The sequence below is a fragment of the Leucobacter coleopterorum genome, from assembly GCF_011382985.1.
In the GTDB taxonomy this organism is placed as follows: Bacteria; Actinomycetota; Actinomycetes; order Actinomycetales; family Microbacteriaceae; genus Leucobacter; species Leucobacter coleopterorum.
Window position 1 is genome coordinate 2475832 of the sequence record NZ_CP049933.1, and the last position, 57671, is coordinate 2533502.

The window sequence follows — 57671 nt, forward strand, 5'->3', positions numbered from 1 at the left end:
AGGATCTCAAGTGCACGATGAACAGACTGGGGGCCTCGCATGTTTACGACGCTAGCTGGAGTGTCTTCGTCTTCTTCGGGCACCGCCGACCTCCTCATCCGGATGGAATCGATTGCGACTCCCACGGTTCCCCATTCTAGGGTTCAATCGACCGCGATCGATTACGCAGAAACATCCCTTACCACGCGCGAAAATGCGGGTATCAACGCACGCGCAATATCCACGTCCCCTCGCAGGTCCCGATCTATCATGTCAGCAGGAAGCTGCTGAGCCAGCTCGATGAGGGCGCCAAGGGGCCCCGCATCAGCCCCTTCTGTTTCCTTCCTCAAGCGGATCGCACGCACCGCCACAATCATCTCGGCCGCCACCATCACCTCGTACCCTTCAATGGAGCGTTCGAGTTTTCCAAGTGCCGTTGGTGCAAACGTTGCGTCTTCCTCCACCCCACAAGAAAGCACTGCATTTTGTGTCGAGACGGGTGAGGCGCTGGCCATCACCTCCCCATAGCGCTTGCCGCCAGGTACTCGAGCACCATAGTTCCCGACGAGCCGCTGAGGTTTGGTGCCAGGAATCGTGGGAGCCCTGTGAAGGTGTCGTCATTCAGAAACCTGACGCGCGCAAGCAGCATTGGTGCGGTCTGCGCAAGACTCATCGAAGTCGCATCGAGTTCGTGCGCAAGCCACGCTTCAAAAAAAGCACCGTGGTGAACGGCGCTGCCGGAATCCTCAAAAAACCGAGGGTTCTCTTGCGCACTGTTGATCAGGGTCTCAGCGGCCTCAGTGAGCCGCCGAACACTGCTCGAGAGCACACTAATAACGGGCAGAAACCCCCTGAACGCAAACGGGTCCTGAATGCGCGAGGGATCCCATGTTGTGTCTCCGATCAGGGCAGCAATGAGGGCCGCGTTGTCTGCGGAAGCCGGGCTCGCCACCGCAAGAGCTGCCTGCCATGAGAACGCTGACGGGTTCGCCCGCAGCGCCCAGGCCGAGAGCACAAACGTAGCGATTGCCGCGTCGACAACACCCGCAAGGCGCGAAACTGTCAGGGCCGCACCACCAAGCGTGAATGCGTTCGAGCTCATGAACGGTAGCGCACTGTCAGATCGTATAGGGCCAATCGACTCAAAGGATCCAATTGTTGGGCGCTCACCGACCAAAGCAAGTGCGGTACCGGCAAGAGCGGGGAGATCCCCCGTTCCAATGCCGCCATACTTTCGGATCTCGGGGAGGGCGTTTGTGAGCAGCATTCGTTCGAGGCCATCGATCACGGTAGGGGCAACTCCCGATCCGGGATGCAGGAGTTGATTCAGACGAACGGCAAGCATTGCTCGGGTTGCATCTTCACCAACAGCTGGTCCTGCGTCGACCGCGTGGCTGCGCAGAAGGTTCATCCCGTGGGATTCGGGATCTCCCTCAGCGGATGCAGTTCGATTCGCGCCCACTCCCGTCGAACGGCCATAAACGGGTTGGTGTTTGGCGATCCTATTTGCTGTCAGATAGTACGCCTCAATGCTCTGCCTTGCCGCAGCCGAAACGCTCACCGCAGCGCCCTTGGCAATGGAAACAACGTGTTCCGCGGTCAATTTGGTCGGGAGAGTGATCATGTTTTTTCCTATTCGGGCACGAGCCGGCAGCTTGACGAGCGCCAACATTTACTACATTATGAAAATGTACTTTTTCGCCAGGTGACAATTTCACGTACACGAGTCATCATAGCCACAAGCCAACGAAGCCTGACGCAACAAATCGTTCAGCGAAATAGAAAGACAAAGATGTCAGCATGATTGAGTTCAAAAACGTCGTGAAGACCTACGACAACGGCCACACTGCAGTTTCAGATCTGTCGTTTACCGCCCCGACCGGCAAGATCACCGTTCTCGTCGGCCCCTCTGGTTGCGGGAAAACAACCACACTCCGAATGGTGAACCGCCTCATCGAGCAGAGTTCGGGATCAATCCTGCTCGACGGAGAGGACAACGCCAAGACAGACACGATTCGCATGCGGCGCAAAATTGGATATGTCATTCAGAACGCGGGGCTCTTTCCGCATCAGACAGTCCTCGACAACGTTTGCGCGGTTCCATTTCTCGAAAAACAGGAGAAAAAGGCGAGCCGCGAGCGCGCCTTAGAACTGTTGACCCTCGTAGGCCTCGATCAGAGCTACGCCAATCGTTACCCCTGGCAGTTATCCGGAGGCCAACAGCAGCGAGTCGGCGTGGCCCGAGCCCTCGCCGCCGATCCACCGTTCATGCTCATGGACGAACCGTTCAGCGCCGTTGATCCGATTGTGCGCAAACAGCTCCAGGCGGAGTTTCTCAAGATTCAGGCAAACCTCGCCAAAACCATTGTGATGGTCACGCACGACATCAACGAGGCCCTAAAGCTTGGCGACCAGATTGTTGTGTTGCAGGAGGGAGGCATTCTGGCCCAGATCGGCTCCCCCGCAGAGATCCTGGCCCACCCAGCAGGCCAGTTCGTTGCTGACTTTCTCGGAGAGTCACGCGGGTACCACGCCCTCAACTTCGAACAGATTTCGACGCTGCTGCTTGATGATTCCCCCAAGCTGCGTCTCGGCGATATCGCTCCGAGCCATCTTCACGGTTCTTGGGTGGTGGCGTGCGACGGCAACAATCGCCCGCTCGGGTGGACTCTCGCTGGGGATCGTCACGTTACGGCAGAAGACATTAACCTCTCCATGACCGTTCAGCATTCCACCGGCAACTTCAGGGAGCTGCTCGATGCCTCGCTGGCGAGCCCCAACGGTCGTGCAATCCTTACAGACGACAACGAGCAGTACCTCGGAACCCTCAGCTCCGAACTAGTGATGCAGCGCGCAACCCAATCGCTCCGGGCGGAAGAAACTCTCGCATGAACCTTGATTGGATCACAAACAACCTCGCCCTCATCGGCGATCTGACAGCAGCCCACCTCTGGCTCACGTTACTACCAACGGTCATTGGGCTGGTGCTCTCAATCCCGCTGGGATACCTCGCATTTACGCATCGCAAGTGGTACCCGACCATCGTTGGCGGCACGGGGCTGTTCTACACCATCCCCTCCCTTGCGCTCTTCATCCTGCTGCCAAAGCTGCTGGGAACCCAGGTGCTCAACCCGATGAACATCGTTGTAGCACTGGTCATCTACACGGTGGCGCTTCTCACACGGGTCGTCGCTGACGGGCTTGACTCTGTGTCACCAGACGCAGTGCAGGCAGCCACCGGCATCGGTTTCACTCGAGCAGAGACATTCTTCAAGATCCAGCTCCCGATCGCAGTCCCCGCTGTCATGAGCGGCCTCCGGGTCGTTGTTGTCTCAAATATTTCAATCGTCACAATGGCGGCCGTCATCGGCATTGCGCAGCTAGGATCCCTGTTCACGATGGGATTCACACGGCACCTGTTTGTGCCCATCGTCGTGGGGCTCGTTGCATGCCTTCTCCTTGCCCTCGTGCTTGATCGCCTGCTGGTACTGCTCGGCAGGGTCATGACCCCGTGGGGTCAGAAAGGAGCTCTGTAACGATGGATATCTTCGCTTGGCTCACAGATCCCGCGAACTGGTCGGGGCTCGGATCAATCCCGTTTCAAACGCTCATGCATTTGCTGTACTCGGCCATCACGCTGGTGATTGCTGCACTCATTGCCGTGCCCCTCGGCCTGTATGTTGGGCACACGGGCAAGGGCGAGAGCCTGATCATGGGCTCGGTCAATGCAATGCGAGCGTTACCGACGCTCGGCCTGTTAATTTTACTTGTGCTGCTGCTTGCGCCGAGGATCAGCAACAGTCTCGCCTTCGTTATCCCCTCTCTTGCCGTTTTGGTGCTGCTTGCGGTTCCTCCCATCCTCAGTGGGGTCGCGAGCGGGATCCGCGCGATTGACCGCTCGGTCATCGATGCGGCTCGAGGTATGGGCTACTCAACGAGCGAAATCATCTGGAAGATTGAAATGCCGTGCGCGCTCCCCCTGACTCTTTCTGGGGTTCGCGGAGCGACACTTCAGGTCGTTTCTACCGCAACCGTCGCCGCCTACGTGTCGCTCGACGGCCTCGGTCGGTTCATTATCGACGGGCGCGCCGCGAACGACTATGCAGAGATGGCCGGTGGCGCGATCCTGCTCGCGGCACTCGCGATCCTTTTGGAGCTTTCATTTTCCATCGTCAGCAAATTTGTCGTATCACCGGGACTCACCCGAAAACAAAAACGTCCTGCCGCGGCCGAGCAGTTCGAATCTGCAACGACAGCAATACAGGTTGTGTAGCCAGTCCATCCCCTTACACAAGGAAACAGCATGAATATTTTGAAGAAGAGAACCCTGTCCACTTTTGCCTTAGTTTCGGCCGCGCTGATATTGACGTCATGCAGCAGCAGTGATCCGATGGCAACGAGTAGGGGCGGTTCGTCAAACAGCGACACCGTAGTCGTTGGCTCGGCAGACTTTGCAGAGAGCCAGCTCATCGCCACGATCTACTCCCATGCCCTGCAAGACACGGGCATCAAGGTCGAGGAGAAACTCAACATCGGCAGCCGTGAGGTGTATATGGAGGCGCTGCGCGACGGTTCGATCAATTTGCTACCCGAATACAACGGTTATCTGCTTGGCGAGCTCGATGCTGACGCCGACACCTCGGATCGATCCACAATTGATGCGCAGCTCGCAAAACTGCTGGCTTCCGAGGGCATCGAGGTGCTCGATGCTTCGAAGGCCGAAAACACCGACGTTCTTGTTGTGGACCCCACGGTTGCCAAGCAGCACAAGCTAGAGAACATCTCTGATTTGCAACCAGTAGCGGGTGAGCTGGTGCTCGCGGGACCAGCCGAGTGGAAATCACGCTACGTAGGGCTCCCCGGTCTCGAAAAAGAGTACGGTCTCTCCTTCAAGGAATTCAAGGTGCTCGATGCGGGTGGGCCACTGACACTCTCTGCTCTGCAGAACGGGCAAGCTCAGGTTGGTGATCTCTTCAGCACCGACCCAGCAATCGAAGAGTCAAAGCTTGTCACGCTCGTCGACGACAAGGGCCTGTTCTTGCCAGCGAACATCCTCCCTGTGATCCGCAAGGACGCCGCAAGCAAAGAGGTCACAGAAGTGCTCAATAGGGTCTCAGCGTCGCTCACCACCGAAGACCTGATGCACATGAACGGCCGCATCGCAGCCGGAGACGACTTTGGAGCAATCGCCGACGATTGGCTCAAGGAGAACTAGCTACTTCCACACCGACAAGCCCTGATCTCGTCGAGATCAGGGCTTGTCGGTGTGGAAGGGGCTAGCGGGCACACTACCCGAACTGGTTGATCGCTCGGATCAGGCGGTGTAGCTCTCCGACCGCCCGGGGCGCGGAGTCAAGATGATGCGCGGGAGCGCCAAAAGATCTCGCTCGTCTCGCTCCACCTCTAACGGTTCGGTCCGTTCGATACCGCCTTCAAGACACAGTCCCGAGAAGTGGTCGTTCAGACTCGTCATTTCTGCGTCGCTCAGTTCCCTGTTCAATCGGAGAATCAGGCGGTCCCCCACCCAACGCAGCGAGTCATAGTTGCGCCAGAACCCCGTGATCTCAGCAATGGCATCTTCAACCGAGTCGGTAATCAGCACACGATCAAGATCGTCGATGGAGATCATGCCCGTTCCGGCCATCTCTTTCATCGCGAACTGAGCAAACCCTCGCCAGAAACTGCCCCCGGGGCGATCAAGCAACACGATCGGCACTGGGATCATTTTACCGGTCTGCTGCAGCGTGAGCAGTTCAAGCGTTTCGTCAAGTGTGCCAAAGCCGCCGGGCAGGCATACAAACCCACTCGACTCTTTCACCAGCATGAGCTTGCGAGTGAAGAAGTATTTCATCGAGACGAGGCGGTCCTTCTCAGCAACCGTCGCGTTGGGCTGCTCCTCGAACGGCAGACGAATCGATACCCCCAACGAGTGTTCCGATCCTGCCCCCGTCGCGGCAGCCTCCATAATTCCGGGCCCTGCACCGGTCACCACAAACCACCCCTGATCGGCAAGGCCCGAGCGGTGGCCTCAGCACTCAGCCAGAGCGGATCATTGGCATGCGTGCGAGCCGATCCAAAAATCGACACTTTGGGCACCCCGTGGTGCGGCGCAAACAGTCGGAACGCCGCACGCATCTCTTCAAGCGCAGCGGCCGTGATCTTGATGTCGAGCCGGCCAGCCTCATCTTGGCCGAGGCCGATTCCCGCCGCCAGAATGCGTCGGATCAGGCCGCGCTGATCCGTAATTCCGGCCTCGGTCATGAGCGAGGTGATGGCCTCGTTCAGAGCTTCAGTCTGGGTCTCGTTCATCAGCTTCTCCACGTTCCCAGTCTAGGCAAACGGGCTTGCTGAGCACGGCAAACACACCACAGCGTTCACCATGAGCGTCCAGCCGATCGCGTCAGACGACCTCGGCGTCGTTGGCTGCCGCGTACTCCTCAGGTGTCTGCAGCGGGCCGAGCTCGGTGACGGCGACCTTGAACAGCCAGCCCGTACCGTAGGGCTCCGCGTTGATCATCGCGGGATCGGCCACGGCCGCGTCGTTCACCTCGATGACTTCGCCCGTCGCGGGCGAATACAGTTCTGACGTCGACTTGGTCGACTCAATCTCACCGCAGACTTCGCCGGCCGTGACCGTGGAGCCAACCTCGGGCAGCTCGACGTACACAACCTCACCGAGCGCGTCGACCGCGACCTCTGAGACCCCACGACCGCCGGGCTCTCGTCGTTGATCCACTCGTGCTCGACCGAGTACTTTAGTCCGCTGCGCACTGTGCTCATGTGTTGCTCTTTTCTGTGTTGTTTGAGTTGTCGAAGAAGGGGTGAGGATCGGTGTGGCGTGGCTACACCGACCGCGTGTAGAACGGCAGTTTGACGACTTCGAAAGGCTGTGGTTTACCCCGCAGATCAACCTCGAGTGCGGTGCCGGGCTCCGCGAACTCGGGCCGTACGTAGGCGAGCGCGATCGGGTACTCAAGGGTGGGGCTCAGTAGGCCACTTGTGATCTCACCAACGACTTCGTCGCCCAAGACAACCGCATACCCAGCCCGGCCAGCGCGCCGACCGGATCCGCGCAGCCCCACGAGCGCCCGTTCGGGTCTCGCTTCTCGCATAGCCTCCAGCGCCGCGCGCCCCACAAAAGGCTCCGGTTTTTTGAACGAGACGACCGCCCCAAGCCCTGCCTCAAACGGATTCGTCGTGAGGCTGAGTTCGTTGCCGTACAGTGGCATGCCCGCCTCAAGCCGCAGGGAATCCCGCGTCGCAAGTCCCGCCGGGATCAGTCCGAATGACTCGCCCGCCGAGAGCAGCGCCCGCCACAGCTCAACGGCTCGCTCGTTCGGTACATACAGTTCAAAGCCGTCCTCTCCCGTGTAGCCGGTGCGCGCGAGCAGCACATCGATGCCTGCCACGCGCGCCTCTTCGGCAGAGTAATACTTCATGTCGAGGGAGGCCCGCTGTTCGGGTGCCATGATTCCCTGCAGGATCGCCACTGTCTTTGGCCCCTGCACCGCAATCAGGCTGGTCTCGGTAGAGACATCACGCACTTGCACATCAAAGCCGCTTGCCCGCCCCGCAGCGCCACCACCACCGTCTCAACGTTGCCTGCGTTCGGCACAACCAGAAACTTTTCGTCAGCGAGCCGATAGCAGATGAGATCGTCAATGATGCCGCCGCCCTCATCACAGAGCAACGAATACTTGGCCCGACCCACGGCAACCGCGGCAAAGTTGCTTACAAGCGCGGTGTTCATAAACGCGACAGCGTCGGGCCCTCAACCCACACCTCGCCCATATGCGAAAGGTCAAACAGTCCGGCGACCTCGCGCACAGCGCGGTGCTCCGCAAGTTCCGAGCCGTAACGCAGCGGCATGTCCCAGCCACCAAAGTCGGTGAAGTGCGCGTCGAGCTTTTGGTGTTCGGCGTGCAGCGGAGTTTGTTTCAGCGTGGTCGTTGTCGCCGTAGTCGCCTCAGTCATGATGCGGTCCCTTCGAAGGCCTCGGGTGGCGGACACGAACACACGAGGTTGCGGTCGCCGTGTGCGTTGTCGATCCTGCCCACCGGAGGAAAATACTTGTCGACACGCAGCCGCGCTACCGGGTACGCGGCCTGCTCACGCGAGTAGGCCCGATCCCAGTCGTCTGCGGTGACCACCCGGCGGTATGCGGCGCGTTCCGCAACGGCGAGGCCTCAAGCGTGAAGTCGCCCGCAATCACCTGGTCAATCTCGGCGCGGATCGTGCGCATCGCCTCAATAAACCGCTCGATCTCACCGAGGTCCTCCGATTCCGTTGGCTCAACCATCAGTGTGCCCGGCACGGGGAAGGCGAGTGTTGGGGCGTGGAAGCCGAAGTCGATCAGGCGCTTCGCCACGTCTTCCGCGGTCACCCCCGACTTCGCGGTGAGCTCACGCAGATCAAGGATGCACTCGTGGGCAACAAGTCCGTGATTTCCGGTGAACAGCACGGGGAACACGTCTGTGAGTCGGGAGGCGATGTAGTTCGCGTTCAGCAGTGCGGTCTTGGTCGCCTTCGTCAGCCCAGCGCCGCCCATCATCGCGATGTACGCGTACGAAATCGGCAGCACCCCGCCGACCCGAAGAGCGTCGCCACAACCGGCGCTCCGCCGACCTGGTGGATCGCTGTCGGATCGCTCGGCAAAAACGGCAGCAAATGCTCTGCTACACCGATCGGACCAACCCCGGCCCACCACCACCGTGCGGAATCGCAAATGTCTTGTGTAGATTGAGGTGCGACACGTCGCCACCGAAGCGTCGGGGCTGTGCGAGACCTACCAGAGCGTTCATGTTTGCACCATCGATGTAGACCTGTCCACCAGCCGCGTGCACCAGTTCACACACGTCACGCACGTCGGTGTCGTAGACACCATAGGTCGACGGGTAGGTGATCATGATCGCGGCGAGCGCGTCACGATTCGCCTTGATCTTTTCGGTGAGATCTGCGAGGTCGATCGTGCCGGTCTCGGTGTTCTTCACCACAACAACCCGCATGCCGGCGAGCACCGCCGAGGCGGCGTTGGTGCCGTGGGCAGACGCCGGGATCAGGCAGACATCACGATCTTTGTCGCCGTTCGCCAGGTGATACCCGCGAATCGCGTGCAGCCCGGCGTACTCCCCCTGAGCGCCCGAGTTTGGTTGCACCGAAACCCCCGCGTAGCCAGTGATCTCAACGAGCCAACTCTCCAGTTCAGCGATCAGGTCCCGCCAGCCTGCGCTCTGCTCGGCGGGTACGTAGGGGTGGACGCCCGCGAACTCAGGCCACGAGATCGACTCCATCTCGGCTGCAGAGTTGAGCTTCATGGTGCACGATCCAAGCGGGATCATCGTGCGGTCCAGCGCGAGATCGCGGTCCGCGAGTCGGCGCAGATACCGCATCATCTGCGTTTCTGAGCGGATCGAGTGGAATACCGGGTGGGTCAGGTAGTTGCTCGTGCGGGTGAGCGCGGCGTCGAAGCCGTAGTCGCCGGGTGTCGCGCGCTCGGTTACCGTCACCCCGAATGCCTCAGCAACGGCCTCGATGTGAGCCGCTGTGGTGGTCTCGTCGGTCGAGATGCCAACGGTGTCTGCGTCAACGCGGCGCAGGTTGATCCCTGCCTCTGCCGCTCGCGCGATCACGGCGTCGGCTTCGCCCGGCACGGCGGCAAACACTGTGTCGAAGAACGAACCAGAAGCCAGCGGGATCCCGGCCGTGCTCAGCGCTGCCGCCAGCGTGCGGGCGTGCGCGTGGGTGCGCTCGGCGATCCCCTTCAGCCCGCCCGCACCGTGGTACACCGCGTACATCGACGCCGTGATCGCGAGCAGCGCCTGCGCGGTGCAGATGTTGCTCGTGGCGCGCTCACGGCGAATGTGCTGCTCGCGGGTCTGCAGTGCAAGTCGGTACGCGGGGCACCGGTGGAGTCCTTCGAGACACCGACAAGTCGCCCGGGCAGTGAGCGCTCAAGCCCTCGCGAATCGCGAGGTACGCCGCGTGCGGCCCACCAAAAAAGAGCGGCACCCCAAAGCGCTGCGTGTTGCCGACGGCGACATCGGCCCCCTGCTCGCCGGGTGGGGTGATGAGCGTGAGCGCGAGCAGATCCGCAATCACCGTGGCCATCGCGCCGCGATCCCTCGCCTCCGCGATCACGGCCGCGTGATCCACCACCGCACCATCGTTGCCGGGCTGCTGCAGCACGATACCGCTGATGTCTCCGTCGGGCAGTCCCTGGGTGAGGTCCGCGACCTCAACCTCGATGCCGAGCGCTTCCGCGCGGCCCCGCACCACCGCGATGGTCTGCGGAAAGATGTTTGCGTCAAGCACCGTCTTCGCCGTCGCGGGCGCCTTTTTGTTCGCGCGTCGCATCAGCAGCACGGCCTCAGCGGTCGCGGAGGATTCGTCGAGCATCGACGCGTTTGCGATGGTCAACCCGGTGAGATCCGTGACCATCGTCTGGAAGTTCAGCAGAGCTTCGAGCCGGCCCTGCGAAATCTCGGGCTGGTAGGGCGTGTAGGCCGTGTACCAGGCGGGGCTCTCGAGCACGTTGCGGCGGATCACGGGCGGTGTGTGGGTGCCGTAGAAGCCCTGGCCGATCATCTGGGTGTGCGTCGTGTTGCGATCCGCAAAGCCGCGCAGCCTTGCGAGGATCTGCTCCTCGCTCAGGCCGTCAGCCAGTTGCAGCGGTTCGTCGCGCCTGATGGAGTGTGGCACGGCGGCGTCCGTCAGTTCATCGAGGCTGCCGTAGCCGAGGCGCTCCAGCATGGTCGTCGTGTCGTCGAGGCTCGTCACTCCGATGTGCCGATCGGCAAAGGGGCGATTGGTGGGGGTAATGGTCACGGGATCTCCAGGAGTAGCGTCGCGCGGGCGCGACTAATGGTGATCCTCCCCACTCTGTTGGGAACCTGAGAGATTCGAAAGCTTCGAGTGTCTTGCGGAGCTTCCTTGCACCGTCGGTGAGTCTGCGACGCGAGCGACGCACACTACTTTCCAGAGTTGCCTTGCCATAGCGGTACGGATGCCTGAGAGATTCCCGGGGAGGTATTGCTCCTTCGGCGCCGGGTGCAAGCCCCGGACTCTCCCGCCATAGCTCAGCGGCCTATATTCACGAGTGCTGCCAGCCTATACCAGCGTGGCCCTTGGTGAAGCCCCGGTGCCGCCCTTAACACGGCCTCGATGCGGCTTCGCCGCTGCCTCGATACGGCCTCGACACGGCCTCGACGCACCGGGAGACCCGCAAACCCCACGCAATCCCTGCACGAGAGCTCACTTTTACATGTTTTTTACTTCTAGAAACATGTAAAAGTGAGCTCTCGGATGGGTCGTGTGGCGCAGCAGCGCGCGGCTCGGGGCGCCGAGTCTCGAGGCTCAGAACTCAGAACTCAGAACTCAAGACTCAAGACTCAAGACTCAAGACTCAAGACTCAAGACAAACCTACGGCGTGAACACGTCAGGCGCGCCCGACTCCGACGCGGGCATCTCGGCGGCGATGCGGTTCGCCTCTTCGATCAGCGTCGCGACGATCTCGCTCTCGGGCACGGTCTTAATGACCTCTCCCTTCACAAAGATCTGGCCTTTGCCGTTGCCCGACGCAACCCCCAGATCGGCCTCGCGGGCCTCGCCGGGACCGTTCACAACACAGCCCATCACGGCAACGCGCAGCGGCACGCTCATGCCCTCGAGACCCTTCGTGACCTCTTCGGCGAGAGTGTACACATCGACCTGCGCACGCCCGCACGAGGGGCACGACACGATCTCAAGCTTGCGCTCGCGCAGGTTCAGCGACTGCAGAATCTGCAGACCAACCTTCACCTCTTCGACGGGGGTGCCGAGAGCGACACACGAATCGTGTCGCCGATGCCCTCGGAGAGCAGAATGCCAAACGCGGTTGCACTCTTGATCGTGCCCTGGAACGCCGGGCCCGCCTCAGTCACACCGAGGTGCAGCGGCCAGTCGCCACGCTCTGCCAGCTGGCGGTACGCCTTGACCATCACAATCGGGTCGTTGTGCTTCACCGAAATCTTGAAGTCGTGGAAGTCGTGTTCTTCGAACAACGACGCCTCCCACACGGCACTCTCAACGAGCGCTTCGGGGGTTGCCTTGCCGTACTTTTGCAGCAGCCGAGGGTCGAGGGATCCAGCGTTCACGCCGATCCTGATCGAAGTGCCCGCGGCCTTGGCCCGCTTGGCGATCTCGGCAATCTGGTCGTCAAACTTGCGAATGTTGCCGGGGTTCACGCGAACCGCCGCGCAGCCCGCGTCGATCGCCGCGAAGACGTAGGCCGGCTGGAAGTGGATGTCGGCGATGACCGGAATCTGGCTCTTCATCGCGATGATGGGCAACGCCTCGGCGTCGTCGCGCGACGGACACGCCACACGCACGATGTCGCACCCCGACGCCGTAAGCTCTGCGATTTGCTGCAGGGTCGCGTTGATATCGGTCGTCGGAGTGGTGGTCATCGACTGCACCGACACCGGGGCGTTGCCACCGACCATAACTGAACCGACTTTGATCTCACGCGACTTGCGCCGCGGCGCAAGAACTTCGGGGACCTTCGGCATTCCTAAATTGACTGCTGCCACGCCCGCAATTCTACTCGGCGTAACCTGGGGCCGCTGGGAGGTCGAAGAACTCTTCTAGGGTAACGATGCCGGTGGCATGCATTTCGGCGGCGAGTTCTGGCCCCACGTAACGGAAGTGCCAGGGTTCTGGCATGAATCCGGTGACCGCTTCTTTGCCCTCGGGATAGCGCACAATGAAGCCGTATTCGGCAGCGTGTTCGGCGAGCCATTTGCCCGCCGCGGTCTCACCGAAGCAGCCCATCAGGTAACAAGAGCCGTGGTCATCAAGGTCAATGACCAACCCGGTCTGGTGTTCCGAGTGACCTGGCCTCGCTGAATAGGTGTCGGCGGCGGCCTGGCCGTCGCGCGCCACGTAGCTGTTGTAGAGCGCGACCTGCGTACCGTAGTCACGGTACGCGCTGATGATCCGCACCGGCATCCCGGCATCCGCTGCAGCAGCCGTCATTGCTTCGGCAGCACGCGCGGCGGGTTCCCGAAGCGGCTGGTTGAACTCGTTCTCGACCCCCTCCGGCATCGACAGGTCGCTGGGCGCAAAATCGATGGGATTCAGCGGCCGCAATTTGTTGCTGACCACCCAGATCGACATCGGATCATCTACGGAGTGCGCAGCCTTGTCGAAGGCTGGTTCGACCGGCTTCGTTGGCTCCGCAGTGCGAGTTGGCTCAGGATCCGGCGCGTGCGTTGTGGGTTTCCCAGGCTTGGCGGGTTCAGCCGCGCACCCGGCAAACCCCGCACTGACTCCAACTATGATCGCCACGGCGAGTGAGACCCGCATCACCGAAAGCCGCCTTAAATAAGCCACGTCCCCGATGTTACTCGGCCCCTTCGTGCTTCGCCGACTGCCAGTTCCCTCCCACGAACGCTAGTCTCAGCATGTCAGCCGGTGCTCACACACCCACCGGTTCAATCAGCTCGTTTCTATCCGGCTGAGTTCTCAGCACCGGCTGATGCGTTGGCACTCACACCACGCCAGCTATCCTGGTCAACATGGTGGATCAGGATCAGCCCGGCGCACACAACACTCCCGCGGAGGGCGCGCCGGATCCTCACCCCCAAACGAAACCCTCCAAAATGTCGCACCGCACCAAGATCCTCATCGGCGCGGGCGCAGCGCTTGTGCTAATCCTGGCCGCAGGAGGCACCGCTTTCGCCCTGCTCAACCCGTCGGCCCCGAGCCAGCCAAAACCGCCGCACCAAAAACTCCAAAACCGACCGCGACCCCGACCCCGACACCCACCACATCCGCAGCCCCCAAATCCGTCAAGGTCATCGCGATGGGTGACATGCTGCCCCACGACTCGGTGAATGCCAACGCGCTACAACCAGACGGCAGCTACAACTACGCCCCGTTTTTCGACGGCATCAAATCTGAGCTCGACGCGGCAGATCTCACCTTCTGCAACCTCGAGGTGCCAACAGCGGGCGTCGATTTTGGCATCAGCGGCTACCCCACGTTCAACGCACCAACAGAGTTCTCCCGCGATCTGCACGGCGCCGCGGGCTGCGACCTGGTCAACACGGCCACAAACCACACCGCCGACAAAGGCACGGCAGGCATCGCGGCCACCAGAAATACCTGGGACACCCTGACGCCCTCCTACGTGTCTGGCTCAAACCGCAGCGCGGAGGAGCAGCAAATTGTCCCGGTCGTTGAAAAAGACGGCATCAGGATCGCGCTCGTTTCGTTCGCCGAGTACTCGAACGCGCCGATCGACGGTATCTCGCTCAACCTTATGAGTAACGACGCACTGGTAGAGCAGCTCATAGCGAAGGCCCGCGAATCAGCCGACGTGGTCGTTGTGTCCGCGCACTGGGGTACCGAGGATTCGCACGAGGTCAACGCCCAGCAGCGCGACTTTGCGCAGAAGGTCGCCAATCTTGGCGCCGACGTGATCATCGGCACCGGACCGCACGTGCTGCAGCCAACAAGCTGGTTGAACCGCGCAGACGGCGGCAAAACACTTGTCTGGTACTCGATTGGCAACATGCTGAACACACAGCTCACACTCGATCAGCGCACCGGGGTGATCGCTGGGTTTGAGCTCACCAAAGATGGTGACACTGTTCAGGTGACGAACCCAACCGCCGTGCTCACCTACATGCACTACGACTGGACGCCAGCCCAAGAGGCGGCAAACGATCTGCTCGCGCGCCACAATCTGAGCCTCACACCGCTGGCTGCGGCCGACGACTTACTCGCCCGCACGACCTTCGGGTTTCAGTGGCTCAGCAGGTCGAAGCATCGTCCACGATCCTCGGCCCTGATGTCACCGTGCTGCCCCAATAGCCGCATTGGAGAAAGCAGCCGAATCTACCCGAAGAACGACACCGGCTTCACCAAGTCTGCATACACAAGCAGCAGCGTCATAAATCCTCCGACCACAACCACCGCGAAGGTGATCGGCACCATCTTGGCTGTGTCGATGGGACCAGGGTCGGGCTTGCGGCGCAACCGCGCGATGCCGCGCTTGAGCCCCTCGTAGAGCGCACCAGCGATGTGACCACCGTCGAGCGGCATCAGTGGAATCAGGTTGAACACAAACAGTGCAACGTTCAGCGATCCCAGCAGACTAAACATGACCTGCGCGCGTGCGGCAACAGGCGCATCATCAACGCTCACAATCTCGCCAGCAAGTCGCCCAACACCCACCACACTCATGGGCCCGTTAGGATCACGCGCCTCACTGCCAAATGCCGCGTTCCAAATGTCGACCATGCGCTCAGGCAGGTGCAGCACCATGCCCGCGACTCGAGAAACGTTGTCACCAACAAATGGCGGTACGTCGGCGACGGACTGCGGCACCATCTCAGAGGCAGGAGTCGCCCCAATCATGCCAACGGTTTCGTAGACGGGTTTGCCGGTGGCGTCGACCTTGGCTTGACCGCCGGCATCAGTGGCCTGACGCTCGTTCGCGACAGGAGTGAGTTCAAGCTCCATCTGAAAGGCTTCGCCCTGGTCGTTCTTGCGCTCGATCTTCACCGCGAGGTGTTTGCCAGGCGACTCACTCACAAGCGTGCGGAACGCGTCCCAGTTCTCTACAGGTGCACCATCCACCGAAATCAGTTTGTCCCCGGGCAGCAGACCGGCCTCGGCCGCGGGTGCTGCGGGATCACCGCTGTCACACTTGGTGGCACTGCTCGATGCGGGCACGAGGCACTCGTTAATTGAGCCGAGCGTGGTGCTGTTTTGAGGCACCCCAAAGCCAACGAGCACGATGCCGAAGAACACAAACGCAAGGATCAGGTTCATGACCGGTCCACCGAGCATCACAACAATCTTCTTCCACACCGGAAGCCGATAGAACGTGCGGTGATCCTCGCCCTCCGCAATGGTCTCCGCGCTTGCCTCGCGCGCGTCGTCGACCATGCCAGCGAGTCCGTGACGCAGTTCGGTCGGCTCGACGTCACCGATGCGCTCGAGTTCAGACACGATGTCGGCGTGCTCGACCGACCCGCGAGTACGGGGTGACCCTTCCTGCACTACGGAGTTTAAGAACCCCGTAGTCGAGGCGCGCGCGGCCTCTCCGGGCTTTTTGGGCGGGTACATGCCGGTCATGGCAACGTAACCGCCGAGCGGGATCAGCTTGACCCCGTACTCGGTTTCGCCCTTGCGCTTAGACCACAGGGTCTTGCCAAAACCAACCATGTACTGCGTGACCTTCACTCCGAAGAGTTTGGCCGGCACTAGGTGTCCGATCTCGTGCAGGGCGATCGAAACGGCGAGTCCGATCACAATGATCAGGATCCCGAACACATAGAGCAGCACTTCAATCACTGTTTAAGATTAGCCCCTGCTGCTGTGTGGTTGCAGTGGTCTAGCGTGTTCGTGCTGCAATCACTTTCTGAGCCGCTTCGCGGGCCCAGCGTTCGGCTTCAAGCAGGCTCTCAAGGGTGAGCGATTCGGGAGCGGTGTGCAACTCCAGCACGTCTTGCACGGTGTCAACGATGTCGAGAAAACCGATGCGTCCCTCATGAAAAGCATCGACGGCTTCCTCGTTCGCGGCGTTGTACACCGCGGGGTAAGTCTTCCGAGCACGCCCGACGGTCTTTGCCAGTTCCACCGCTGGAAACGCATCAGAGTCTAACGGCGTAAATTGCCAGGTGGCCGCAGTCATCCAGTCGAGCGGTTCAACGGCCCCAGCGATTCGCTCAGGCCAGCTCAGCCCGAGGGCAATGGGAAGTCGCATGTCGGGGCGGGAAGCCTGCAGGATCGTGGATCCGTCAATAAATTCAACCATCGAGTGCACGATGGACTGCGGGTGGACCACCACGTCGATGCTCGAGTACGACACTCCGAATAGCAAGTGCGCTTCGATCACCTCCAGCCCCTTATTGATGAGGGTCGCCGAGTTCGTTGTGACCACCCGTCCCATGTTCCAGGTGGGGTGATTCAGCGCCTCAGCGGGGGTCACTTCTCGCAGCGAGTCTCGGGATCGCCCACGAAACGGCCCGCCCGATGCAGTTAGCACAAGCCTACGTACCTCGTCGTTCTGGCCGGACCGCAGCGCCTGCGCGATCGCTGAGTGCTCGGAGTCAACCGCCACAATCTGTCCGGGAGCAGCGAGACCGGTGACGAGCTCACCGCCAACGATCAGCGATTCTTTGTTTGCAAGGGCCAGGGTTCGCCCAGCTTTGAGCGCGGCGATTGTGGGTCCGAGACCAATCGACCCGGTGATGCCGTTCAGCACAACATCGGCGGGCACATCGCGGATCAGAGCCTCGGCCTCAACAGCTCCAAGTGCCGTGTGCTCAACATTAAACTCTTCGGCTTGCTGCCGTACCCGGTCAGCTTGGCTTCCGGCGACGAGCCCCACAACTTGAAACTTCGAAGGGTTCTTGCGAATCACATTGAGAGCCTGCTCGCCAATCGAACCGGTGGACCCCAGAATCACAACACGCTTCATGATTCCATTCTGTCAGGCTTCTGCGCGGCAGCAGCATCAAAAAGTGCCCGGGAGTTTTCACTCCCGGGCACTCAATCAACCAGCTGTATTACTTCGCTTCGGAGACAAGCTCCAGAACGAAGGTGCGGGTCATGCCGTCCTTGTACCCCTGCTCAGGCGGCACAGTCACCTGAACGATAGAACCGATCTTCTGCCCGACCATCGCAGCGGTGAAGCCCTCAATGAGCGCTCCCTTGGTGGTGTCAAACTCGATTCCGGTTGCGGTCCAGTTGCCGTCAAAGCGCACTGCACCGTTCCAATCGACACCAACGTAGTTGGTCATGACTTTGTCACCCTCTTTGATCTTGGCACCCTTGCCCTCTTTCAAAACCTTGATCTCAAGATCTTTCGGAGGCTCGATGCACTTAGGAATCTTGATCGTGGGCTCGGACTTGCCGTCGCCCAGATCGACCTCGGGGTACTTCTTGTCGCGCGGCTTCAGCTCATCGCAGGTCTCGGCAGTCTTCTCCGTGCTCTCAGCCTTAGCGATCTTGCCAAACTTCATGACCATGACGAGAGAGTCTGTGTTCTTAACGCCTTCAAGGCCAGCGTTTGCGGGATCCTGGCCACCAGTTACCTCCTTGACCGGAGTCACAAAAGAGATTTCCTGCCCGGGAATAGCGCACCGGAACGCATCGTAGGCCCACTCACTCAGACCATCTTTCGCGACCGGAACTGCGCTCTCGGGGGCCTGCTGAATAACCTTGCCGTCAACACCACTGAAGATGGTCATAGCAACATTGATCGAGTCGGTCGCCTTCGGCAGATCACCTTTGCCCTCTTCCATGACGGTGCGCTGGCTCTCTTTGGCCTTCACCGGCGTCTTAGAGGTGAGCTTCAGGTCTTGGCCGACCTTGCCCGAAACCTTGACAGAGTTGCTGGCTTCACCGCTCGGCAGACATTCCTTGCCGTTAGCGTCTTTGGTGGTGCCGCCTCCAGCCGCGCAGCCGCTCATAAGCAGAGCTGCGACAAGTGCGACGGGGATCAGTGTGCGCGTGCGCTTCACGGGAGTCCTAACGTAGATAGCGTGCGCAAAACGCGCAGGTCGTCTCTAAGTGTCTCGCATTTGCTTATCTTTTGCCTGAGGACAGGCTGGATGCGTGCTGAACTCCGTGGCCCGCGCAGCAGGAGGCTACTTGTGGGACGAAACGCTGGCCCGAAGAATTGACCTCGCGGCCATCACCGCTAGCACCAACACGAGCACCATCGTCGCGGCGTCGCACACAATATAGATGTAGTGCCACGGAGACTGACCCGGCGCGGCTCCGGCGAGCACCTCGTCAGTACGAGTGTTCAGGGGCGGGCGCACAAACGCAACCTTGGCCGCGAACACACACACTACGCCGAACCAGACGAGCAGTCGCGACCCCGCGATACGGGCACTCTCGGGCCAGAACGAGAGCAGGGTGAGCGCCAGCAGGATAACTCCCTCCACGATGTTGAGGGTCGCAAACACGAGGCGGCCGATCCCGAGCCCCAGCGGAATCGTGATGCCGGGTGCTTGAAATTTCAGCGGGGCTTCGATGAACGAGATGGCCGCGATCATGCCGAACCAAAGCACCGGCAGGGCAATGCGCCAGAGCTCAACCTTGATCAGTGTCCGTGTCAGTTCTGCGTTGGGGGTTGTCGCTGAACGGTTCACGCCAGTACTCCTTGCTTCAACAGTATTTTATGCCGGCTCAGGCGCCACGAGCAGCGAGGGCAGCAGCGTACAACTCACGTGACGACAGTCCCGTCGCCTCAGAGACCGCTCGTGCGGCGTCTTTGAGTCGCTGACCCGCAGCGACGAGCCGCTGCACTTCTGTGAGTGCGTCATCGGGAGAGACCACGGTCTCGGGCGCGCCGCCAACCACAAGCACGATCTCGCCGCGCACTCCCTCACTCGCCCAAGCAGCGAGCTCACCGAGCGAGCCGCGCCGAACCTCTTCGTGCATTTTGGTGAGCTCACGACAGACCGCGGCAGGCCGATCCTCACCGAATGCGGTTGCGAGGTCGCTCAAGCTCGCAGCAAGCCTGACAGGGGCTTCAAAGAAGACAAGAGTGCGCCGCTCTGCGGCGAGGTCGCGTAGGGCCCGGGAACGCTCTCCAGTTTTGCGAGGCAAGAACCCCTCGAAAGTAAAGCGATCCGTCGGCAGTCCGGCCACCGCGAGAGCGGTCACCACGGCGCTAGGCCCGGGAATCACGGTGACCTCAACTCCGCGCTCTGCGGCCAGCTGTACCACACGAAATCCGGGATCCGACACGGTCGGCATGCCCGCGTCGCTCACAAGCACGATATCTTCGTTTGCCGCGCGATCCACGAGGGTCGCCGCACGCTCGTGTTCGTTGTGATCGTGCAGGGCGATGAGTTCGGGGCGGTTCTCGATGCCGAGCAGCCGCATCAGTTGAATCGTGTGGCGGGTGTCTTCGGCCGCTATGACAGTGGCCTCGGCCAGCGTTTCACGGAGGCGAAATGAGGCGTCCCCCAAGTTTCCGATTGGGGTCGCTGCGAGCAGAAGCATACTCCAATGGTACGCGCAGCCGGGAGTTGCCAGGTGCCAGTGTGGTCACCCTGACACAATGTCTTGTTATGAGCACCCCCGAGATGCCCACAGTGTCCACCCCTCCGCCGCACCCGTACGCCACGGTGCCGAACAACAGCAACGGTCGTGGTTTCGCGATCGCGGCGATGGCCGCCGGGCTGCTTTCACTGCTGACCACAGTGGTGGGGGTGTTTTATGGCGCCATGTTTGTATTCGTAGGGATCGGACTCGCAATCATTGCGATCGGGCTCGGGATCACGGCGCTCATTCTCAAGCAGCGCCCTATCGCACCAAGCATCGTTGGTCTCGGCTCCGGTGTCCTATCGCTTTTGTCGGCGGTTGTTGTCGGAACTCTTGTTATGGGAGGAACCATCGCGGCCCCCGTCAACCAGGAGGCAGGCAGCTCAAACAACTCAACACCATCTCAGGGAATCGAGGCGAAGTGGCCATCTAACATGGCAAGCGGTGGTGTTCTGTTTCTCGGCGGCTCAGCCGGTGGAGGCGAAGTGGCGACCTCTGCGGCACCTGCAAACGGCGCTGCTCCCGACACCAGCCTGACCGGAGGAAGCGCTGCTCCGAAGAACCAGATCCAGCTCTATGTCGACTACATGTGCCCGGCGTGTGGGGCGTTCGAAGCGACCAACCTCGACACCATCGAATCGGCACTCGCAGGCGGCGATACAAGCCTTGAGCTGCGCCCGCTAACGTTCCTTGACGGCGCTTCGCAGGGCAGCTACTACTCCTCGCGAGCTTCGGCTGCCCTTGCCTGCGTTGTAGATTCGCAGCCGGAACTCGCTTGGAAGACACACACCGCCCTGCTCGATCCCAACAATCAGCCAGAAGAGGGCACCACCGGCCCCGATAACAAACAGCTCATTTCAATGCTAAACAAGGCAACAGGTGGTCTCAGCGACACGACGCAGTCCTGCATCACCGAAGAGACCTACGTGCCGTTCGCGCAGGGACTGAGCGCATGGCTTCTCAACAGCCCTGTCCCAAACGCGAAGGACCCCAGGCTCATGGTCTCCAGCACACCGACTGCCGTCGTGAACGGGACCCCCTACTCTGGCAGCATCACAGATGCTGCGGCCTTCAAGAAGTTCTTGACGGATCAGGGCGTCACGCTGAAGTAGGCACGCTGCTAGGCTTGGTCGGCTATGCCCCGTAACCATTCCAGCGCTCCCGGCGATCCCGCCCCCGTCACCCTTCTCGCGCAGACGGGCCTCGGTTACTTTCCGCTCGCGTTCGTGTCGCGGTTGCCGTTCGCGATGATGGTCATCGGTGTCCTAACACTGGTGGTATCGGTACGCGGATCCGTTGAGCTAGCTGGGCTTAGCTCGGCACTCGTGGGGATCGGCGCCGCGCTCATCGGCCCCCTCATTGGGGCGGCTGCAGATCGCTTTGGGCAGCGACCGACACTGCTACTCGCAGCGGTTGTGAACAGTGCGGCCCTCGGCCTGCTCGCCTGGGTGACTTACAGCGACTCACCCGACTGGGTCATGATGGCGGTGGCGTTTGTTACCGGCGCCTCTGGCCCACAGACGTCGCCCATGTCGCGGTCCCGTTTAGTCTCAATCATTCAGACAGCGTTACCGTCTGAGCGACGCCCGCGCACCATCTCGACCGTGCTCGCTTACGAATCCGCCGCTGACGAGATGGTCTTTGTCTTCGGCCCGGTCGTGGTTGGGTTGCTCGCAACCACTGTTGGGGCGTGGGCCCCGGTGACGGGTGCCGCGATCCTCACCCTCGTGTTTGTGGTGGCATTTGCGCTGCACCACACAAGCGCCCCCGCCCGTTCCAAGGCAGAACGCGCGGCCACGCTCGCGCCGGCGTCAGAGCTCGTGCGTCCCACGCTGCTCGTGGTGGTGCTTGGCATCTTTGCGGTTGGGCTGGTCTTCGGATCGACGTTCACCTCACTCACCGCGTTTATGCAGGAGCGGGGTTCAGCCGAGTCAGCGGGCCTGCTCTACGGTGTGATGGGGGTCGGGTCTGCGATCCTCGCTCTTTGCGTCGCACTATTTTCACCTAAGTTCACGCTGCGTCACCGCTGGTTGGGATTCGCGCTCTTTTTGTTGGCGGGCGAGGCTCTGCTCGCCACCGCAGACAGCATCGGCACGGTGCTCATGAGTCTGGCACTCACCGGGATCGGGATCGGCCCGCTGCTCGTAACACTTTACAGCTTCGGGGCTGCTCGCAGTCCAATCGGGCGGTCGGCAACGGTCATGACGATGCTCGGCTCAGGCATCATGCTCGGCCAGTCTCTCGCGGCGGCGATCACGGGGGCCGTCGCCGAGAACGTTGACGTTGCGACCGCCATGCTGTTGCCGCTGGGAGCCGCGGTTCTTGTGACGCTCACCGGGGCCGCAAACTGGCTACTTACGCCGTCGAGCCGCTACTCATCTTAGGTCTCGGCAGGTGCCACCCGCGCGCCACCGAGGTAAGGCGAAGCGTGATGGCGAGTGCTCCCCCGATCAGTGAGGCGAGTGTTGCGTCCCCTCCGAGTGCCAGCACGGCGACTGCTGTGCCCGCGCCTAGAAGAGCAGAGACCGCGTAGAGCTCCCTGGTCAGCACACCAGGCACCGTGTTGACCAACACATCGCGAATCACTCCGCCACCGATTGCCGTAATTACACCAACGAGAATCGAGGTGAGTGTGCTCTGTCCCGAAAGGTAAGCGACCGCGGCACCATTTGCCGAAAACAGTCCCAGCCCGAAGGCGTCGAACACCACCTCAAAGTGACGGATGCGCGTGACGCTCGGGTGCAGGTAAAAGACCACGAGCGACCCAACAATCGCGACCGTCAGGTTCTGCCAGTGCAAAAACGACAGCGGCGGGTGCACTCCAAGCAGCATGTCGCGCAGAATCCCGCCGCCCACACCCGTAGAGGCACCGACCACCACCACCCCGAGAATATCGAGTCGGCGCCGCACACCAACCAGCGCTCCCGAGATAGCGAAGGCCAGTATGCCGGCGAGTTGCAACACTTCATACACGATCGAGGCCATCACAGGGCTTGAGTGTAGCGGGTTGGGGTCGCTTCCAGCGCGCGGAATAGACACGATTCCCAGGCCGTTACACTTCCCGGTATCACCGCCAGGTGAAAGAATGGGAGTTATGCCTTCGCTCAGCCCCGCTGAGGTCGCCGAACTACGAGCGGCCTTTCCTTATTTCAATGCACCGCCCCGCGAAGATGGGCGAACCGTCGCTTATCTTGACGCTGCGGCGACATCGCAACGACCGGGTACGGTGCTTGATGCGGAGCGCGTGTTTCTTGAGACCGCGAACTCCGCCGTACATCGGGGCACAAGTGGAGCGGTCGGTGCGGCCACGGCCGCGTTTGAAGGCGCTCGCGCGGCCATTGCCGCTTTTGTTGGCGCTTCCACCCCCGAACAGATTGTGTGGGCAGAGAACGCGACAGATGCCCTCAACATCGTGGCTCTCGGAATCGGCGAGGCAAATGCCGGACTCGGTGTTGCCGGCAGTGAGCGGTACCAACTTGGAATGGGAGACGAGATTCTCGTCACTGAGGCCGAGCACCACGCAAACCTCATTCCCTGGCAGCGTCTTGCGATGAAGACCGGTGCCTCACTGCGCTACATTCCAGTGCGCGAGGACGGCACCTGGACGCTCGACGATGCACGGGAGGCACTCAACTCACGAACGCGTGTCTTCGCGTTTGCCCACGTCTCGAACGTGACCGGTTTTGTCGCGCCCGTTGCTGAACTCGCGGCCATCGCCCGTGAAGTGGGTGCCATCACAGTGCTTGATGCGTGCCAGTCCGTACCTCATATTCCCGTCGATTTTGAAGCACTCGGTGTCGACTTCGCGGCGTTCTCCGGCCACAAAATGCTGGGACCAAACGGGATCGGCGTGCTCTATGGGCGCCCAGAGGCTCTTGAAGCGCTGCCTCCATCGCGCACCGGCGGATCCGCAATCACCCGTGTCACGATGGAGGCTGCGGAGTTTATGCCTCCTCCGCTACGCTTTGAGCCGGGAACTCAACCGGTGTCGCAGGTTGTCGGCCTCGGGGCAGCCGTAGCGTTCTCTGAGGAGGTTGGAATGCGGCGCGCGGCCGCACGCGAGCACGAGTTGGTGACGCGGCTGGTTGAGGGGATCATCGCCACCCCTGGTTTGCGTTTACTTGGGCCGGTGGATCCCGCTGAGCGCGTGGCGCTCGCTGCCGTCTCCGTTGATGGTCTGCACGCCCACGATGTCGGGCAGTTCTTGGACGAACAAGGAGTGCTCGTGAGAGTCGGACACCACTGCGCTCAACCGCTACACCGCGCGCTCGGCATCACATCAAGCACACGAGCGAGTGTGCACCTGACCACCACCGAGGACGAGGTTGATCGTTTTCTCGACGCGCTCCGCGGCGCCCAGCGGTACTTTAGCGTGGAGGTGGCGGCATGAGCGCGCTCGATGGACTGTACCAAGAGGTTATTCTCGATCATTCGAAGCGCCCCATAGGCAAGGGGGCGCTTGCCGCGGGTTCCAATGAGCTGACTGCTTCGCATCACGAATTTAATCCAAGTTGTGGTGACGAGATTGATCTGTCGATTGCCGTCGACCCGGCTTCGGGACTCGTTACCGGTCTGGCCTGGGAGGGTCAGGGCTGTTCGATCTCCATGGCATCCGCGTCGATTCTCGCGCAGCTTGTGCGAGATGAGCAGCTCACACTCTCCGACGCACAGTTGCGGATCGATGCCTTTCGCGAGATGATCCAGGCCCGTGGTGAGGTCGAGCCCGATGAAGATCTGCTCGGCGATGCCGTTGCGCTGCAGGGCGTCTCGAAGTTTGTGATGCGAGTGAAGTGCGCCATGCTCGGGTGGGTCGCTCTTGAAGCCGACCTGAAGAAAGTGGCGGCGCAACAGGGGTAACGGTCTACTTCGCTCACAGCTAGCCATTTTTGGCTAAATTTGAGCATTTCGGTCTCGTCGCTGTGGACAACTCAGGTCGAGGACCTGTCGCGGCGCATGATCGATTCATGAACGATCCAACTTCCACCGCTGCCACTGTTACTCCCCGTATCTTGAAGTGTGAGAGCACGGCAGATTTTCTTGCCGCGCTTCCACAACTTGCTGGGTTCACCGCGACTAACAGCATTTTCATTGTGTTCTTCTCTGGGAAACGCTCGGGTAGTGCAGCTCGCATTGATCTTCCCACGAGCGAAGAAGCAGACGACATCCCTTCGCTGCTGGACTTCTTGAGTTCTGTGCTGCACAAAGCGGGAGCAGCGGGTAACCCCGATGCTGCCCCCGGCATCGCGATCACTTGCGAGCAGACGTTTGTAGACGCCGGGGGCACACCGTGGCGTAAGTTTGCTCGACGGCTAGAGCGACATCTTGAGCGAGACAGCATCCGTTTGCGTGAACTGTGCTGCCTCGCCCCAGACGGTTGGGCCAGCTATCGCGATCCCGTTGCACCTCGCGCGGGGCATTCACTCAACGCCATAGAAGAAAGCCCCATCACTTTGGAAGCGAGGGTGCGTGGTGTTTATCACCCCAGGCTTTCCGAACTCGGCACAATCCCCGAGGCTAGCCCCGCCCAGCTGGAGAAGGTCGCGGCTGCCCTCGAGGCACTCGCACCATTTCCCGCATATACGCAGGGAACCAGCACCCCGCCGCAGGTGACAGCGCACGATCCCACCACCATCGTTACATCGTTACCCGCCTGGTTCCATGACACCGCTGAGGTGACCCGTGCCCTCAGAGATGAGACCACTCCGCTCAGCACCAAGCTCAAAGCTCGACTCATTCGCACGGCCAATACCCCTGATCGTTGGCTACTGCTCACGCTTGGTATTCTCACCCGCCCAGAGTTTCCGTGTGAACTCGCGCAAGACATGTCTCCCGAGTCGTTCACCGGCATTGCCATCGATCTCGACGCAAAAGAAACCGTGGAACCTCAGGTTGGGTGGTCAATCCGACGCATGCTGAGCAGCATTTGCCCAGATTTCAGTGATCGAGAGCGACTCTCCATCATCCGCGATCGGCTACTCACGCTCATCTCAGAAACACCCCGGCAGGATCGACCAGGCCTTCTAGCGCTGAGCGCATGGGTGTGGTGGCTCACGGGCACGCAGACGGTTTCGCGCAGGCACATCGCAGAGGCGCTCTGTATCGACCCCAAACACGAACTCACTCTGATGGTGCAACGACTGAGCGAGTTGCCCCTCTACACGAGGTTTCTCGGGTCAGCCCATGCAGCCTAGGGAATGGGACCTTCACCGCCCAGGAGTTCTTGCCCCGCGAGCGGCAAGAACCTCCGCCCTCAAAACCTCTACGATCCTTTCGATCGCGTGGTTACTCAGAGGGCTCGGAAGCGTGAATCGGATTGCGGTCTGGGCAAGAGTCGGTTCCATGCCGAGCGCAAGCAGCACAGGCGAGGGCTCGTCCTTCCCAGCTGCACACGCAGAGCCAGAAGAAACTGCAAAACCCGCTACGTCGAGCGCAACGAGCATTGATTCTCCGCTCACACCAGGCACAACAAACGAGGCGTGGCCTGGCAACCGTTCCTCAGGATCTCCTGTCAGTCGGGCCCCAGGCACATCGGCGAGCACTCTGGCGAGCAACTCATGCCGGCTAGCAGCGAGGGCAAGGGATCGGGTACCGACATCTTTGTTTCCAGCTCTTACGGCGGCCGCAAAGCCGACTATGCCGACAACATTCTCGGTTCCCGAGCGAGCACCACCTTCTTGCCCGCCACCGTGCAGAATCGGCTCCAGCCGAAGGTGCCTCCTCACGAGCAGGGCGCCGACCCCTTGAGGCCCACCGAATTTGTGAGAAGCAACCGTCATGGCATCGACGGCGGGCCCCGGCCATGCGTTAGCAACCTGGCTAAAAGACATGGGCAGGGACGCGGCTGCTTGCACGGCATCCGTGTGTACTGGAACACCGAGGCCTTGAGCGTGCTCGGCAATCTCCTGAACAGCTTGGACCGTACCGATTTCCGCATTGGCGAGACCAATGGAGAGCAGAGACGTATCTGGGCGCAGAGCCGCAGCAACATCCCCGGGTCAACTCGCCCAACTGCGTCTACCGGCAGCAACGAAAGCTCGAAGCCAAACACCCGCTCCAGGTAGCGACAGCTCTCCAGCACGGAAGGATGCTCGATTGCTGTCGTGACGATGTGCCGTCCTCTTGGATTCGCAAGCGTAAGCCCGATCACAGCAAGGTTGTTTGCCTCTGTTCCGCCCGATGTGAAGATGACCTCATCTGCTCTTGCACCAAGGGCATGTGCGATTTCAGAACGAGCGCGGTCAACGATCTGGCGAGCACGGAAACCCGACGAGTGCACGCTTGAGGCATTGACGGCGTCATCAAACGCGTCCACCATGGCCGCGCGCGCTTCAGAACGCAGTGGCGCAGTCGCCGCAGTGTCAAGGTAGCCTGACTCGACCACATCTTGCTGACCTGCGCTCCCTGCAGAGTGCGCTAGTTGTCCTCTCATTGCGTGTGCCTCCAGTCAGCCAGCATCAAGACCGAGATCGAGGGCACGCGCGCCGTGCGTCAGCTGACCAACAGAAATCACGTCAACCCCCGTCGCAGCAATTGCAGCAACCGTTTCAAGTGTCACGCCACCGCTTGCCTCGGCAATGGCGCGACCCGCGATCATGCCCACACCGACCTCAAGTTCAGAAAGAGAGAAGTTATCGAGCAATACACCGGTGACGTTTGCCGCGAGAACCGGTTCGAGTTGGTCGAGGCGGTCCACCTCAACGATGATTGCCGTCGTGTGGCCCGCCCGCTCACGAATTCCCTGCAGCGCAGCGGTAGTCGTCTCGGCATCAATGGCCCGAGCGCCACCAGGTGGTTGTCCTTGACCATGATCGCGTCCGAGAGACCGAAGCGGTGATTCGTCCCACCACCGGCACGCACCGCATGCTTTTCAAGAGCGCGCAGGCCGGGTGTCGTCTTCCGAGTGTCTGCGATATGAGCATGTGTGCCAGACACGGCCTCAACAAACTGGGCCGTCAGGGTGGCGATACCACTCATACGCTGTGAGAAGTTGAGGGCCACCCGCTCCCCCGTGAGCACACCGCGCGCGGGTCCTGCCACCCTGGCGAGCACGTCACCCGCCGCGAACACCGCACCCTCGGCGGCGAGCGCCGTCACCCGGGTACGCGGGTCAACTTGCCGAAACGACTCCTCAACCAAAGCGCCGCCCGCGAACACCCCGGGCTCCCGAGCAACCAAACGTGTGTCGATCAGGGCGTCCTCGGGAATCGCGAGCTCCGTAGTCAGATCCCCCAGGGGGCGTCTTCTGCGAGCGCGACGCTCACGATGGATTCAATTGCGTGACGCGTCAGCACGATGAAAAGCTCCTCAGCTCGGGGGCACCGGTCGGGTGCAGGGAAGGTGGTGAAACAAAGCGGAAGGCTCGGCGAGTTGCCTGCTCCGGGTCTGAACGAGGATAGTCTCGGCGCTGATGCGCGCCTCGAGACTCGGCGCGTGCGTTCGCCGCCGCGTGGATCATTGTGGCGAGTTCGGCTTCGGGGCCACCGTGTTGGGCAATCAGTCTCGCTGCCTCTGCCAAGCCGTCAGCCTCCCTCTCGATACCGAGGCCGTTCTCAAGAGCGGTCATTATGCAAGAGTCAGGGGAGCCCAGAGGCAGATCTTGCAGCTCGTACGCTCGCGTTGGGTGACCGCAAGTGAGGTCACCACTGCGTGGAAGGTTCAGCATGGTCACCTGTGCAGAACCAACCAAGGTTCGCGCCCCATCACCGCGCAGCTCCCAGGCATCAGTCTTCGCCTGGCTCGCCGCACGACCAGCTCGGGTTCCAAACACCAGCCCTTCAAGCAGCGAGTTCGAAGCAAGACGATTGGCACCGTGTACCCCAGTTGACGCAGCCTCACCCACCACATACAACCCAGGTACGCTGCTGCGACCGTCAAGGTCGCTCAGCACACCACCCATTGTGTAGTGCGCGGCCGGAGAAACAGGGATCGGCTCGTGTGCCCAATCGAACCCCTGCGCGGCTACGGCAGTCGATATCCCGGGGAATCGCTGAGACAACGTTTCAGGACCGCCCTCGCGCTCGATGCCCGTCGCGTCAAGCCACACAGCCGAGTCGCCGCGACGCTGCAGCACACGGTGTATCTCACGCGAGACCACGTCTCGAGGAGCAAGCTCCGCGAGCGGGTGCAGCCCCCGCATAAAACGTTTCCCCGAACCGTCAAGCAGCACAGCGCCCGCCCCACGAACCGCCTCGGAGACGAGGCTTCCGGTGCCGACAAGAACCGTTGGGTGAAACTGCACAAACTCAAGATCGGCAACGACGGCCCCAGCGCGGGCCGCAAGCACGATCCCCTCGCCCCGCGCCCCCGCGTGGTTCGAAGTACGGGGATATAGTGCGGCATATCCACCGGTCGCCAACACCACTGCGTCGGCAGAGATCGTCACAAGAGATCCGCTATCCTCACCCGCACCAACGGACGCGAGCACGGCCCCCGAAACCACACCGTCATGTGCCACAAGCGATACAGCACGGCGTTCCTCAAGCAGCTCAATCTGGCCGCCCGCAACCGCGGTAAGCAGCTGCGACGTCAAGAATGTGTGCAGCATCGCGCCAGTGCGGTCACCCCCAGCGTGCACAATTCGCGAACAGCCGTGCGCCCCTTCCAACCCCAGCCGCGGCGACCCGTTCTCCTCACGGTCAGCTGCAAACCCCTCAGTCAGCAATGCGCGAACGGCGTCCACACCTTCACGAGTGAGCACCTCAATAGCCTGCCGATCCACGAGCCCCGCGCCAGCAGCAATCGTGTCGATCACATGGTCGGCAACACTGTCGCCAGCACCGATGGCGGCGGCGATCCCACCCTGCGCCAGCGCGGTGTTACCACCGGCAAACTCGCGCGCTAAAGCCCCTGGCTCCCCCAGTATCCTGCCCGGCGTAGCGAGTGTCACCTGCACTCCAGCACGCACGGCCGCAAGCGCGCAGGAAACCCCCGCTACGCCCGACCCCAGCACCAGTATCACGGTCGGGCCGCGAGCATCCGCTCGAGGGCGACCCGTGAATCGTGCGAAACCCCGGCTGAAACGGAGACCCGGTTCGGTTGTTCTCCGGCGAGCAACCCCTCGAGTGTCCAGGCAAGGTAGGCGGGGTGGATCCGGTACATCGTTGAGCAGGGCAAACAACGGGATCAAGGCAAAAGACGGTGAGTTCCGGGTACTGCTGTTGCAATCGATTCACGAGGTTAATTTCGGTTCCCACAGCGATCACGTCTCCCGGAGAGGCCGCCTCTATCTGCTTGCGAATGTACTCGGTCGACCCCGCGCCGTCCGCTGCTTCAACGACGGCAGCTGGGCATTCGGGGTGCACGATGACACGCACACCGGGGTACTCGGCACGTGCCTTTTCGATCTGCGCCACAGTAAATCGCTTGTGAACTGAACAGAACCCGTTCCACAGAATAACGCGGGCGTCGCGCAGTTGCTCCGCCGTGTTACCACCCAGGGCAAGGTGAGGGCGCCAGAGTGGCATGCGGTCTTCTGAGACACCCATCTCCTTTGCGGTGTTTCGCCCAAGATGCTGATCCGGAAAAAACACGACACGCTGCCCCCGCCCGAAAGCCCACTCGAGCACCGTGCGAGCGTTCGAGGAGGTGCATACGATGCCGCCGTTTCGTCCGCAAAATGCCTTGATCGCGGCCGACGAGTTCATGTAGGTCACCGGAATCACCGGTTGTAATCCGTCTTCCCGAGCGGGTTCGTCGAGCGCCACCAGTAGGTCGCGCCAGCAGTCCTCAACCTGGTCGATCGTGGCCATGTCTGCCATTGAGCAACCCGCCGCGAGGTTGGGCAGGATCACCGCCTGTTCGGGGCCCGAAAGAATGTCTGCGGTCTCAGCCATAAAGTGCACCCCGCAAAACACAAACGCTTCTGCCTCGGGGTGGTCCTTCGCGGCCTGCGCGAGCATAAACGAGTCACCCACGAAGTCGGCGTGTTCAATAATTTCGTCACGTTGGTAGAAGTGGCCCAGGATCCGCACGCGATCTCCCAACGCCTCCTTTGCCGAGATAATCCACTGCCGAAGTTCGTCATCTGAAGCGCTCGTGTATTTCTCTGGCAGTGCCCCCTGCCGCGGTGCGCTTCCGGGAATCGTGTCGCCAAGTGACGCTCCAGGCCCGTAACCTGGCACGCGGTCAATCGCCCAGGGATCCCGCACCAGGCCCGAATCGCAGCTGGAGGATCCGGTCGCTCGCAGCGCAATCGGTTTTCGAGACGCAGTGTTGCGTCTCGTTTCTTCTTGCTGGGCTGCAAGGCGAATGAGTTCGTGCACGCTCGTCATGGCCTGCTCCTCGGGGGTGTTTGGTGTGGGGATGTTTGCTGCGGATGTTGCTGTTCTGGTGTGTTCTCTGAGGGGGCAGCTTCGGCCGCAAATCGGTACAGTCGGGCCGGTCGGTAATGGGTGCCAGTTTCGCGCTCACCCGTGTCAACGAGGTAGCCCTGCGCGAGCGCCTGTCGTCGAAAGTTTGCGGGATCAACAGCCTGCCCGCGCACTGCCTCGTGGACTTGGCGCAGTTGTGCAAGAGTAAACGTTCGCCCAAGAAAGCGGTGTGCGACCGCAGAGTATTCGGTTTTGGACCGCAGCCTCGAAAGCGCGTAGGCGACGATGTCACCGTGATCAAAGGCCAGCTCCGGCAGCCGGTCAGCAGAGAACCAGGCGACGTTCGAGTCCGGTTCATCTCGGCTCTGGTCGGAGTGCAGCGCTGTGACACCGTTGGGGTCATCCCAGCGTCCCCTTTGTGAACGGCTGTGTTCTGGCTGCGGCGTGGCGGCAGGATCAGCGGCGAGATCCCCCTCGCCGTACAGCGCCCAGTAAGCGATAGTCACCAACCTTTGCGCCTGAGCTGATCGTTCTACACCGCCGAACGAGTAGAGCTGCTCAAGATACCCGGGCGCCCTCAGTACCGCATCATGGAGAGTGCGCAGCGCGGTGTCGGCCAGGGTTTCATCCCAGCGCGTCGGTCCGCCTGGCAACGCCCACATGTCACGGAAAGGGGCACGAGTACGCCGAACAAGCGGAATCCACAGTGCGGTCGGATCCAGCCCCTCGGACGTGGATGAGTCGAGGGTGGCATCTTTCGGTGGGGCAAGCGCAAAGGCAACCGTTGAGACCGCAACGGCGGGCGGCAGCGTGCGACGCTCGCTCACACTTGCACTCTCATATTGCACGGCACCCCCTCGCTCAAATGAATTTTGGCTTATAGTCAACCTGACCATAAGTCAGCATACGCCTACTTTGTGGGCTGTCAACCTGGGATAACAAAAGAATCTCGAACAAATTGTTGCCCCCAAATGACACAAGAAGGTCACGATCCTGTTACGTCACTCCGGCATAGGGTAGGCTCAGGCTGTAAGACCAGTAATGCCGAACGTTGGGAAACCAAAGCACGTTTTATTTGTTGCCATTGCGCAGCACGCTACCAGTCTCCACGTCGGCACCGTCGCCGTGGCACACAAAGACCGCATCGCGGTCAGCAACACGAAGGAAATACAGATGGCCACTGGCACTGTGAAATGGTTCAACTCCGAAAAGGGCTTTGGATTCATCGCCCCCGATGATGGCTCAGCCGACGTTTTCGCGCACTTCAGCGCGATCGCTGGCAACGGCCGCCGCGACCTGTTCGAAGAGCAGCGCGTAGAATTTGATGTCGAGCAGGGCCAGAAGGGCCTGCAGGCAACCAACATCCGCGCTCTCTAAATCTTGTAAGATCTAGCGTCGCAGACGTAAGAAGGGTGGGGCTTCGGCCCCACCCCTTCTTTGTTTTCATTGCCGCAGCGCCACCGGCGTCCACCGATACTCAAGCTCAGGGCGACCTGGAGTGCCATAGCGCGGCTCTCGCGACACCTGGCGCGTGCTAGTGAGGTACTCGAGGTAGCGTCGAGCCGTGATGCGCGAGATCCCGAGCACCTCGGTGAGTTCACCCGCAGAGACAGCCATGTCCAAAGACTGCAGGTAGCCAACCACAGCTCCGAGAGTGTCCTCCGATAGCCCCTTGGGTAATTCTTGTGCAGAATCGCCGCGAAGCCCAGACAGCGCCGCGTCAATATCCCCCTGCAGCACCGACTGTTGCGATCCTGTATCTATCGAATCACCACTGAGGTCATTAGCGAAACGCCTGTAGCGCCCGAGTTTGTCGGCGAACATCACAAAGGTAAACGGCTTCAAAATGTACTGCACCACACCAAACGAAATTGCCTCGCGTACAGTTTCGAGTTCACGTACCGCCGTAACGGCAATGAGGTCGACGCGAAGCGAAGCGGCCCGAATGCGGCGCGCAAGTTCCATGCCATTAAAGTCAGGCAGATTCATGTCGAGCATCACCACGTCTACGTTGGCGCCAGCACCGGGGGCGAGCACCCGGAGAGCTTCCGCGCCAGAGCCCGCGATACCTGCAACCTCAAATCCTTCAAGACGCCCGACATACGCAGCATGAGCCTCGGCGGTCATTGCTTCGTCTTCAACAATCAGTACGCGCAGTGTTCGCATCAGCGTTGATCCTTTCGCTCGCTACTCGTTGTGCACCCGTCAGGATCAGCGGAAACGGTTGGCAGTACAACAGTGAACCTTGCGCCTTCATCCGCCGCCACCCCGTCCTCCAACCGCAGGGTTCCGCCGCGTCGGCGTACTGCTTGGTGCACAAGCGCGAGCCCAACGCCCCGCACGGCTGTTCCCCCGACCCCGTCACCCTTTTTGGTGTAACCCCGTCGCAGCACCTGTTCGGGCGCAACTCCGCCAAGTCCGGCACCACCGTCAGTAACCCTCACCACAAACTCTCCTGGCACGGCCAGGAGTTCGACCTCTACCCAGCGTCGCTCAGCCGATTCTTGATCACCAGCCGCCTCCATGGCGTTGTCAATGAGGTTACCAATGATCGTCACGGCATCTTGCACGTCGATCATTCCTGCAGAGATGTGACCATCCGCAACGATGCTGAACTCGATGCCACTCTCCGAAGCCTGAGCACTCTTGCCAACCAACAACGCGGCAAGCACGGGCTCATCGATGGATTGCAACACCTGATCGGTGAGTTCCTGATCCACCTTCACATCCTCAGCAGCGAACCGAATAGCCTCGTCGCCCCGCCCGAGTTCAACCAGCGTCACCATCGTGTGAATCCGATTGGCGTGCTCATGCGTTTGCGAACGAAGCGCGTTCGACATCGTCTGCAGCGAGTCCAGATCAGAGGTGAGCTTCAACAGTTCTGTGCGGTCTCGCAACACAACCAGCGTGCCGAGCGAGCCGACCGATCCCCCTGTAGCTTCGTCACTTACCACCGGTCGGTGACTCACCAGCAGCACCCGATCCCCCACTGTCACGATCTCGTCTTCGACCACATTCCCGCTCGCGAGCATCTCGGTGAGTTCGTGTGGCAGTTCTCCGACAGGCACGCGCTTGCGCGATCGCACGTTGCCCGGCACAACAGAGACACGCAGTGCCGACCCCAGTAGCTCGCGTGCCCGGTCGTTGTACAGCACGAGTTCCCCATTACGCCCGAGCAAGAGCATGCCGTCATCGACCGTGTGCAACACAGCATCGTAGAAGGCGTACATCTGACCGATCTGCTCTGGTCCGCGACCAAAGGTCACGCGGCGAAGATACCGGCGGATCCCAAACGCCATAATGGCCCCGACAGTGAGCATCGTACCCGCGATCGCAATAATGAGCGGGATCCGTTGCAGCAGCAATAGGTTGCTGTGTTCGACCGTTACCCCGGTCGAAACAAGTGCAACGACACTGCCGTCTGAGCCGTGGATGGGCGTAATACCCCGGATCGTCACACCGAGGGGACCGTTGTTCGTTTGGTTCACAGTGCCGTGTTTGAGGGCCTCGTCAATGGGGCCCGCAAACTTGCCGCCAATCTCCGAGGTGTAGCGATGCGTATAGCGGGTGCGATCGGTGTCCATGAACGTCACAAAATCGACGCTGCTCTTCGACATGACAGCCTCTGCGAAGGGTTGCAGCAGTTCCGTAGGGTGTGAGGTTTGCACCGCATCAATAACAAAGGGATCAATCGCGAGCGCAGCCGAGAGTGAAGCGGTGCGCTCTTGTGCGACGCTCACGGCTTGCCGGGTCGCATCCAAATACAGCGCGAGGGTGAGCGCCACAACAGCCAAGAGGGTCAACGATAAAAGTCCCATAAAAAAGCGTGTGGCAACACTCCATTCCCGCATTGCTTCATTCTGTCATTGTCACCACGACTTCAACTAGCTCACACCCGTTGCGAACACTATGACCACAACGCCTCGCTTTCTTGGGCACACCCGCAAACTAACAACAGCAACCAGCCATTCCCACAAAGGAGTCGTCATGGCACAAGCGCCCGCCATTCAGCCAGCAGGCAAGACCAAAAAGCGTCGAGGCATCGACAAATCGCATTACCTCTACATTGCCGTGATTATCGCGGTCGTCGGCGGTGCGATTGTCGGGCTGATGATTCCAGAGTTCGCAAAATCACTCAAACCGCTCGGCGACGCGTTTGTGGCGCTCATCAAGATGATGATCGCCCCCGTCATTTTCTGCACCATCGCGCTCGGCGTGGGTTCCGTCGCGAAGGCCGCCACCATCGGCAAGGTCGGCGGTCTTGCGCTTGGCTACTTTGTGGTCATGTCGACCTTTGCGCTCGGGATCGGCCTGTTCGTTGGCAACCTGATTCATCCGGGCGATGGCCTCGATCTCAGCAATATGCACTACGACGCGCCAGCCACGGCGGGCAGCGCCGAGGGTGGCACGCAGTCGTTCCTCATGGGAATCATTCCCACATCGCTGCTCTCCTCGCTCACGGCCGGCAACATTCTGCAGACCCTGTTTGTGGCGCTGCTCACCGGCTTTGCCCTGCAAAAAATGGGCGACGCTGGCAAGCCGATCCTCACCGCCATCGGTCAGGTTCAGGTTCTTGTGTTCCGTCTGCTCACCATGATCATGTGGGTGGCTCCGGTTGGGGCGTTTGGGGCGATCGCGGCCGTGGTTGGTTCGACTGGCCTCCAAGCTATCGTGAGCATGGCGACTCTGATGATCGCGTTCTACATCACCTGCATCCTGTTTATTGTGGTCGTGCTCGGGTCCCTGCTGTGGACGGTCGCCCGCGTCAACATCTTTCTTCTCATGAATTACCTCGCCCGCGAGTACCTGCTCATCTTCTCGACCTCGTCGTCTGAGCCCGCCCTGCCCCGCCTCATCGCGAAGATGGAACATCTCGGTGTCTCCAAGCCCGTCGTTGGTGTCACCGTACCGACCGGGTACTCATTCAACCTCGACGGCACCGCGATCTACTTGACGATGGCCGCGCTGTTTGTGGCGACCGCCATGGGCAAACCGCTGGAACTCGGCGAGCAGATCTCGCTGCTCATTTTTATGATCATCGCGTCAAAGGGCGCGGCTGGTGTGACGGGGCTGGCATCGCGACCCTCGCCGGGGCCTGCAGTCGCACCGCCCCGACCTGGTCGACGGTGTTGGTCTGATCGTCGGCATTGACCGCTTCATGTCTGAGGCCCGCGCGCTCACAAACTTCACCGGCAACGCAGTCGCGACCGTGCTGATCGGCACCTGGACGAAGAGCGTCGAAAAACAGCAACTCGTTGAGGTGCTCGCAGGCCGCGCCCCCTTCGACGAGTCTATGATGACAGCTCTCGACCACGGCGCCCCGACCCCGATTGTCGAGGCTGAGCGCATGGTCGCCGACCCCCCGGCTCCCGCCCAGCCGTCCAAGATGCAGGTATCTGAGCCGGCTGGCTAGGCACGATCGCACCTAGCGTGTACCCAGATGGTCCTTATTCTCGAGGATAAGGACCATCTGGGTACACACGACCAGACGGGCGAGGTCGCAGAGTCGCAGAGTCGCAGAGTCGCGATTTTGTACAGTCACTACTAGGCGCTCGACAGCCGCCGCGATTCCCCGCTAGGTTCGGGATCACCAACCGTGACCCGAACCAGCAAGGGAACCATGTCAGCGCAGACTTACCCGCAGCTTTTCACCCCGCTCAACCTGGGCTTCGTGACACTTCCGAACCGGATCCTCATGGGGTCAATGCACCTCGGTCTTGAGGAAGCGCCGGGTGGCTTCGAGCGCATGGCCGCCTTCTATCGCGAGCGCGCGGCAGGCGGTGTCGCCCTCATCGTGACGGGTGGCGTCTCTCCCAACGATGTGGGCAGACTCACCCCCGGGCCGCCATGCTAACGACCGAGGCTGAGGCCGCCGAGCACCGCGTTATCACCGAGGCCGTGCACGGAGCGGGTGGCAGGATCGCGCTGCAGATCCTGCACGCCGGGCGTTATGCAGCGCACCCGGATCTTGTTGCTCCCAGCCCGATTCAGGCACCGATCTCTCCACTCGTGCCGCGGGAACTTTCCCACGAAGACATCGAACGCACCATCGCCGACTACGTGCGCACGGCCACTCTCGCCCAGCAGGCAGGCTACGACGGTGTGGAGATCATGGGGTCCGAGGGCTACCTCATCAACGAGTTCATCGTGCGTCATACAAACAAGCGCGACGATGAGTGGGGCGGATCTTATGAGAACCGCGTGCGCTTTCCCCTCGAGATCGTGCGCCGCGTGCGCGAGGCGGTCGGGCCAAACTTCATCATCATTTATCGGCTCTCCATGCTCGATCTGGTGCCCGAGGGGTCGACACTTGCCGAGGTCATCGAACTCGGCCAAAAAATCGAGGCAGCTGGTGCCACGATGCTCAACACCGGTATAGGGTGGCACGAGGCGCGGATACCCACCATCGCGACCTCGGTGCCTCGGGGTGCCTTCGCCTGGGTGACGAAGCAGCTGATGGGCTTGGTCTCAATTCCGCTCATCACAACGAACAGGATCAACACCCCGGACACGGCCGAGCGGATCCTCACGGACGGCGACGCCAATATGGTGTCGCTCGCGCGCCCGTTTTTGGCAGACCCCGCATTCGTCGCGAAGGCCGCCGCTGGCACACCGGAGCGCATCAACACCTGCATCGGCTGCAATCAGGCCTGCCTCGACCACACTTTCTCGGGACGCATCGCTTCGTGCCTCGTCAACCCGCGGGCCGCACACGAGACCGAGCTGATCATCGGGCCGACCGTCACGCGCAAGCGAATTGCCGTTGTGGGTGCGGGCCCCGCCGGTCTCGCCTTCGCCACCACCGCGGCCTCGCGCGGGCACGCGGTCACTCTATTCGAGGCCGCCGACATGATCGGCGGGCAGCTCAATGTTGCCCTTCAGGTACCAGGCAAGTTCGAGTTCGCCGAGACGCTACGGTACTTTGGCCGGCGGCTCGAAGAAACCGGAGTTGAGCTGCGCTTGGGGCACCGCGTGACCGCCCCAGAGCTTGCCGCGGGCTCGTTCGACGAGGTGATAATCGCTGCGGGTGTCACCCCGCGCACTCCCGAAATCCCCGGACTCGACCACCCGAGTGTGGTCAGCTATCTCGATGTGCTGCGCGATCGCAAGCCCGTCGGTTTGACCGTCGCGATTCTCGGAGCGGGCGGAATCGGCTTCGACGTGGCCGAGTTTCTCACTGCACCAGCAGACGAGGATCCGCTCAACGTTTCGGAATTCCTGGAGCACTGGGGTGTCGACACCGCGTATGCCAATCCGGGCGGAATCACCAAGCCCATTGAAGAGGCACCCCCGCGACAGGTCACGATGCTGCAGCGCAAGGCCTCGAAGATCGGGGCGGGCCTCGGCAAAACAACCGGCTGGATCCACCGCACGGAGCTCGCTCGTCGTGGCGTGCAGATGATCCCGGGGGTGAACTATCAGAGGATTGACGACGCTGGTCTACACGTGCGCCTCACCGGCAAAGACGGCGCAGTGCACGATCACGTCATTGCAGCAGACACCTTTGTTCTATGCACGGGCCAGGATCCGCTGCGAGAACTACACGACGAACTGGCCGAGCTTGAAACTGGGTCCCACCTCATCGGGGGTGCCGATGTCGCTGCCGAACTCGACGCGAAGCGGGCGATTGACCAGGGCACACGGCTCGCGGCGCGGCTGTGATGTGGCCACCACGCACTCCCCCAAAAGCACTACGGTAGATCCATGACCGCCAACGAAGCCAGTCCCGCGCTCAGCCTCACCCCTCGCAGGGGAGCCGCAGAGCGTCTCTCGCGCATGATTCAAGTGCCCACCGTTTCAGCAGAAATGGAGCAGCGCGGCGTAGAGCCATTCGAGCGCTTCGTCGCCCTGCTTGAAGAACTGTACCCACTCATACACACAACCCTCAGCCGCGAACAGATCACTGACCTCGGACTCCTCTTCCACTGGCGCGGCATCGACTCGCACCAGGACCCCGCCGTGCTTATGGCTCACTTCGATGTTGTGCCGGTCGACGAGTCAGACACCTGGAAGTATCCCCCGTTCGAGGGCCGCATCACCGACGGCTACGTGCACGGGCGCGGCGCTCTCGACGATAAGGGGCCACTGCTCGTGACGCTCGAGGCTGTCGAAAATCTGCTTGCCGCCGGGTTCACCCCCGCGCGCGACGTCTATCTTTCGCTCGGCGGCAACGAAGAAACCTTTGGCGACGCCGCCGAAGCAATCGCCAAAACATTTGAGGATCGCCGGATCACCCCCTGGATTGTGCTGGATGAGGGCGGAGCGGTGGTCGACGCTCCACTTCCTCTGGTCCGGGGTGTCTCTGCTATGGTCGGCGTCGGTGAAAAAGGCGCAACAACCGTGCAGCTGAGCACTAGGGGCGATGGCGGACACGCTTCTGCTCCGCCCACGCTCACCGCGGTGGGGCGAATTTCGAGAGCCGTGCAGCGGCTCACTCCCAGCACCTTCCCTGCCCGTACCCCAGCGGCGGTTACGCGCATGCTGAGTGATTTTGCCGCCCGATCCCGCGGCCCCGCACGTCTGCTCTACCGCGCACTCGCGGCTTCCCCTTGGCTTACGGCGCGCGTCTTCACGTCGCTCGGCGGCGAACCGGCGGCGATGGTGCGCACGACCGTCGCACCGACAATGTTCTCTGGCGGCACCGCCGCCAACGTGCTGCCTTCACAGGCGAGCGCCACCATCAATCTGAGGATCGCGCTCGGCGAATCGGTGCAGAGCACCGTGCGCAGGATCCGCCGCCGCGTGAAGGATCGGCGCGTCATCGTCACGGTGTTGGAGGGAGGCGAGCCCTCCCCTGAATCAGCAACCGACAACGAACAGTTCGCGCTGATCGCGCAGGCCGTTGGCATTTCTCACCCGGCCGCTCACACAACCCCCTACGTGATGATGGCAGCGACAGACTCGCGTCATTTTCACCGCTTCGCCCCCGCGACTTACCGCTTCGCACCACTCGCGATGTCGGCAGAACTGAGGGCGACAATCCACGGTGTCGATGAGCGGGTGTCCATCAGCGAACTGGAACGCGGGGAACTTTTTCACCGCACCCTCATCGAAAACCTGTAACGGATCACGAAGAGAATGAGCATGAAGAAAGTTACCCTCGGTGCACTCGTTGGTGTCGTCGGTTTTCTCGCGTTCGTTGAGCTGACAAGCGGCTTCATACAGGGCTACTACACCCCCATGCTGAGCAACATCGCTCGTCACCTCGATGTGCACGACGCCGACGTGAACTGGCTTGAAGGGTCGCAGCTGATGCTCTCGGCACTGGTTGTACCGGCGCTTGCAAAACTCGGTGACATGGCTGGCCACAAGCGGATCTTGCTCTGGTCAACCGCTGTTACGGCGTTCGCAACGCTAGCGCTGCCATTCACCGAGTCGTTCGCTCTCTTTCTCGCGGCCTGGACGCTGCAGGGAGTCTACGTCGTGTGGTTGCCCCTCGAAATCGCACTTATCTGGTCGCGCTCTCACAGCATGGAGAACCGCTCGCTCGTCACCGCTCGCGCCGCCGGCATTTTGGTGGCGGCGCTTGAGTTAGGTGCGATCACGGGCGCGCTGCTCGGCGGGCAACTCATCGACACACTCCCGATCATGACGGTGCTGTTTGTGCCGGGTGTTCTCGTGACGATCTGCTTCTTTGTCATTCTCTTTGGGGTCAAAGAATCGCCTGACCAGCTCGGTGGTCGCCTCGACCTCGTTGGCCTGAGCCTCATCTCGCTCGCGATCCTAGCGTTCACCGGCGGTCTCAGCCTGCTCCGTTTAAACGGCGCCGGTGATCCTGCTGCCTGGGGTGTGGCCCTTCTCGGGCTGTTGCTGGTTATTCCGTTCGCCCGTTGGGAGCTACGCCACCCTGATCCACTGATCGATGTGCGCCTCTTCCGGTCCCCCGCGCTCGCCCCGGTCTTTCTGACCGCGGCACTCTTCGGCATGAGTGTGCTCGGCGCGCAGGCTCCCCTCTCAACCTTCTTGCGCACGGACCCCGAAGTCTACGGCTACGGGATCGGCACCACGGGTTTTGTCACGTCACTGGCGATCGGTTTTTACCTCATCTCGATGGTAATCGGGGCGCTGCTCTACCCGCGCGTGGCTCGCCTACTCACGCCGCGCCTCGCGCTTGTCATCGCCGCAAGCATGGTAGGTGTTGGTTACCTCATGTTTGTACCGTTTCACGCAACGTACCTGCAGATGGTCATCAACATCATGATTGCGGGCCTTGGCTCTGGGGCGCTTGTCGCAGCGCTCCCCGCGGCGGCGGCATCGGCAGCCCCCGCAACACAAACGGGAGTTGCAACCGGGCTCACCAATTCAACAAAGACGATCGGTGGTGCCGTCGCATCTGCCATCTTCGGGTTCGCGCTCATGCACGGTGTCTCGGGCGGTGCGGAGGGTGGCACCGCAGGATCCTTCTCGGGTTACCTCACCGTGTGGCTCGTGTGCAGCATCTCGGCGTTTGTCGCTGCCGCTGCCCTTCTTTTTATTGTGCCGAAGAACGCTTTCCAAGATCGCCCTGTTGAGAAGGTGGAGAGCTAAACCAACACCTCGCGGGCGACTCGCAGCGCTGACTCGACCTTCCGGGCGAGGTCGTGTCGGCCCGCGCCGAGGCTCGACCAGCGCCACACGGCGCCGAGCAGTGCTGCCGCGTATCCGGCTGCGACGATCCTCGCCCGCGCGGCATCCGCACCATCACGCTCTAGGCGATTCGCCACAGCGTCGGCGATTCGCAGCTGTCGCAGCGCCTGCCCCGTACGCAGTTCAACTTCGACCCCCATGTTTCGGGCGTCGACAATAGCGAGGGCGAGTGCGTCGGGGCGGTGCCGTCGGCGAACGCGTCGAGAGCCTCGTCAAGAGTGAGCTCAGGATCCTCGACCCGCTGCACAAGCGCGTCGATCTGCTCGTCGAGCACAAACCACAGTATTGCCGACTTGCCCTCAAAGTAGTTGAAGAAGCTCGAGCGACTCACTCCCGCGCGCCGGGCAATCTCGGTGACGGAGGTGGCCTCGTAGCCCTGCTCAAGAAATAGCTCGCACGCGGCATCCGTGAGCACTTCACGGGAGGAGGCGTGCGGGCGCCCGCGCGGATTCGACATGGTCAGCAGCTTATCGGCATACGTCATGCGCTAGGGTTTGCTTGTTGCACTCAATCCAACAACCAGGAAGCTCTGTTCCATGACGCGCACATTTCCCCTTCGCCATACACTGCTGTACGGCATCGCAATGACATCGGTCGCCGCACTCGCGGCGGTTGTTCTCAGTTCTTGCGCGAGCGAAGCAGGCACAGCCACCGACACAAAAACCGACGGTGGCACCCTCGTCTACGCGACGGGAGACGCTGAACCCAGTTGCCTCGACCCCCACGTCGGCGGTAACTACCCTCAGGCCCTCATCTCAACTCAGTACCTTGAGCCGCTCGTTGGCCGCAGTGCAGACGGCACAATCAAGCCCTGGCTCGCGACCCACTGGGAGACCAGCACAGACGGTCTCACCTGGGACTTCACGCTGCAAAACGACGTCACCTTCACCGACGGCACCCCACTCGACGCCGAGGCAGTGAAGGCGAACATCGAACACCTACAGGATCCCGACACACAGTCGTCAACGGGCTACCTCGCGGTCGAGAAGATTAAAAAGATCGAACCCATCGACGCAACCCACGTGCGCTTCCACCTCTCAAAACCTGATTCGGCCCTGCTCGAATCGATGAGCCAGCAGTGGACCGCAATCCAATCCCCCGCAGGCATCGCTCGCGGCATGGAAAAGAACTGCGCCGATCCAATCGGCACCGGACCGTTCACCGTCGAGAAGTGGACACCGCAGCAACAAGTCATCCTCGTGCGCAACGATGACTACAAAACGCCAGGCCCCGAGGCCGACCACAAGGGCCCGGCACACATCGAGCGCATCGACTGGCGATTCATTCCCGATGCGGCGACCCGCTATGCCGCGCTCACCTCAGGTGAGGTGCAGGTCATCGATAACCCGCAGCCCGACGCCATCGTCGCGGCGGAGAAAGACGGCTCCGGCATTGAGCACATTGACGCGCCGCGTCCCGGATCCACCAACCGCATCGAGCTCAACTCCGGGCAAGCCCCATTCAACGATGTCAAAGTACGCGAGGCCTTCATTCGGGCGGCAGATCCCAATCCCGGCATTAAGTCGCTCTACCTCGGCACGGTAGATCGCTCAACTTCACTGCTCGCCAGCACAGAACCGACCGCGATCAGCGACAGCGACCTCTTCACCACTGACAAGAAGCAGGCAGAGAAGTTGCTCGACGAGGCCGGCTGGACCACAAAAGACACAGACGGCGTGCGCACGAAAGACGGTAAACGACTCACAGTGCGTTTCCCGGTCAGCACGAACCAGTCAGTGGCAGCAGAGCAGTCGCTGTTCGAGCAGATCCAGGCAAACGCCTCCGCTGTTGGTTTTGAGGTGGTCCTCAATCCCGTTGATCTGAGCACCTGGTACGGCGCGCTCGGCTCAAACGAGTACGAGGCGGTCAGCGCACCCTACACAAAGGTCGGTCCAGATGTCCTGCGCATCCTCTATCACTCCGGCGGCATCGTGCCGGCACCCTCCGGCTACTTCGCCAACCACGCGCAGCTCGCGAATCCCGAGGTCGACAAACTGCTCGACGAGGCCTCCGCAACACTCGACACAGACAAGCGCACCAAAATCTACGCCGACGCGCAGCAACGCATCCTTGAGAGCTACACCGTTCTGCCGCTCTACGACCAGCAGAACCACTTCCTCGTGAAAGGCGCCACCGGCGTCACAACACTCGGCACGGTCGCAACACCAACGTTCGTGAACGCGCGGGTCGGGGGCTAACCGAAGTGAGGGCGGTCCTCGCGCGATTGGGCTCGGCTGTGCTGGTGGTGTGGATCACCGCCACGGTCGTGTTCGTTGCGCTGCGGGCGACGGGTGATCCGCTTGAGGCGATCCTCGGTGGCCCCGGATCACAAGCGGGGCCCGAGACCGTCGCACGTGCGACACAAAACTACGGCCTGGATCAGCCTGTTGTTGTGCAATACCTCGCGCAGCTGTGGCGGATCGCCACCCTGCAGTTCGGCGACTCGTATGCGCGCAAGCAGCCCGTCTCTGAGTTGCTCGCCGAGAACGTGCCACCGACCGTGCTGCTCGCCACCCTCGCGCTCCTGCTCGCCTGGGCGCTCGCGGTCGTGGGGTTGTTGATCGCAGCGACGGCTAGAGGTCGCTTCGGTGGGCTTGTGCGCTCGGCGCTTTCGGGAGTCGAAACCGTGGCGAGTGTGGTGCCGCAGTTCTTTTTGGGGGCGGTGCTCATTCTCGTGTTTGCAAACGGGCTGGGGTGGCTACCGGCCACCAGTTCGGGATCGAGCCCGGCCGGTCTTGTGCTGCCGGTTGTGACACTGGCGGTGCCTATCGCTGGGTACCTCGCACACGTACTCCACGGATCTCTTGCCGAGGCCGACGCAGCCCCGTTTGCGGTGACCGCACGCTCGCGCGGGTCTTCCGAAACGCGGGTGTTCTTTCGGCACACTCTGCGCCACGCAGCGCTGCCCGGGGTGGCGCTCTCGGGTGGGCCTACGGTTCGCTGCTGAGCGGTGCCGTTGTGGTTGAGGCACTGTTTGCGCGGCCCGGCCTCGGGCGGCTGCTGCTCGAAGCTGCCGCCGTGCGCGATGTGCCCGTGGCAATCGGGGTGGTCACCGTGATCGCGCTGCTCTATGTTGTGGTGATGCTGGTGTCGTCGTTGCTTGAGCACGTGATTGACCCGCGACTCGCGAAGGCGGTGGTGGCGTGAGTGCGGCAACAATCCTGCGACTGCAGCAGAAGACCAGCCGGTCGTTCAACGGTCTCGGCTGGCCAAGCTACGTCGCGCTCGCGATCCTCGCGATCACGGCTGTCGCCGTGTGCGCCCCGCAGATCCTCGCCCCGGGCAACCCGCTCGCTATCAACCCCGCCGATGCCCTGCAATCACCGTCACCAGTTCACCTCTTCGGCACCGACGAGTCAGGCCGCGACCTCTATACCCGCGTCATTCACGGCGCCGCCGCATCACTCGGCATAGGCCTCGCTGCCACGGCTATCGGAGTTGGTCTCGGCGCGATCCTGGGCTTCACCGCGGGTCTCGGCCCGAAGCTAGTCGATTCCGCCCTAGGCAGGGTCTTTGAGGTGCTCTTCGCACTCCCCACACTAGTGATGGCACTGCTGTTCATCACAATCATCGGCGGGGGCCCCACGGCATCCATCCTTGCGATTGGCCTAGCCACTATCCCGGGCTACGCCCGCATGCTGCGCTCAAGGGTTCGTGGCATCGCACAGAGCGGCTACGTGGAGTGGGCGCGGCTCGACGGTGTGAGTCCCCTGCGAGTGTTCACCCGTCACATCGCCCCGAACTCACTGTGGCCGCTCGTGTCAGCGGCGACGCTCGGGGTCGGACAGGCCATCGTGTGGGTATCGGCACTCGGGTTCCTCGGGCTTGGAGCGCTGCCGCCCTCACCCGAGTGGGGTGCGATGCTCAATTCTGGCCGCACCTACATCGCAACGGCGTGGTGGATGACGGTGTTCCCGGGGCTCGCGATTGTCGTCACTGCCGCGGCGCTCACGGCACTGGGTCGTCGCCTTGCAAAGTTGGGGATCGCATGAGCGTGTTAGAGCTGCAAAGCCTCGGAGTGCAGCATCACAATGATCAAATTCTCGACGGCATCAGTCTCACTGTCAACGCGGGCGAGTGCGTCGCTGTTGTCGGTGAATCGGGAGCGGGCAAGTCTGTTCTCACACGCACCCTGCTGGGTCTTGTGCAGGCCGAGCCAAAGTGGCGCGTGGACGCAAAGCAGTTCATCATCACGGGGCACAATATGCGTGAGGCCAGTCAGCGAGACTGGCGTGCGCTTCGAGGGGCAGAGATTGGGCTAATTTTGCAGGATGCGCTGCAATCGCTTGATCCGCTGCGCACCATTGAGGCCGAGGTGGGCGAGGCCCTTGAGGTTCGGGATCAGCGTGCGTTCGGTCAGGGTCGCCGCCTGCGGCGAGCGCGGGTGCTCGAAGCACTCAAACGAGCGGGACTACCGAAGGCCGAGCAGCACCTGCGGCAGCGATCCGGCGAACTCTCCGGCGGCATGCGGCAGCGCGCGCTCATAGCGTCGGCCATTGTGTGCAACCCCCGGCTTCTTATTGCCGACGAACCCACCACCGCACTCGATCCGACAACCGCTGCTCGTGTGCTTGAGCTCTTCTCCTCCATCAAAGCGAGCGGCACCGCCTTGCTACTCATCAGTCACGATCTGCAGAGTGTTGCGCAGATCGCCGACCGCATCGTAGTGCTGGATCGGGGCAAGATTGTCGAGTCTGGCAACCGCGACCAGATCCTGAACCACCCGCAACACCCCGTTACCCAACGGCTGCTCGCCGCGGCACCGTCCGGGGCCAAGCCCGGCGGGGCCGTTGTACCGGGCAAACCACTCATCACAGTGAGCGACGGCACTCGCAAGTTTGCGTTGGGCAAGGGCCACACGTTCGCGCTCTCTAGAGTCAGTTTCGAGTTGCGTCGCGGTGAGGCCGTGGGCGTGCTCGGTGAGTCCGGTGCAGGAAAGACCACACTCGCGCGGGTGCTTGTGGGGCGGAGCGACTCGATTCAGGCGAGGTTGAACGCACTGCGACACGGGTCCGGCTGATTCCGCAAGATCCACTGGCAACCTTTGATCCCAGGTGGCGGGTCGAGCGCATTCTCGCGACCTCTCTGCGACTGACGGGCACTTCGGTGGCTGAGCTACTGCAGATGGTTGACCTTGATCCGGCTTTGGCCCACCGCCGCCCCTGACTCTCTCGGGAGGCCAGCGGCAGCGGGTTGCCATCGCGCGGGCGCTCGCCGCCGACCCCGACGTACTGGTGTGCGACGAACCCGTGTCGGCGCTCGATGTCTCGACGCAGGCTGGTGTTCTGAATTTGCTGCGGCGGCTGCAACACGAGCGTGACCTCACCATCGTGTTTGTCTCCCACGATCTCGCAGCGCTGCGCACGGTCTCTGATCGAGTACTCGTGATGCAAGATGGCCAAATCGTTGAGCAGGGGCCGACGGAAGAGGTGTTTGCCCACCTGCAGCATGCTTGAAAGCTCAGTTTTGCATGTTTCTAGGCTCAGAAATCATGTAAAACTGGGCTCTCAACACCACTGGTACACAAAGACACCAGCACCCTCAGCGAACCGCCGCGACCTCCGAACCAATCACGATCCCGGTGCGCAATTCGGCGAGCGCGGCGAGCACAGCAGCCGCGGCTTCAGGATCGGCAACCCGCTCGCGTGCCAGCGATTCGCCCTCCCCCACTTTGATGCCCAGATCGTCGGGGCCGAGCACAGCAAACACGTCTTCGTCAGTCACATCATCACCGAGAAACAGCACGGGTGCGGCTGGCAGCATCTCGCGGATCAGCAGCAGCGCGCTCCCCTTGTCGGTGTTACGCACTGAGAACTCGCGCACCTGTTTCCCCTCGCGCATCGTGATGCCGGGCACGGTCCCCAGTTCGACAGCAGCAGCCAGCAGCTCAGAGGCGCGATCCGGTTCAGCAACCTCGCGCGTGTGAACCACGATTCCGTAGGGCTTGCGCTCCAGTCTCACGCCGATTTCATCACGAAATACCCTGTCGAAGCGGCGCGAGAGTTTACCGAGACGCTCCTCCTCGTCGGGCGTCAGCGATCCCGCGTCACCCACCGCGTCAAGCCCGGTAAGTTCTGCGCCGTGTGAGGCCGACAGAATCCAGGAATCCGATTCGAGACCGGTCACCCTCAGTCCCTCGACCGAGCGACCTGTGAGCAAAATCACCTGCACATCTGGTGACTCCTGCAAGACTTCTAGTGCCCGCCGCGCGCGGGGCAGGATCCGGGCATCTTGTGGCCGCCCAACAATCGGCGCAAGGGTGCCGTCAAAGTCGCTCGCGACGATCAGCGACGGAACCGTTGCGAGTCGCCGCAGCCGAGCACGCAGAGCGCTCGACACAAACACCTCGTTTGGTGCGGAAAGCTCCGCGGTCTCTCCCTCGCGTACCCCCTCGGCCTGCTTCACGTGCGCGTCAGCCGCCGCCGATACCGCTTCGAGATACTGGGTCGCCCAGTGCGCCACATCGTTGTCGTAGACCGCCTTACGCAGCGAGCGCATGCGTCGTTGCTGTTCCTCACGGGGCAGGTGGATCGCGCGCAGCATCGCGGCCTTGAGCGCCTCAATGTCGTGCGGGTTGATCAGCAGGGCGGCTCGGAGTTCGTCGGCCGCGCCGGTGAACTCGCTCAAGATCAGTGCGCCGCCCTCGTCTGCACGGCAGGCAACGTATTCTTTCGCTACGAGATTCATTCCATCGCGCAGCGGGGTCACGACCATCACGTCTGCGGCGAGGTAGAGCGCCGCCATCTCTTCGCGAGAGTAGCTCTGGTGCAGGTAGACGAGCGGTGCGTGCCCGATGGAGCCGTGTGCGCCGTTGATGTGCCCGGCCGTCACCTCCACCTCTTCACGAAGTTGCTGATAAGCCTCGACCTGCTCGCGGCTCGGGCTCGCCACCTGCACGAGCACGGTATCGTGGGCGTTAATCTCGCCGTCTTCAAGCAGTTCCTCGAATGCTTTCAGGCGATGCCGAATGCCCTTCGTGTAGTCGAGGCGATCCACCCCGAGAAGGATGGTGCGATCCTGCCCCAGCTCTTCTCGAATCTCACGTGCCCGCTGTTGCACCTCGGCGCGCGAGGCCAACTCTTCGAATCCACCCGCGTCGATAGAGATCGGAAACTCCTGCGCGAGCACCGAGCGAGAGGGGTGATCGGGTGATTCGGGCAGCACGATCGTGTTGCCGCGCGCGGGTACTCCGGCGTAGCGCTCGCTGGCCTGACGGAAACTCACGGCGTCTTGCACGCGCTGGAACCCGATGACGTCGGCCCCGAGTAGGCCGCGCACAATCTGGCGACGCCATGGTAACTGAGCGAACAGGCTGCGCGGCGGAAACGGGATGTGTAAGAAGAACGCGATGGTGAGATCGGGGCGCAGTTCTCGCAGCATCTCAGGCACCAACTGTAGTTGGTAGTCGTGCACCCACACGACCGCGTTGGGTGCTGCCTCGAGAGCGACCCTGTCGGCAAAACGCCGATTCACACGCTGGTAAGAGTCCCACCAGGTGCGGTGGTAGACAGGAGGAGAGATAACGTCGTGGTACAGCGGCCAAAGAGTGCCGTTCGAGAAGCCCTCGTAGTAGGTTTCAAGTTCTTCGCTGCTGAGCGGAATTGGTGCGAGGCGCATTGAGCCAATTTCAAACGGCTCCACCTCTTCGTCCGCGCTACCCGCCCACCCCACCCATAGGCAGCCGAGTTCTCGCACGATCGGTTCGACCGCGGTCACGAGTCCTCCCGGCGAAGGCGCCCAATCGGTCGTACCGTCCGCCTGCACAACCCGATCGACGGGCAGACGATTAGACACCATGACAAGCTCGCGACCCTGCGCGACCTCACTCAATTCAAACACTCCAACGCCCCCAAAGGTACTGCGCTCGACGAAACTGAAGAATCTTCTTCAGTCTACTCAGAAGGTTCGGCAGAAGCTGCGAGGTGCTCAGAGGCCATCCAAGGTTCGTGACGTTCTTCTGCCCCGGCGGCGTGAACAGCGTCGCAACCCAGGTGGTGATCGGAACGGCGAGGATCAACCCGATGCTGCCGCAGAACGTGCGCACGAGTTCGACCGCGATGTCTTCACGGGTCAGCAGCGACAACACAGGGCGGTCGTAGAGGTACAGCAGCAGGAGCACGCTGAGCGCCGCCCCCACGTAGGCAAAGAACACCGTGTAGACCGTGGAGGCGATGTGGTCGCGGCCGATCCTCATGGCCCTGGCGAAAATCTCTCGCCGCGGCATGCCAGGTGCTGCCGCGCGCAGTTCCCACACGGCAGAAGACTGGGTGATGGTCACGTCGTTGAGGATCCCAAGCCCGGCAATAATGATCGCGCAGGTGAGCAGTCCGCGAAAATCAATCTCGCCCGTGACAGCGGCGAGAAAGCCGGATGACTCGTCTCCGATGCCGCTGAGCCGGGTCGTGTGCACCGCGACGAGCGAAATACCGGCCATGATCAGGATCCCGCACAGCGTTCCGATGAGCGCGGCCGTCGTGCGCATGTTGGGGCCGTGCACAAAGTAGAGAATCACAAACATGATGGCGCTCGCACCCACCAGAGCAACCGGCACTCCCGGTTGCCCCGAAACGAGGGCGGGGAGAATAAACGCGAGCAGCAGAAACGCGCTGATCCCCAGCGCCACGAGCGCGAGCGCACCACGTAGCCGACCGACCCAGATCACTACGGCGGCAAACAAAAGGCCGAGGATCAGCAGCGGCAGACCGCGAAAGACTCCCGACACTCCGTAGTTCGTTTGGGCGACCTCGTAGCTCTGGGGTGCCTTTTTTTCGGCTTCGTCCGTGTTTTGCGGGGTTGGTGGGGCTGCCGTCGGCGCTGGGGCTGTCGGGGCTGTCGCATAGGCGATCAGTTCGAGGCGATCCCCCTTCTGCAGACCCGCTGACGCGAGAGCTCCTCGCACGGGCACGTCGATTGTGCGCCCCGCATCGGGTCCGGTGTGAACACCAACGGTCACCGTGATGCAGCGGTCTCGCGGGGTCTCTGGATTCTTTGAGTTTCCACCCGTGCTGTTGGTGCCCTGGTCCGCGCTTCCGCTCTGGCCGGCACTCCCGCTTTGGCCCAGCGCGGCACACCCGTCCTCAATGCTCAGCACTTCGCCTTGCTCGTAGGTTCCGGCTGCCCCCATGGATCCGCTGCGCTCGGCCACCTTCGCCACTTGATCCGCGTTGGGCCACAGCAGGATCAGCCCCAGCACGGTGGCGAGTGCAACGACGGCGAGCAGACTAAACGTCACCACCTTCACGCCTCGGCTGAGGGCTGGTATGTCCTTTGGCAGGTCGTGGGAGTGGGCGTGGTTCTCTAGTAGCGCTGTCTCACTGGCCTGCCCCGGCTGCTCCGCACGCCCCTCGCCCTCCGAGCGCCACCCCCATTTGAACATGATTATCAATATATCAAAGTGCCGCGCTGCGCCTCACCGCTGAGCATGCACCCCACCGCCAAGCCGCCAGCCCGCCAGCCCGCCAGCGAGCGTGCACCCCGCACCCGAACTGACAACCTACCACCGAGCGTGCAGCCAACAACCGCGGGCTCGGCGCCGAGAAGCAAGCTCGGCGCCCGCCCCGCATCTCCGCATCCAACCAAAAAGCTCCCGGAAACCGCAAGGTTTCCGGGAGTTATGGTCGGGATGACAGGATTTGAACCTGCGACCCCGTCGTCCCGAACGACGTGCGCTACCAAGCTGCGCCACATCCCGATTGCGTTTTCACGCAGGGATTACTCTACCGGTTTCCGAGGCAAAAGCGAAAACCGCTCGCCCGTCGCGCAGGCCACACACCTAAACCGTCAACGACGCCAGCATCACAGGGTCAAGCTGCCCTGGCCAGGTACCCCAGAGCACCTCGGAACCGGCCAACGGTGTCGCCTCTCGGTCCAGCCCCCGAAACACGTCGAGCGTCGCGAGAGGCGCTTCGATCCTGACTGCTCCCCCTAGCACCTCGACTGAGGCGGCCCACAACTCGGGCACGGGGCTTCCCGCGGATCCCGAACCGCGAACGTGGGTAGTAGATCCGCGCACCGTGCGCTGACCCTCGGCATTCTCCGCCACGAGTTCCGCCTCGTGCCCGCCCTGCGCGATCGCAGCAGCAAGAGCAGAGCGATACACGGGATCACCGGTCGCATCGCTCACCCAGCGCGTGCCGAGCACACCGTGCTCCATGGTGCCGACGAGAAACGGTTCGCCGTCCTCCAACTCAGCACCACGGTACGTGAGCGGCACGTGATAGACCGTGTCATCACCCGCGCTCAACAGGTGCCCCTCGACCCCAACTTCACCCTCGGGGTCGTCAAAGCGATAAGCACCGAGTGAGGTCAACAGAGCAACATCACCAGCAAACCAACTCTGAGTGGGCAGCCACTCGGCGAGCAGTTCGAGCTTCGAGGGCCGCAGTGTGGTCGAGGCGTAAATCAGAGACATGCTCAGATCCTACGCCCGGACCTCGCACCCGCAACACATCAAAGCGATTCGGGATCAGACCCTCAACGACTACTTCTGGTTCTTCACCCGCGAAGCCGCACGTGCACGAGCACTCGCGTCGAGCTCGACCTTACGAATACGCACTACCTCGGGGGTCACCTCGACGCACTCGTCTTCACGAGCGAACTCGAGGCATTCCTCGAGTGTCAGCTGACGCGGCGGCGTCATCGACTCGAAGTTGTCTGCGCTGGCGGAGCGCATGTTGGTGAGCTTCTTTTCCTTGGTGATGTTCACGTCCATGTCTTCGGAGCGCGAGTTCTCGCCAATAACCATGCCCTCGTACACCTCTTGGGTGGGCTGCACGAAGAACGACATGCGCTCCTGCAGGTTGATGATCGAGAACGGCGTGGCCACACCGGCGCGGTCAGCAACGATCGAGCCGTTGTTGCGCGTCACAATGGAGCCCGACCACTCGTCGTAGCCGTGCGAGATCGCGTTGGCGATGCCGGTGCCGCGGGTGGTGGTCATGAACTCCGAGCGGAAGCCGATCAGGCCACGCGACGGCACGATGAACTCCATGCGCACCCAGCCGGTGCCGTTGTTTACCATGTTTTCCATGCGACCCTTGCGAGCGGCCAGCAGCTGCGTAATAGCGCCGAGGTGCTCTTCCGGCGTATCGATCGTGAGGTGCTCGTAGGGCTCGTGCGTCTTGCCGTCGATTTGCTTGGTGACCACCTGGGGTTTGCCCACGGTCAGCTCGAATCCCTCGCGGCGCATGTTCTCAACAAGGATCGCGAGCGCAAGCTCGCCACGACCCTGAACCTCCCACGCGTCCGGGCGCGAGGTGTCGAGCACACGAAGCGACACGTTACCGATGAGCTCGCGGTCAAGGCGATCCTTGATCATGCGGGCGGTGAGCTTGTGACCCTTCACCTTGCCGACGAGCGGCGAGGTGTTGGCACCGATGGTCATCGAGATGGCCGGCTCGTCAATGTGAATCGCGGGCAGCGGGCGCACGTCTTCGGCATCAGAGATGGTCTCACCAATGGTGATGTCTTCGATACCGGCAATAGCCACAATGTCGCCGGGGCCAGCCTTCTCCGCCGGGAAGCGGGTTAGCGCCTTGGTCAGCATGAGCTCGGTGATGCGCACGTTCTGCACGCTGCCATCGAGCTTCACCCACGCAACGGTCTCACCCTTGTGGATCCAGCCGTTGTGCACGCGCAGCAGCGCAATACGGCCGAGGAACGGCGAGGAGTCAAGGTTCGTGACGTGCGCCTGCAGCGGTGCTTCGTCGTCAAATTGCGGGGCGGGCACGCGGTCGAGGATCGTCTCGAACAGCGGCTCAAGATCGGGGTTGTCGGGCAGCTCGCCGTTCTCGGGACGGTTGTGGCTCGCAGCGCCCGCGCGGCCCGAGAGGTATACGGTTGGCACATCAAGCACCGCATCGATATCGATGTCGGGGTGATCCTCTGAGAGATCTGATGCGAGACCAAGCAGCAGATCCTGCGCCTCGCCCTCAACCTCTTCAATGCGACCATCGGGACGGTCGGTCTTGTTCACCGCGAGAATCACGGGCAACTTCGCCTCAAGTGCCTTGCGCAGCACGAAGCGGGTCTGCGGCAGCGGGCCCTCGGATGAATCGACGAGCAGCACGACACCGTCAACCATCGACAGGGCGCGCTCCACCTCGCCACCGAAGTCGGCGTGGCCCGGGGTGTCTACAACGTTGATGATAATGGGGCCATTCTTCGCGTGCACACCCTCGTAGGTGATCGCGGTGTTCTTGGCCAGGATCGTGATGCCCTTTTCGCGCTCGAGATCGTTCGAGTCCATGACCCGATCGTCCATCTCGGCGTGCGCGTCAAACGAGTTTGTCTGGCGCAGCATGGCGTCAACGAGCGTTGTCTTGCCGTGGTCGACGTGTGCGACAATTGCGACATTGCGGAGGTCTTCGCGTGTGGCGAGAGCCATATAAGTTGAGTCCTAACGAGACGAACGGAGCGCCGACGCGGCGGGTTGCCGGGCGCGCTGCGGGATCATCCCGCGAAGGCACCAAAGAGGCCGACGCACCAGTTTAGCGGATTTCACCTGAACCTCCACCATGAACTTCGCATATGATCGTTAGGATGACCGCTCGGCCGCGCCTCACCCCAGCTCTCCTGGCGGTACTCTCGTTCCTCGCCGCGATCGGACCGTTCGCCACCGATCTCTATTTGGCATCATTTACAGACATCGCGCGTGACTTGGGCGCCCCGGCTTCTTCGGTGCAGCTCACACTCACCTCATTTTTACTGGGGATGGGGATCGGCCAGCTCATTCTCGGCCCACTCTCCGACCAACTGGGCCGCCGTCCCGTGCTGGTCGTCTCGCTGAGCGTGTTTGCGCTCGCGAGTGTGTTAATGGTGTTCTCCCCCAACATCATTGTGTTTATTGCGCTGCGCGCCCTGCAGGGCATCACGGGCGCTGCGGGTGTGGTTGTCTCACGCGCGATCGCTGTTGATCTTTCAGAGGGCGCGGCCGCAATTCGGGCCATCAGCCTGATCGCCATGTTCGTGGGCCTCGGCCCGCTGGTCGCACCACCCATCGGCGGTGGCATTTTGCAACTCGGCGACTGGCGCACGGTGCTTGGCACGCTCGCCGTGATCGCTGTCGCGATGTTTGGGCTCGCATTAGCGTTTGTGCCCGAATCGCTTCCGCCCGAGGCACGCCGCAGTTCGGGACTGCGCACCGCCCTGCAGAGCTTCGGATTCCTGCTGCGCACCCACGAGTTCCTACTGCTCATGTGCGTGTTCGGCCTGGGCTTCGGCAGCATGATGGCCTACATTTCAGCCTCGCCGTTCATCGGGCAGTTGATCCTCGGCATGCCACCGTTTGTGTACGCTCTGGCGTTTGCTTCCGGCGCGTGCGCGATGATCCTCGCGAACTCCATCAATGCTCGCCTCGCGGGCCGGGTGCGGCCGCAGCGCATGCTACTGCTCGGCACGAGCCTGTCGCTCGCGGCGGGCATTGCGCTGACCTTGTTCGCGGCGACTGACACCCTCAGCATTCCGGCATTTATTGCCTGCGCGTTCACCCTCACCGGCGGCACTGGACTGATCATGTCGAACGCCAGCGCCCTCGCCCTGACGCTCGCAGCGCGCTCACGCGGTGCGGGATCCGCACTGCTCGGCGCCGCACAGTTTACGGTCGGTGGACTGGCGTCACCGCTGGTTGGTGCGTGGGGCGAGCACACGGCCCTACCAATGGCGGTCTTTGTGCTCGCAGCCTCCACGCTGGCGTGCGCAGGCGCGTTGGCCTACGCACGCCAGGTGTAGCTAGCGGGACGGCAAGCCCGTTGGAGCCTGGCCCGCGAAAGGCCCTTCGCCGTCGGTTCGCTTCCGAAGGTGAGGCACGTGGTCACCAGGCTCCATACCCAGTTCAATGTTCGCCCCGGGAATCGCGGCGAGCAGGTTCTTCGTGTACTCCTGCTGCGGGTTCTCGAAGACCTCTTCAACGGTCGCCTGCTCGACGATCCGTCCCTGCTGCATCACGCACACGCGGTCCGCAATCAACCGCACCACCGCAAGGTCGTGTGTAATGAAGAGGTACGTCAACCCGAGTTCACGCTGCAGTTCGGCGAGCAGATCCAGAATCTGTGCCTGCACCAGCACGTCAAGCGCCGACACGGCCTCATCGAGGATCAGCACGTCAGGCTTCAGCGCGAGTCCACGAGCGACAGCCACGCGCTGGCGTTGGCCACCCGAGAGTTCGTTCGGGTAACGCGTAGCCATGTCACGCGGCAGCGACACCTGGTCAAGCAGCTCATACATGCGCTCACGACGGCTGGCGCGATCGCCGACCTTGTGAATGTTGAGCGGCTCCATGATGGTGTTGCCGATGTTGGTCAGCGGATCCAGCGAACCGTACGGGTCTTGGAACACGGGCTGTAGCGTGCGACGCAGATCGAAGAGCCGCTTGCCAGAGATACCCGCCATTTCTTGGCCAGCGATCTTGATTGACCCGCTGGATGAAGTCTCGAGCTGCAGGAGCATCTTCGCGATCGTGGATTTGCCCGATCCCGACTCACCAACAAGCGCCATCGTTTCGCCGCGCTTGACCGTGAAGGTGGCGTCGGAGACAGCGTGGAACTCTTCAGACCCAAAGTTTCCCTTACGAATCTTGTAGACCTTGCCGAGGCCGTTGACCTCGATCATGGGTTCACCTTGGGCGACATTCTTTTGATCTCCGCCCGCGAGAGTGGAAACATCAAACGAATCAGTCGGAGCGGGAGGCAGCTCGGCGTCGGAGCCGATGCGGCGCGAAGCGAGGCTCGGCGCAGCAGCAACGAGTCGCTTCGTGTACGGGTGCTGCGGGTGCTGCAGAATCTCGCGGCTCGGGCCCGATTCCACGATGTTGCCCTTGTACATCACGATCAGCTTCTCAGCGCGCTCAGCGGCAAGGCCGAGATCGTGAGTAATGAACACCACGGCAGTGCCGCGCTCACTCGTCATCTTGCCAAGGTGATCGAGCACCACTCGCTGCACGGTCACGTCGAGCGCCGAAGTCGGTTCGTCTGCGATGAGCAGCTGCGGGTCGGCGGCGAGGCCGATGCCAATAAGCGCGCGCTGCTTCATGCCACCAGAGAACTGGTGCGGAAACTGCTTCATGCGCTTTTCGGCATCTTGCAGACCCGCCTGCTGGAGCACCTCAACGGCACGCTCCTTGACCTCTTTACGTCCATTCGCAAGGCCGTTGGCACGGATGGCCTCTTCAACCTGGAAGCCGATAGACCACACCGGGTTGAGGTTTGACATCGGATCCTGCGGCACAAGACCAATTTCGCGGCCGCGAATGGTTTCCATGTCACGCCGGTGGATACCAACAAGCTCGCGCCCGTTCCAGTTCACGGATCCCTCGGTGATGCGACCCGTACCTGGCAGCAGGTTGATGACGGCGTGCATTGTTGTGGACTTGCCGGACCCTGATTCCCCCACAATCGCGACGGTCTCGCCGGGGTACACGTCAAAGTTGACCCCGTGCAGCACCTCGTTCATCGTCTTGCCGACTTTAAACGCAACCTTCAGGTCGCGCACGCTGAGTAGTGGCTGTTGCTCGCTCATCGCTGTGCCCTCGCCTTCGGATCGAGTGCGTCACGCAGTACCTCACCCAGCAGGATGAAGGCGAGTACGGTCAGGGTGAGCGCGATGGATGGGAAAATCAGGTTCTCCGGTGCGGTGCGCAGGTCCCCTGGGCCTGAGCAATATCGTTGCCCCAGCTAATGAACTCCGGCGTTGGCAGGCCGACACCCAAG

39 protein-coding genes, 1 tRNA gene, 13 pseudogenes and 2 riboswitches (2 of these 55 only partly in view) are annotated in these 57671 nt (G+C 61.8%); of the genes and pseudogenes, 23 read left to right on the forward strand and 30 right to left on the reverse strand.

Translation table 11 applies throughout. The features are described from left to right. Positions 1–98: pseudogene (locus G7066_RS17970) on the reverse strand (helix-turn-helix domain-containing protein); its annotated part reaches 118 nt to the left of the window's first position; the annotation flags it as partial. 63 nt (positions 99–161) lie between these two features. Continuing rightward, positions 162–1651: pseudogene (locus G7066_RS11650) on the reverse strand (aromatic amino acid lyase). Between the two features lie 128 nt (positions 1652–1779). Here G7066_RS11650 and G7066_RS11655 point away from each other — a divergent pair. The 4 genes from G7066_RS11655 (at position 1780) to G7066_RS11670 (ending at position 5194) form a co-directional block, all read left to right on the forward strand. Then, positions 1780–2871: an ABC transporter ATP-binding protein gene (locus tag G7066_RS11655; RefSeq protein WP_166331268.1), complete on the forward strand. Its 1092-nt coding sequence runs from the start codon at positions 1780–1782 to the stop codon at positions 2869–2871. Then, positions 2868–3515 (forward strand): ABC transporter permease, encoded by a 648-nt coding sequence (locus G7066_RS11660; RefSeq protein WP_166331270.1) that lies wholly within the window; start codon positions 2868–2870, stop codon positions 3513–3515. The genes G7066_RS11655 and G7066_RS11660 overlap by 4 nt, the downstream gene beginning before the upstream one ends. 2 nt (positions 3516–3517) lie before the next feature. After that, positions 3518–4252, forward strand: coding sequence for an ABC transporter permease (locus tag G7066_RS11665; RefSeq protein ID WP_205881442.1), 735 nt, complete (start codon positions 3518–3520; stop codon positions 4250–4252). Positions 4253–4369: 117 nt separating this feature from the next. Beyond that, positions 4370–5194: an ABC transporter substrate-binding protein gene (locus tag G7066_RS11670; RefSeq protein WP_244302959.1), complete on the forward strand. Its 825-nt coding sequence runs from the start codon at positions 4370–4372 to the stop codon at positions 5192–5194. Between the two features lie 73 nt (positions 5195–5267). Here G7066_RS11670 and G7066_RS11675 read toward each other — a convergent pair. From G7066_RS11675 to G7066_RS11700, 6 genes and pseudogenes are all read right to left on the reverse strand, one after another. Continuing rightward, positions 5268–6288 (reverse strand): annotated as a pseudogene (locus G7066_RS11675) (LOG family protein). 91 nt (positions 6289–6379) lie between these two features. Further along, positions 6380–6759: pseudogene (gcvH, locus tag G7066_RS11680) on the reverse strand (glycine cleavage system protein GcvH). Between the two features lie 62 nt (positions 6760–6821). After that, positions 6822–7953: pseudogene (gene gcvT, locus G7066_RS11685) on the reverse strand (glycine cleavage system aminomethyltransferase GcvT). Continuing rightward, a pseudogene (gcvP, locus tag G7066_RS17095) lies at positions 7950–10803 on the reverse strand (aminomethyl-transferring glycine dehydrogenase). The pseudogenes gcvT and gcvP overlap by 4 nt, the downstream one beginning before the upstream one ends. A gap of 44 nt (positions 10804–10847) precedes the next feature. After that, positions 10848–10962: riboswitch (glycine riboswitch) on the reverse strand. 1 nt (position 10963) lies between these two features. Then, positions 10964–11057, reverse strand: a riboswitch (glycine riboswitch). A gap of 341 nt (positions 11058–11398) precedes the next feature. Next, a pseudogene (gene ispG / locus G7066_RS11695) lies at positions 11399–12546 on the reverse strand (flavodoxin-dependent (E)-4-hydroxy-3-methylbut-2-enyl-diphosphate synthase). Between the two features lie 10 nt (positions 12547–12556). Continuing rightward, a complete protein-coding gene (locus G7066_RS11700) occupies positions 12557–13348 on the reverse strand; it encodes a M15 family metallopeptidase (RefSeq protein WP_244302960.1) in 792 nt (263 codons plus the stop codon). A gap of 481 nt (positions 13349–13829) precedes the next feature. On the opposite strand from G7066_RS11700, the pseudogene G7066_RS16430 reads away from it, so the two are divergent. After that, a pseudogene (locus G7066_RS16430) lies at positions 13830–14486 on the forward strand (CapA family protein); the annotation flags it as partial. Between the two features lie 371 nt (positions 14487–14857). Here the strand turns inward: G7066_RS16430 and G7066_RS11710 are convergent. The 5 genes from G7066_RS11710 to rsmI form a co-directional block, all read right to left on the reverse strand. Further along, positions 14858–16321, reverse strand: a complete 1464-nt coding sequence (locus tag G7066_RS11710; RefSeq protein ID WP_244302961.1) for a M50 family metallopeptidase — start codon at positions 16319–16321, stop codon at positions 14858–14860. A gap of 40 nt (positions 16322–16361) precedes the next feature. Then, positions 16362–17450 (reverse strand): 1-deoxy-D-xylulose-5-phosphate reductoisomerase, encoded by a 1089-nt coding sequence (gene dxr, locus G7066_RS11715; RefSeq protein ID WP_166331272.1) that lies wholly within the window; start codon positions 17448–17450, stop codon positions 16362–16364. Between the two features lie 88 nt (positions 17451–17538). Continuing rightward, positions 17539–18495, reverse strand: coding sequence for an FKBP-type peptidyl-prolyl cis-trans isomerase (locus G7066_RS11720; RefSeq protein WP_166331274.1), 957 nt, complete (start codon positions 18493–18495; stop codon positions 17539–17541). 126 nt (positions 18496–18621) lie between these two features. Then, positions 18622–19131 (reverse strand): hypothetical protein, encoded by a 510-nt coding sequence (locus G7066_RS11725; protein ID WP_244302962.1) that lies wholly within the window; start codon positions 19129–19131, stop codon positions 18622–18624. Positions 19132–19168: 37 nt separating this feature from the next. Continuing rightward, on the reverse strand, positions 19169–19990 hold the full coding sequence (gene rsmI / locus G7066_RS11730; protein WP_166331276.1) for a 16S rRNA (cytidine(1402)-2'-O)-methyltransferase: 822 nt from the start codon (positions 19988–19990) through the stop codon (positions 19169–19171). A gap of 68 nt (positions 19991–20058) precedes the next feature. Between rsmI and G7066_RS11735 the strand changes: the two genes are divergently transcribed. Both G7066_RS11735 and G7066_RS11740 read left to right on the forward strand, forming a co-directional pair. After that, positions 20059–21144, forward strand: coding sequence for a DsbA family protein (locus G7066_RS11735; RefSeq protein ID WP_166331278.1), 1086 nt, complete (start codon positions 20059–20061; stop codon positions 21142–21144). Positions 21145–21168: 24 nt separating this feature from the next. After that, on the forward strand, positions 21169–22416 hold the full coding sequence (locus tag G7066_RS11740) for an MFS transporter (protein ID WP_166331280.1): 1248 nt from the start codon (positions 21169–21171) through the stop codon (positions 22414–22416). Here the strand turns inward: G7066_RS11740 and G7066_RS11745 are convergent. Continuing rightward, complete coding sequence (locus G7066_RS11745; RefSeq protein ID WP_244302963.1) at positions 22388–23071, reverse strand: trimeric intracellular cation channel family protein; 684 nt, start codon at positions 23069–23071, stop codon at positions 22388–22390. The two genes, G7066_RS11740 and G7066_RS11745, sit on opposite strands and share 29 nt — an antisense overlap. A 55-nt stretch (positions 23072–23126) precedes the next feature. Here G7066_RS11745 and G7066_RS11750 point away from each other — a divergent pair, with 55 nt between their 5' ends. From G7066_RS11750 to G7066_RS11760, 3 genes are all read left to right on the forward strand, one after another. Then, on the forward strand, positions 23127–24422 hold the full coding sequence (locus tag G7066_RS11750) for an aminotransferase class V-fold PLP-dependent enzyme (RefSeq protein ID WP_244302964.1): 1296 nt from the start codon (positions 23127–23129) through the stop codon (positions 24420–24422). Next, a complete protein-coding gene (sufU, locus tag G7066_RS11755; RefSeq protein WP_166331284.1) occupies positions 24419–24889 on the forward strand; it encodes a Fe-S cluster assembly sulfur transfer protein SufU in 471 nt (156 codons plus the stop codon). Before G7066_RS11750 ends, sufU begins: the two co-directional genes overlap by 4 nt. 107 nt (positions 24890–24996) lie before the next feature. Then, a complete protein-coding gene (locus G7066_RS11760) occupies positions 24997–26223 on the forward strand; it encodes a DUF4192 family protein (protein WP_166331286.1) in 1227 nt (408 codons plus the stop codon). 12 nt (positions 26224–26235) lie between these two features. Here G7066_RS11760 and G7066_RS17975 read toward each other — a convergent pair. The 5 genes and pseudogenes from G7066_RS17975 to G7066_RS11785 all read right to left on the reverse strand — a co-directional run bounded on the left by G7066_RS17975 (position 26236) and on the right by G7066_RS11785 (position 32168). Further along, positions 26236–27461: pseudogene (locus tag G7066_RS17975) on the reverse strand (cysteine desulfurase family protein). Positions 27462–27476: 15 nt separating this feature from the next. Then, positions 27477–28323, reverse strand: a pseudogene (gene nadC, locus G7066_RS11770) (carboxylating nicotinate-nucleotide diphosphorylase). After that, on the reverse strand, positions 28317–29990 hold the full coding sequence (locus G7066_RS11775) for an L-aspartate oxidase (protein ID WP_166331288.1): 1674 nt from the start codon (positions 29988–29990) through the stop codon (positions 28317–28319). Before G7066_RS11775 ends, nadC begins: the two are co-directional and overlap by 7 nt. Further along, positions 29987–31302: pseudogene (nadA, locus tag G7066_RS11780) on the reverse strand (quinolinate synthase NadA). The gene G7066_RS11775 and the pseudogene nadA overlap by 4 nt, the downstream one beginning before the upstream one ends. Further along, positions 31299–32168, reverse strand: a complete 870-nt coding sequence (locus G7066_RS11785; RefSeq protein WP_244302965.1) for an NUDIX hydrolase — start codon at positions 32166–32168, stop codon at positions 31299–31301. Before G7066_RS11785 ends, nadA begins: the two are co-directional and overlap by 4 nt. 346 nt (positions 32169–32514) lie before the next feature. Here G7066_RS11785 and G7066_RS11790 point away from each other — a divergent pair, with 346 nt between their 5' ends. Further along, a complete protein-coding gene (locus tag G7066_RS11790; protein WP_166290149.1) occupies positions 32515–32718 on the forward strand; it encodes a cold-shock protein in 204 nt (67 codons plus the stop codon). Positions 32719–32784: 66 nt separating this feature from the next. Here the strand turns inward: G7066_RS11790 and G7066_RS11795 are convergent, their stop codons facing one another. Together G7066_RS11795 and G7066_RS11800 are read right to left on the reverse strand one after the other, a co-directional pair. Next, on the reverse strand, positions 32785–33507 hold the full coding sequence (locus tag G7066_RS11795) for a response regulator (protein ID WP_166331292.1): 723 nt from the start codon (positions 33505–33507) through the stop codon (positions 32785–32787). Continuing rightward, entirely contained in the window at positions 33507–35159 is a 1653-nt protein-coding gene (locus G7066_RS11800) for a sensor histidine kinase (RefSeq protein WP_166331294.1), read from the reverse strand. The genes G7066_RS11795 and G7066_RS11800 overlap by 1 nt, the downstream gene beginning before the upstream one ends. A 169-nt stretch (positions 35160–35328) precedes the next feature. On the opposite strand from G7066_RS11800, the pseudogene G7066_RS11805 reads away from it, so the two are divergent. The 5 genes and pseudogenes from G7066_RS11805 to G7066_RS11820 all read left to right on the forward strand — a co-directional run bounded on the left by G7066_RS11805 (position 35329) and on the right by G7066_RS11820 (position 41868). Beyond that, positions 35329–36754 (forward strand): annotated as a pseudogene (locus G7066_RS11805) (cation:dicarboxylate symporter family transporter). Between the two features lie 282 nt (positions 36755–37036). Then, positions 37037–37896 (forward strand): annotated as a pseudogene (locus tag G7066_RS17550) (2,4-dienoyl-CoA reductase FMN-binding domain-containing protein); the annotation flags it as partial. Beyond that, complete coding sequence (locus G7066_RS17555; protein ID WP_341873893.1) at positions 37888–39003, forward strand: FAD-dependent oxidoreductase; 1116 nt, start codon at positions 37888–37890, stop codon at positions 39001–39003. The pseudogene G7066_RS17550 and the gene G7066_RS17555, both read left to right, overlap by 9 nt. 42 nt (positions 39004–39045) lie before the next feature. After that, entirely contained in the window at positions 39046–40404 is a 1359-nt protein-coding gene (locus tag G7066_RS11815; RefSeq protein ID WP_166331296.1) for a M20/M25/M40 family metallo-hydrolase, read from the forward strand. A gap of 21 nt (positions 40405–40425) precedes the next feature. Further along, on the forward strand, positions 40426–41868 hold the full coding sequence (locus G7066_RS11820) for an MFS transporter (protein WP_205881444.1): 1443 nt from the start codon (positions 40426–40428) through the stop codon (positions 41866–41868). Here the strand turns inward: G7066_RS11820 and G7066_RS16445 are convergent. After that, positions 41865–42044, reverse strand: a complete 180-nt coding sequence (locus G7066_RS16445) for a hypothetical protein (RefSeq protein ID WP_166331300.1) — start codon at positions 42042–42044, stop codon at positions 41865–41867. The genes G7066_RS11820 and G7066_RS16445 overlap by 4 nt on opposite strands. Continuing rightward, positions 42029–42451, reverse strand: coding sequence for a TetR/AcrR family transcriptional regulator (locus tag G7066_RS11830; protein WP_244302966.1), 423 nt, complete (start codon positions 42449–42451; stop codon positions 42029–42031). The genes G7066_RS16445 and G7066_RS11830 overlap by 16 nt, the downstream gene beginning before the upstream one ends. Positions 42452–42503: 52 nt before the next feature. On the opposite strand from G7066_RS11830, the gene G7066_RS11835 reads away from it, so the two are divergent. The 6 genes from G7066_RS11835 to G7066_RS16455 all read left to right on the forward strand — a co-directional run bounded on the left by G7066_RS11835 (position 42504) and on the right by G7066_RS16455 (position 47423). After that, a complete protein-coding gene (locus G7066_RS11835; protein ID WP_166331302.1) occupies positions 42504–44165 on the forward strand; it encodes an ABC transporter substrate-binding protein in 1662 nt (553 codons plus the stop codon). Positions 44166–44170: 5 nt separating this feature from the next. Next, positions 44171–44914, forward strand: coding sequence for an ABC transporter permease (locus G7066_RS11840; protein ID WP_280116168.1), 744 nt, complete (start codon positions 44171–44173; stop codon positions 44912–44914). Between the two features lie 11 nt (positions 44915–44925). Beyond that, positions 44926–45114: an ABC transporter permease subunit gene (locus G7066_RS17100; RefSeq protein ID WP_280116169.1), complete on the forward strand. Its 189-nt coding sequence runs from the start codon at positions 44926–44928 to the stop codon at positions 45112–45114. Next, on the forward strand, positions 45111–45959 hold the full coding sequence (locus G7066_RS11845) for an ABC transporter permease (protein WP_244302967.1): 849 nt from the start codon (positions 45111–45113) through the stop codon (positions 45957–45959). Before G7066_RS17100 ends, G7066_RS11845 begins: the two co-directional genes overlap by 4 nt. Then, complete coding sequence (locus tag G7066_RS11850) at positions 45956–46987, forward strand: ATP-binding cassette domain-containing protein (RefSeq protein WP_166331304.1); 1032 nt, start codon at positions 45956–45958, stop codon at positions 46985–46987. The genes G7066_RS11845 and G7066_RS11850 overlap by 4 nt, the downstream gene beginning before the upstream one ends. A gap of 214 nt (positions 46988–47201) precedes the next feature. Next, the gene (locus tag G7066_RS16455) at positions 47202–47423 is read left to right on the forward strand and encodes an ABC transporter ATP-binding protein (protein WP_244302968.1); all 222 of its coding nucleotides are present in this window, start codon (positions 47202–47204) and stop codon (positions 47421–47423) included. 85 nt (positions 47424–47508) lie between these two features. On the opposite strand, the gene G7066_RS11860 is transcribed toward G7066_RS16455, so the two are convergent. From G7066_RS11860 to typA, 5 genes are all read right to left on the reverse strand, one after another. Continuing rightward, positions 47509–49806: a bifunctional alpha,alpha-trehalose-phosphate synthase (UDP-forming)/trehalose-phosphatase gene (locus G7066_RS11860; RefSeq protein ID WP_341873800.1), complete on the reverse strand. Its 2298-nt coding sequence runs from the start codon at positions 49804–49806 to the stop codon at positions 47509–47511. After that, a complete protein-coding gene (locus G7066_RS11865; protein WP_166331306.1) occupies positions 49799–51343 on the reverse strand; it encodes a YibE/F family protein in 1545 nt (514 codons plus the stop codon). Before G7066_RS11865 ends, G7066_RS11860 begins: the two co-directional genes overlap by 8 nt. 238 nt (positions 51344–51581) lie before the next feature. Next, positions 51582–51658, reverse strand: a tRNA-Pro gene (locus G7066_RS11870). An 81-nt stretch (positions 51659–51739) separates the two neighbouring features. Then, positions 51740–52378 carry a CG0192-related protein gene (locus G7066_RS11875; RefSeq protein WP_166331308.1) on the reverse strand — a complete coding sequence of 213 codons (639 nt, stop codon included), beginning with the start codon at positions 52376–52378 and terminating at the stop codon, positions 51740–51742. Between the two features lie 69 nt (positions 52379–52447). Beyond that, positions 52448–54352, reverse strand: a complete 1905-nt coding sequence (typA, locus tag G7066_RS11880) for a translational GTPase TypA (RefSeq protein WP_166331311.1) — start codon at positions 54350–54352, stop codon at positions 52448–52450. A 155-nt stretch (positions 54353–54507) separates the two neighbouring features. On the opposite strand from typA, the gene G7066_RS11885 reads away from it, so the two are divergent. Continuing rightward, a complete protein-coding gene (locus G7066_RS11885) occupies positions 54508–55695 on the forward strand; it encodes a multidrug effflux MFS transporter (protein ID WP_244302969.1) in 1188 nt (395 codons plus the stop codon). Here G7066_RS11885 and G7066_RS11890 read toward each other — a convergent pair whose 3' ends face one another. Together G7066_RS11890 and G7066_RS11895 are read right to left on the reverse strand one after the other, a co-directional pair. After that, complete coding sequence (locus G7066_RS11890; protein WP_166331315.1) at positions 55696–57480, reverse strand: dipeptide ABC transporter ATP-binding protein; 1785 nt, start codon at positions 57478–57480, stop codon at positions 55696–55698. Positions 57481–57577: 97 nt separating this feature from the next. Continuing rightward, positions 57578–57671: the final stretch of an ABC transporter permease gene (locus G7066_RS11895; protein ID WP_341873801.1), read on the reverse strand. The gene runs 761 nt beyond the window's last position; the window shows 94 of its 855 coding nt (coding positions 762–855); its start codon lies beyond the right edge, outside the window — the gene reads right to left on this strand; the stop codon is at positions 57578–57580.

Excerpts from the sequence above, each read along its gene's own strand:
- G7066_RS11750 (WP_244302964.1), top strand. The coding sequence starts at position 23,127 with ATGCCTTCGCTCAGCCCCGCTGAGGTCGCCGAACTACGAGCGGCCTTT.
- G7066_RS11890 (WP_166331315.1), bottom strand. The coding sequence starts at position 57,480 with ATGAGCGAGCAACAGCCACTACTCAGCGTGCGCGACCTGAAGGTTGCG.
- sufU (WP_166331284.1), top strand. The coding sequence starts at position 24,419 with ATGAGCGCGCTCGATGGACTGTACCAAGAGGTTATTCTCGATCATTCG.
- dxr (WP_166331272.1), bottom strand. The coding sequence starts at position 17,450 with ATGAAGCGTGTTGTGATTCTGGGGTCCACCGGTTCGATTGGCGAGCAG.
- G7066_RS17555 (WP_341873893.1), top strand. The coding sequence starts at position 37,888 with ATGGTGTCGCTCGCGCGCCCGTTTTTGGCAGACCCCGCATTCGTCGCG.
- G7066_RS11670 (WP_244302959.1), top strand. The coding sequence starts at position 4,370 with ATGGCAACGAGTAGGGGCGGTTCGTCAAACAGCGACACCGTAGTCGTT.
- G7066_RS11850 (WP_166331304.1), top strand. The coding sequence starts at position 45,956 with ATGAGCGTGTTAGAGCTGCAAAGCCTCGGAGTGCAGCATCACAATGAT.
- G7066_RS11735 (WP_166331278.1), top strand. The coding sequence starts at position 20,059 with ATGAGCACCCCCGAGATGCCCACAGTGTCCACCCCTCCGCCGCACCCG.
- G7066_RS11665 (WP_205881442.1), top strand. The coding sequence starts at position 3,518 with ATGGATATCTTCGCTTGGCTCACAGATCCCGCGAACTGGTCGGGGCTC.
- G7066_RS11830 (WP_244302966.1), bottom strand. The coding sequence starts at position 42,451 with ATGACGTATGCCGATAAGCTGCTGACCATGTCGAATCCGCGCGGGCGC.
- G7066_RS11790 (WP_166290149.1), top strand. The coding sequence starts at position 32,515 with ATGGCCACTGGCACTGTGAAATGGTTCAACTCCGAAAAGGGCTTTGGA.
- G7066_RS11865 (WP_166331306.1), bottom strand. The coding sequence starts at position 51,343 with ATGTTCAAATGGGGGTGGCGCTCGGAGGGCGAGGGGCGTGCGGAGCAG.
- G7066_RS11820 (WP_205881444.1), top strand. The coding sequence starts at position 40,426 with ATGAAGAAAGTTACCCTCGGTGCACTCGTTGGTGTCGTCGGTTTTCTC.
- G7066_RS11885 (WP_244302969.1), top strand. The coding sequence starts at position 54,508 with ATGACCGCTCGGCCGCGCCTCACCCCAGCTCTCCTGGCGGTACTCTCG.
- G7066_RS11795 (WP_166331292.1), bottom strand. The coding sequence starts at position 33,507 with ATGCGAACACTGCGCGTACTGATTGTTGAAGACGAAGCAATGACCGCC.
- G7066_RS11800 (WP_166331294.1), bottom strand. The coding sequence starts at position 35,159 with ATGGGACTTTTATCGTTGACCCTCTTGGCTGTTGTGGCGCTCACCCTC.
- G7066_RS11835 (WP_166331302.1), top strand. The coding sequence starts at position 42,504 with ATGACGCGCACATTTCCCCTTCGCCATACACTGCTGTACGGCATCGCA.
- G7066_RS11740 (WP_166331280.1), top strand. The coding sequence starts at position 21,169 with ATGCCCCGTAACCATTCCAGCGCTCCCGGCGATCCCGCCCCCGTCACC.
- typA (WP_166331311.1), bottom strand. The coding sequence starts at position 54,352 with ATGGCTCTCGCCACACGCGAAGACCTCCGCAATGTCGCAATTGTCGCA.
- G7066_RS11875 (WP_166331308.1), bottom strand. The coding sequence starts at position 52,378 with ATGTCTCTGATTTACGCCTCGACCACACTGCGGCCCTCGAAGCTCGAA.
- G7066_RS11815 (WP_166331296.1), top strand. The coding sequence starts at position 39,046 with ATGACCGCCAACGAAGCCAGTCCCGCGCTCAGCCTCACCCCTCGCAGG.
- G7066_RS11655 (WP_166331268.1), top strand. The coding sequence starts at position 1,780 with ATGATTGAGTTCAAAAACGTCGTGAAGACCTACGACAACGGCCACACT.
- rsmI (WP_166331276.1), bottom strand. The coding sequence starts at position 19,990 with ATGCTTCTGCTCGCAGCGACCCCAATCGGAAACTTGGGGGACGCCTCA.
- G7066_RS11660 (WP_166331270.1), top strand. The coding sequence starts at position 2,868 with ATGAACCTTGATTGGATCACAAACAACCTCGCCCTCATCGGCGATCTG.
- G7066_RS11760 (WP_166331286.1), top strand. The coding sequence starts at position 24,997 with ATGAACGATCCAACTTCCACCGCTGCCACTGTTACTCCCCGTATCTTG.